The sequence below is a fragment of the Corynebacterium frankenforstense DSM 45800 genome (assembly GCF_001941485.1).
Classification (GTDB): Bacteria; Actinomycetota; Actinomycetes; order Mycobacteriales; family Mycobacteriaceae; genus Corynebacterium; species Corynebacterium frankenforstense.
This window is the reverse complement of record NZ_CP009247.1, coordinates 401943-459613: the sequence shown is the minus strand read 5'-3', so window position 1 is coordinate 459613 and position 57671 is coordinate 401943. Positions and strand designations below refer to the sequence as shown.

Annotated in this window: 44 protein-coding genes, 4 tRNA genes and 1 pseudogene (2 of these 49 cut by a window edge); 18 read left to right on the top strand and 31 right to left on the bottom strand. The window is 72.1% G+C overall.

Annotated elements, in window-relative coordinates:
• The 10 genes and pseudogenes from rpoB to rplJ form a co-directional block, all read right to left on the bottom strand.
• Positions 1 to 3429 carry the 5' portion of a DNA-directed RNA polymerase subunit beta gene (rpoB, locus tag CFRA_RS01890; protein WP_075663206.1) on the bottom strand. It extends 66 nt beyond the left edge of the window, so only the first 3429 of its 3495 coding nucleotides appear in the window; it begins with the start codon at positions 3427 to 3429; the stop codon falls past the left edge of the window.
• A 303-nt stretch (positions 3430 to 3732) separates the two neighbouring features.
• On the bottom strand, positions 3733 to 4935 hold the full coding sequence (gene pgfA, locus CFRA_RS01885) for a cell envelope lipid trafficking protein PgfA (protein WP_075663205.1): 1203 nt from the start codon (positions 4933 to 4935) through the stop codon (positions 3733 to 3735).
• Positions 4936 to 4945: 10 nt separating this feature from the next.
• Positions 4946 to 7267: a choice-of-anchor M domain-containing protein gene (locus CFRA_RS11810; RefSeq protein WP_281247478.1), complete on the bottom strand. Its 2322-nt coding sequence runs from the start codon at positions 7265 to 7267 to the stop codon at positions 4946 to 4948.
• Positions 7268 to 7549: 282 nt separating this feature from the next.
• Positions 7550 to 8365, bottom strand: a pseudogene (locus CFRA_RS11805) (anchored repeat-type ABC transporter permease subunit); the annotation flags it as partial.
• A complete protein-coding gene (locus tag CFRA_RS01870) occupies positions 8359 to 9132 on the bottom strand; it encodes an anchored repeat-type ABC transporter ATP-binding subunit (protein ID WP_075663204.1) in 774 nt (257 codons plus the stop codon). The gene CFRA_RS01870 and the pseudogene CFRA_RS11805, both read right to left, overlap by 7 nt.
• The gene (locus CFRA_RS11535) at positions 9129 to 10286 is read right to left on the bottom strand and encodes a choice-of-anchor M domain-containing protein (RefSeq protein ID WP_245797630.1); all 1158 of its coding nucleotides are present in this window, start codon (positions 10284 to 10286) and stop codon (positions 9129 to 9131) included. The genes CFRA_RS01870 and CFRA_RS11535 overlap by 4 nt, the downstream gene beginning before the upstream one ends.
• A 19-nt stretch (positions 10287 to 10305) precedes the next feature.
• Positions 10306 to 12090, bottom strand: coding sequence for a metal ABC transporter solute-binding protein, Zn/Mn family (locus CFRA_RS01860; protein WP_083666775.1), 1785 nt, complete (start codon positions 12088 to 12090; stop codon positions 10306 to 10308).
• Positions 12087 to 13994 (bottom strand): TIGR03773 family transporter-associated surface protein, encoded by a 1908-nt coding sequence (locus tag CFRA_RS01855; protein WP_083666774.1) that lies wholly within the window; start codon positions 13992 to 13994, stop codon positions 12087 to 12089. The genes CFRA_RS01860 and CFRA_RS01855 overlap by 4 nt, the downstream gene beginning before the upstream one ends.
• Before the next feature lie 398 nt (positions 13995 to 14392).
• On the bottom strand, positions 14393 to 14779 hold the full coding sequence (rplL, locus tag CFRA_RS01850) for a 50S ribosomal protein L7/L12 (protein WP_075663200.1): 387 nt from the start codon (positions 14777 to 14779) through the stop codon (positions 14393 to 14395).
• Between the two features lie 105 nt (positions 14780 to 14884).
• Positions 14885 to 15400 carry a 50S ribosomal protein L10 gene (rplJ, locus tag CFRA_RS01845; protein ID WP_075663199.1) on the bottom strand — a complete coding sequence of 172 codons (516 nt, stop codon included), beginning with the start codon at positions 15398 to 15400 and terminating at the stop codon, positions 14885 to 14887.
• Between the two features lie 443 nt (positions 15401 to 15843).
• Here rplJ and CFRA_RS01840 point away from each other — a divergent pair, with 443 nt between their 5' ends.
• The 8 genes from CFRA_RS01840 (at position 15844) to CFRA_RS01805 (ending at position 26377) form a co-directional block, all read left to right on the top strand.
• Positions 15844 to 16956, top strand: coding sequence for an esterase/lipase family protein (locus CFRA_RS01840; RefSeq protein WP_075663198.1), 1113 nt, complete (start codon positions 15844 to 15846; stop codon positions 16954 to 16956).
• A 320-nt stretch (positions 16957 to 17276) separates the two neighbouring features.
• A complete protein-coding gene (locus tag CFRA_RS01835) occupies positions 17277 to 19385 on the top strand; it encodes a PTS sugar transporter subunit IIABC (protein ID WP_075663197.1) in 2109 nt (702 codons plus the stop codon).
• 448 nt (positions 19386 to 19833) lie between these two features.
• Positions 19834 to 20823, top strand: coding sequence for a metal ABC transporter solute-binding protein, Zn/Mn family (locus tag CFRA_RS01830; RefSeq protein ID WP_245797629.1), 990 nt, complete (start codon positions 19834 to 19836; stop codon positions 20821 to 20823).
• A gap of 158 nt (positions 20824 to 20981) precedes the next feature.
• Positions 20982 to 21701, top strand: a complete 720-nt coding sequence (locus CFRA_RS01825) for a metal ABC transporter ATP-binding protein (protein ID WP_075664806.1) — start codon at positions 20982 to 20984, stop codon at positions 21699 to 21701.
• A complete protein-coding gene (locus CFRA_RS01820) occupies positions 21698 to 22642 on the top strand; it encodes a metal ABC transporter permease (RefSeq protein WP_075663196.1) in 945 nt (314 codons plus the stop codon). Before CFRA_RS01825 ends, CFRA_RS01820 begins: the two co-directional genes overlap by 4 nt.
• Positions 22639 to 23550, top strand: a complete 912-nt coding sequence (locus CFRA_RS01815) for a metal ABC transporter permease (RefSeq protein ID WP_075663195.1) — start codon at positions 22639 to 22641, stop codon at positions 23548 to 23550. The genes CFRA_RS01820 and CFRA_RS01815 overlap by 4 nt, the downstream gene beginning before the upstream one ends.
• Before the next feature lie 105 nt (positions 23551 to 23655).
• The gene (locus tag CFRA_RS01810) at positions 23656 to 24669 is read left to right on the top strand and encodes an Ldh family oxidoreductase (protein WP_075664805.1); all 1014 of its coding nucleotides are present in this window, start codon (positions 23656 to 23658) and stop codon (positions 24667 to 24669) included.
• Positions 24670 to 24751: 82 nt separating this feature from the next.
• Entirely contained in the window at positions 24752 to 26377 is a 1626-nt protein-coding gene (locus tag CFRA_RS01805; protein WP_075663194.1) for an IS30 family transposase, read from the top strand.
• Positions 26378 to 26500: 123 nt separating this feature from the next.
• Here the strand turns inward: CFRA_RS01805 and rplA are convergent, their stop codons facing one another.
• From rplA to CFRA_RS01770, 7 genes are all read right to left on the bottom strand, one after another.
• A complete protein-coding gene (gene rplA, locus CFRA_RS01800; protein ID WP_075663193.1) occupies positions 26501 to 27211 on the bottom strand; it encodes a 50S ribosomal protein L1 in 711 nt (236 codons plus the stop codon).
• A gap of 70 nt (positions 27212 to 27281) precedes the next feature.
• A complete protein-coding gene (gene rplK, locus CFRA_RS01795) occupies positions 27282 to 27707 on the bottom strand; it encodes a 50S ribosomal protein L11 (RefSeq protein ID WP_075663192.1) in 426 nt (141 codons plus the stop codon).
• 323 nt (positions 27708 to 28030) lie between these two features.
• Positions 28031 to 28966 carry a transcription termination/antitermination protein NusG gene (gene nusG, locus CFRA_RS01790; protein ID WP_156888033.1) on the bottom strand — a complete coding sequence of 312 codons (936 nt, stop codon included), beginning with the start codon at positions 28964 to 28966 and terminating at the stop codon, positions 28031 to 28033.
• 190 nt (positions 28967 to 29156) lie between these two features.
• Positions 29157 to 29486, bottom strand: a complete 330-nt coding sequence (secE, locus tag CFRA_RS01785) for a preprotein translocase subunit SecE (protein ID WP_075663191.1) — start codon at positions 29484 to 29486, stop codon at positions 29157 to 29159.
• 109 nt (positions 29487 to 29595) lie between these two features.
• Positions 29596 to 29671: transfer RNA gene (locus CFRA_RS01780), tRNA-Trp, on the bottom strand.
• Positions 29672 to 29844: 173 nt separating this feature from the next.
• Positions 29845 to 29916 (bottom strand) — tRNA-Met (locus tag CFRA_RS01775).
• Positions 29917 to 29974: 58 nt separating this feature from the next.
• Positions 29975 to 30047: transfer RNA gene (locus CFRA_RS01770), tRNA-Thr, on the bottom strand.
• A 383-nt stretch (positions 30048 to 30430) separates the two neighbouring features.
• On the opposite strand from CFRA_RS01770, the gene CFRA_RS01765 reads away from it, so the two are divergent.
• The 5 genes from CFRA_RS01765 (at position 30431) to CFRA_RS01745 (ending at position 36100) form a co-directional block, all read left to right on the top strand.
• Positions 30431 to 31372, top strand: coding sequence for a sugar-binding transcriptional regulator (locus tag CFRA_RS01765; RefSeq protein WP_075663190.1), 942 nt, complete (start codon positions 30431 to 30433; stop codon positions 31370 to 31372).
• A 206-nt stretch (positions 31373 to 31578) separates the two neighbouring features.
• The gene (deoD, locus tag CFRA_RS01760; protein ID WP_075663189.1) at positions 31579 to 32292 is read left to right on the top strand and encodes a purine-nucleoside phosphorylase; all 714 of its coding nucleotides are present in this window, start codon (positions 31579 to 31581) and stop codon (positions 32290 to 32292) included.
• Between the two features lie 4 nt (positions 32293 to 32296).
• Positions 32297 to 33661, top strand: coding sequence for an MFS transporter (locus CFRA_RS01755; RefSeq protein ID WP_075663188.1), 1365 nt, complete (start codon positions 32297 to 32299; stop codon positions 33659 to 33661).
• Positions 33662 to 33764: 103 nt separating this feature from the next.
• Complete coding sequence (gene deoC, locus CFRA_RS01750; protein ID WP_075663187.1) at positions 33765 to 34427, top strand: deoxyribose-phosphate aldolase; 663 nt, start codon at positions 33765 to 33767, stop codon at positions 34425 to 34427.
• 2 nt (positions 34428 to 34429) lie between these two features.
• The gene (locus CFRA_RS01745; RefSeq protein ID WP_245797627.1) at positions 34430 to 36100 is read left to right on the top strand and encodes a phospho-sugar mutase; all 1671 of its coding nucleotides are present in this window, start codon (positions 34430 to 34432) and stop codon (positions 36098 to 36100) included.
• 246 nt (positions 36101 to 36346) lie between these two features.
• Here the strand turns inward: CFRA_RS01745 and CFRA_RS01740 are convergent.
• Together CFRA_RS01740 and CFRA_RS01735 are read right to left on the bottom strand one after the other, a co-directional pair.
• Positions 36347 to 36431, bottom strand: a tRNA-Tyr gene (locus tag CFRA_RS01740).
• Positions 36432 to 36610: 179 nt separating this feature from the next.
• Positions 36611 to 37630 (bottom strand): polyprenyl synthetase family protein, encoded by a 1020-nt coding sequence (locus CFRA_RS01735; protein ID WP_075663186.1) that lies wholly within the window; start codon positions 37628 to 37630, stop codon positions 36611 to 36613.
• Positions 37631 to 37835: 205 nt separating this feature from the next.
• Between CFRA_RS01735 and CFRA_RS11370 the strand changes: the two genes are divergently transcribed.
• On the top strand, positions 37836 to 39272 hold the full coding sequence (locus tag CFRA_RS11370) for an FAD-dependent monooxygenase (protein ID WP_083666770.1): 1437 nt from the start codon (positions 37836 to 37838) through the stop codon (positions 39270 to 39272).
• A 93-nt stretch (positions 39273 to 39365) separates the two neighbouring features.
• Here the strand turns inward: CFRA_RS11370 and CFRA_RS01720 are convergent, their stop codons facing one another.
• From CFRA_RS01720 to CFRA_RS01690, 7 genes are all read right to left on the bottom strand, one after another.
• Positions 39366 to 40055 (bottom strand): demethylmenaquinone methyltransferase, encoded by a 690-nt coding sequence (locus CFRA_RS01720; RefSeq protein ID WP_075663185.1) that lies wholly within the window; start codon positions 40053 to 40055, stop codon positions 39366 to 39368.
• An 83-nt stretch (positions 40056 to 40138) separates the two neighbouring features.
• A complete protein-coding gene (locus CFRA_RS01715; RefSeq protein WP_083666769.1) occupies positions 40139 to 41425 on the bottom strand; it encodes a glycosyltransferase family 4 protein in 1287 nt (428 codons plus the stop codon).
• An 88-nt stretch (positions 41426 to 41513) separates the two neighbouring features.
• Positions 41514 to 41942 (bottom strand): DUF3592 domain-containing protein, encoded by a 429-nt coding sequence (locus CFRA_RS01710; RefSeq protein ID WP_075663184.1) that lies wholly within the window; start codon positions 41940 to 41942, stop codon positions 41514 to 41516.
• On the bottom strand, positions 41942 to 43684 hold the full coding sequence (gene menD, locus CFRA_RS01705) for a 2-succinyl-5-enolpyruvyl-6-hydroxy-3-cyclohexene-1-carboxylic-acid synthase (RefSeq protein ID WP_075663183.1): 1743 nt from the start codon (positions 43682 to 43684) through the stop codon (positions 41942 to 41944). Before menD ends, CFRA_RS01710 begins: the two co-directional genes overlap by 1 nt.
• An 87-nt stretch (positions 43685 to 43771) precedes the next feature.
• Positions 43772 to 44503, bottom strand: a complete 732-nt coding sequence (locus CFRA_RS01700; protein WP_075663182.1) for a hypothetical protein — start codon at positions 44501 to 44503, stop codon at positions 43772 to 43774.
• A gap of 261 nt (positions 44504 to 44764) precedes the next feature.
• Positions 44765 to 47248 (bottom strand): ATP-binding cassette domain-containing protein, encoded by a 2484-nt coding sequence (locus tag CFRA_RS01695; RefSeq protein ID WP_075664802.1) that lies wholly within the window; start codon positions 47246 to 47248, stop codon positions 44765 to 44767.
• 138 nt (positions 47249 to 47386) lie between these two features.
• Positions 47387 to 48412 (bottom strand): o-succinylbenzoate synthase, encoded by a 1026-nt coding sequence (locus tag CFRA_RS01690; RefSeq protein ID WP_075663181.1) that lies wholly within the window; start codon positions 48410 to 48412, stop codon positions 47387 to 47389.
• A gap of 40 nt (positions 48413 to 48452) precedes the next feature.
• On the opposite strand from CFRA_RS01690, the gene CFRA_RS01685 reads away from it, so the two are divergent.
• Positions 48453 to 49418 carry a 1,4-dihydroxy-2-naphthoyl-CoA synthase gene (locus tag CFRA_RS01685; RefSeq protein ID WP_075663180.1) on the top strand — a complete coding sequence of 322 codons (966 nt, stop codon included), beginning with the start codon at positions 48453 to 48455 and terminating at the stop codon, positions 49416 to 49418.
• A 63-nt stretch (positions 49419 to 49481) separates the two neighbouring features.
• Here the strand turns inward: CFRA_RS01685 and CFRA_RS01680 are convergent, their stop codons facing one another.
• The 4 genes from CFRA_RS01680 to CFRA_RS01665 form a co-directional block, all read right to left on the bottom strand.
• Positions 49482 to 51146 carry an ABC-2 family transporter permease gene (locus CFRA_RS01680; RefSeq protein ID WP_075663179.1) on the bottom strand — a complete coding sequence of 555 codons (1665 nt, stop codon included), beginning with the start codon at positions 51144 to 51146 and terminating at the stop codon, positions 49482 to 49484.
• Positions 51143 to 51826 carry an ATP-binding cassette domain-containing protein gene (locus tag CFRA_RS01675; protein ID WP_075663178.1) on the bottom strand — a complete coding sequence of 228 codons (684 nt, stop codon included), beginning with the start codon at positions 51824 to 51826 and terminating at the stop codon, positions 51143 to 51145. The genes CFRA_RS01680 and CFRA_RS01675 overlap by 4 nt, the downstream gene beginning before the upstream one ends.
• Before the next feature lie 230 nt (positions 51827 to 52056).
• Positions 52057 to 52737 (bottom strand): response regulator transcription factor, encoded by a 681-nt coding sequence (locus tag CFRA_RS01670; RefSeq protein WP_075663177.1) that lies wholly within the window; start codon positions 52735 to 52737, stop codon positions 52057 to 52059.
• On the bottom strand, positions 52734 to 53864 hold the full coding sequence (locus tag CFRA_RS01665; protein ID WP_075663176.1) for a sensor histidine kinase: 1131 nt from the start codon (positions 53862 to 53864) through the stop codon (positions 52734 to 52736). The genes CFRA_RS01670 and CFRA_RS01665 overlap by 4 nt, the downstream gene beginning before the upstream one ends.
• A gap of 337 nt (positions 53865 to 54201) precedes the next feature.
• On the opposite strand from CFRA_RS01665, the gene CFRA_RS01660 reads away from it, so the two are divergent.
• Positions 54202 to 54660, top strand: a complete 459-nt coding sequence (locus CFRA_RS01660) for a DoxX family protein (protein WP_075663175.1) — start codon at positions 54202 to 54204, stop codon at positions 54658 to 54660.
• 89 nt (positions 54661 to 54749) lie between these two features.
• The gene (menE, locus tag CFRA_RS01655) at positions 54750 to 55889 is read left to right on the top strand and encodes an o-succinylbenzoate--CoA ligase (RefSeq protein ID WP_075663174.1); all 1140 of its coding nucleotides are present in this window, start codon (positions 54750 to 54752) and stop codon (positions 55887 to 55889) included.
• Between the two features lie 135 nt (positions 55890 to 56024).
• Here the strand turns inward: menE and CFRA_RS01650 are convergent, their stop codons facing one another.
• Positions 56025 to 56891 (bottom strand): glycosyltransferase, encoded by an 867-nt coding sequence (locus tag CFRA_RS01650; protein ID WP_075663173.1) that lies wholly within the window; start codon positions 56889 to 56891, stop codon positions 56025 to 56027.
• 139 nt (positions 56892 to 57030) lie between these two features.
• Between CFRA_RS01650 and CFRA_RS01645 the strand changes: the two genes are divergently transcribed.
• Positions 57031 to 57671, top strand: the 5' portion of a protein-coding gene (locus CFRA_RS01645) for a 1,4-dihydroxy-2-naphthoate polyprenyltransferase (RefSeq protein ID WP_075663172.1). Its footprint extends 316 nt past the window's final position; the window shows 641 of its 957 coding nt (coding positions 1-641); it begins with the start codon at positions 57031 to 57033; its stop codon lies beyond the right edge, outside the window.

The window sequence follows — 57671 nt, the reverse complement described above, 5'->3', positions numbered from 1 at the left end:
GTCGTCGTCGTCGGAGCCGGAGAGCTCCATCGGCGTGCCGTCGGCGGAGAGTACCTCCACGTTCAGGCACAGCGACTGCAGCTCCTTGAGCAGCACCTTGAACGACTCGGGGATGCCCGGGTCCGGGATGTTGTCGCCCTTGACGATCGCCTCGTAGACCTTCACGCGGCCGACCACGTCGTCCGACTTGATGGTCAGCAGCTCCTGCAGGGTGTAGGCCGCGCCGTACGCCTGCATGGCCCACACCTCCATCTCGCCGAAGCGCTGGCCACCGAACTGGGCCTTACCACCGAGCGGCTGCTGGGTGATCATCGAGTACGGGCCGGTGGAGCGGGCGTGGATCTTCTCGTCGACCAGGTGGTGCAGCTTCAGCATGTACATGTAGCCGACCGAGACCGGGTACTGGAAGGGCTCGCCGGAGCGGCCGTCGAAGAGGCGGGTCTTGCCGTCGCCGTCGACCATGACGTCGCCGTCACGGTTGGGCAGCGAGTTCTGCAGCAGGCCGGCGATCTCGGTGTTGCTCGCGCCGTCGAAGACCGGGGTGGCCGTCAGCGAACCGGCGGGCACGTCGTAGAGGTCCTCCGGCAGCGTCTTGAGCAGCTCCTCGTTCTTCGGGTCGTCCGGGTCCACGTGCCAGCCGGCGGCGGCGAGCCAGCCGAGGTGGGTCTCGAGGACCTGGCCGATGTTCATACGACGCGGGACACCGTGGGTATTCAGGATGATGTCCATCGGGGTGCCGTCCTCCATGAACGGCATGTCCTCCGGCGGCAGGATCTTGCCGACGACACCCTTGTTGCCGTGGCGGCCGGCGAGCTTGTCGCCGTCCTGGATCTTGCGCTTCTGGGCGACGTAGACGCGGATCATCTCGTTGACGCCCGCGGCCAGGTCGTCGTCGTCCTCACGCGAGAAGCGGCGCACGCCGATTACCTTGCCGGTCTCGCCGTGGGGCACCTTCAGGGAGGTGTCGCGCACCTCGCGGGCCTTCTCGCCGAAGATGGCGCGCAGCAGGCGCTCCTCGGGGGTCAGCTCGGTCTCACCCTTCGGGGTGACCTTGCCGACGAGGATGTCACCGGCGCGCACGTCGGCGCCGATGCGCACGATGCCGTGCTCGTCGAGGTCGCTGAGCACGTCCTCGGAGACGTTCGGGATCTCGCGGGTGATCTCCTCGGCGCCCAGCTTGGTGTCGCGCGCGTCGATCTCGTGCTCCTCGATGTGGATCGAGGTGAGGATGTCCTCCTCGACGATGCGCTGGTTGAGGATGATGGCGTCCTCGTAGTTGTGGCCCTCCCACGGCATGAACGCGACCAGGAGGTTGCGGCCCAGCGACATCTCGCCCTGGTGGGTGCCGGGGCCGTCGGCCAGCACCTGGCCGACCTCGACGCGGTCACCGATGTTGACCAGCGGCGTCTGGTTGTAGCAGGTGCCCTGGTTGGTGCGCTCGAACTTGCGCAGGATGTGGGTGTGGCGGGCGCCCTCGTCGTCCATCACGGTGATGAAGTCGGCGGCGAGGTCCTCGACCACGCCGGCGTGCTTCGAGATGATGAGGTCGCCGGCGTCGTAGGCGGCCGGCTTCTCCATGCCGGTGCCCACGTACGGGGACTCGGAGCGCAGCAGCGGCACGGCCTGACGCTGCATGTTCGCGCCCATCAGGGCACGGTTGGCGTCGTCGTGCTCCAGGAACGGAATCATGGCCGTGGCCACGGAGACCATCTGGCGCGGGGAGACGTCGAGGTAGTCGACGCCCTGCGGGCCGGTGACCTGGATGTCGCCGTCCTTGACGCGGACCTCGATGCGCTCCTGGACGATCTCGCCGTCGGAGTTGACCTCGGTGTTCGCCTCGGCGATGGAGTAACGGTCCTCCTCGTCGGCGGTGAGGTACTCGACGGTGTCGGTGACCTTGCCGTCGATGACCTTGCGGTACGGCGTCTCGATGAAGCCGAAGGAGTTCACGCGGGCGTAGGTGGCCAGCGAGCCGATCAGGCCGATGTTCGGGCCCTCAGGGGTCTCGATCGGGCACATGCGGCCGTAGTGTGACGGGTGGACGTCGCGGACCTCGATGCCGGCGCGCTCACGCGACAGGCCGCCGGGGCCCAGGGCCGAGAGGCGACGCTTGTGGGTCAGGCCCGACAGCGAGTTGTTCTGGTCCATGAACTGCGAGAGCTGGGAGGTGCCGAAGAACTCGCGGATGGCGGCGGAGACCGGGCGGACGTTGATCAGCGAGGTAGGCGTGATCGACTCCGCGTCCTGGGTGGTCATGCGCTCGCGCACGACGCGCTCCATGCGGGACAGGCCCACGCGGACCTGGTTCTGGATCAGCTCGCCGACGGTACGCAGACGACGGTTGCCGAAGTGGTCGATGTCGTCGGTCTCGACGCGGATGGTCTCGCCGTTGGGGGCGGTCATCTCGCGCTCGCCGGCGTGCAGCCGGACGAGGTACTCGAGGATGGTGGCGATGTCCTCCTCGGTCAGCGTCATCAGACCGTCGTGGTCGCCGCCCAGGCCGAGCTTGCGGTTGACCTTGTACCGGCCGACCTTGGCCAGGTCGTAGCGCTTCGGCTTGAAGAAGGCGTTGTCGAGCAGCGACTGGGCCAGCTCGCGGGTGGGCTGCTCGCCCGGGCGCTGCTTGCGGTAGATCTCGAGCAGGGCCTGGTCGGTGTTCTCCACGCCGTCGTTCTCGAGGGTGGACATCATCAGCTCGGAGAAGCCGAACCGCTCGGTGATCTGCTGGGTGGTCCAGCCGAGCGCCTTGAGCAGGACGGTCACCGGCTGGCGACGCTTGCGGTCGATGCGCACGCCGACGGTGTCCCGCTTGTCGACGTCGAACTCGAGCCACGCACCGCGCGACGGGATGACCTTCACGGAGTGCAGCGGGCGCTCCGTGGACTTGTCGATGGTCCGGTCGAAGTAGACACCGGGCGAACGGACCAGCTGCGAGACGACGACACGCTCGGTGCCGTTGACGATGAAGGTGCCCTTGTCGGTCATCATCGGGAAGTCGCCGATGAAGACGGTCTGGGACTTGATCTCCTGCGTCTCGTTGTTGATGAACTCCGCGGTCACGTAGAGCGGGGCCGCGTAGTTGATGTCCTTGTCCTTGCACTCCTCGATGGAGCACTTCACGTCCTCGAAACGCGGCTCGGACAGCGAGAGGGACATGTTGCCGGAGTAGTCCTCGATCGGCGAGAGCTCGTTGAGGATGTCCTCGAGGCCGCTGGCGACGACGGCGTCCTCGCCGCGCTCGGCCTGCTTGCGGGCACGCCAGTCCGGCGTTCCGATCAGCCAGGCGAAAGACTCGCGCTGCAGATCGAGGAGCCCCGGGATCTCGATGGGCTCCGTGTACTTAGCGAAAGAGTGGCGCTTGGGCGCGCCAGGGATGTCGGCCACTGACTTGGTCTGGCGGGAGACTGCCAAGATGGGTCCTTCCAGCACCTCGTGCGGAGAGCCTGGCCGCCTGGGCGCGGGCGGCGGCATATCCGCTGGTAGATTAGCATTTTTCTCTGCTTTGGAATCCCCGCCCCCGGATAGCACAAAATCACCTTGTCAAATCGCCTCGTAAATTTGAGGCGTCAGCAAGGCGGTGCGGCACCGGTGGCGGATTCCAGCGCAAAGAAATAGCCTATACCACGTATGGCGCTCACGCAAGGACTGTGTTAAGGGCGGCCGGCGTGCGCCCGTGCGCTCCCGGAATGCGCGGTCCTGATCTCCGGGCGGCCGGCGGCGGGACGCCGGCGGCTACTCGGAGCGGGTGACCCGGCGCGCGACCGAGCGGTCCCCGTCGTCGGCACGTCGGGCGGCCCGACGGCTCTCGTCGGTCCGGTGTCGTCCGCCGAAGACGCCGAAGGAACCGAGAACGCCGAGGAGCGCGACCAGCGCGCCGATGACACCGAGGGCCCAGGCGACCGGGACGGTCGCGCCGGCGGCGTCGCTCTCGGACGCGGCGTCGAGGAGCTCGGAGACCTGGGAGTCGTCCATGGTCCCGTCGAACTCGAGGACCTCCTGGACCTTCTGACCGTCCGAGGTGCCGTAGTAGTCGTCGATCTTCTCGTCGATCTTGACCACCAGGCCCGTGGTCTGGTCGACATAGTAGTCACGCTCGGCGGAGTGGAAGAGGTACCCCTTCTCCCCCGTGTCGGCCGGGGCCTCGGGGGCGGGAGCCTCGCCCTCGGGGGCCGCACCCTCCGGGTTCTCCCCCTCGGGAGCCTCACCCTCCGCGTTCTCGGGCTGAGCGCCCTCCTCCGGGGCCGGGGCCTCGCCCTCGGGTGCGTCGCCTTCGGCGGGCTCTCCCTCGGCGGGCTGTTCGGGCGCGGGCAGGTTGGTCTCGTTGAAGACGCCGGCGTAGCGCTCGCGCACGTTGGCGGGCTCGATGACCTGGTGGTAGCGGTAGACCTCGCGGCCGTCGATCTCGAGCTCCTCCTGGAACTCGGCCGGGTGGGCCTCACGCAGCGTCTCGTCGAAGACGTCGTAGGTGGTCTGCTGGACGTCCGCGGGGAACTTCAGCCAGACCCCGCCCATGTCGACCTCGGTGGTCGGGCTGGCCAGCTGGTCGCTGAGCAGCGCCGCCCCCTCGGGCTCGCCGGTCAGGCGGTCCATGCGCCAGTTCCACACGCCGGCGGTGATCAGGCGGTCAGCGTCGTCCTGCATGCTGTCGCGCGAGAGGGTCGAGCCGACGCGCACGGAGACGGTGTCGTCGTCCGAGGGCTCCTCGACGGTGAGGTGGTACTGACGCGAGACCGGCGAGTCCAGCACCCGCCCATCCGGGTCGGTCATCAGCCGGGTGCGCGCGGAATCGTCGTGCACGGTCCAGGTCTGCTGGCCGATGTCGAGGGGCAGGCGGGCGTCGGAGGGCAGCAGGCGCGGGGCGAGGAGCCCCGCGACCAGCAGCGCGACGCCAAGCCCCACCAGCAGGGCGGAGACGACTCGGGACTTCGGCAGCATGGCCGCGAGTCTACCCGGCGCTTCCGGGGCCCCGCGACGCGCCGCGCGCGGTGTCGGCGTCTCGCTCGCGGGCCACCCGGACGGTGCGGCGGGCGTTGAACAGCATGATCAGCCCGGCGATGAGCGCCGCGATGCCGAGTCCGAGGACCAGGCCGGACCACCAGTCCGGCGTGCCGACGCTCCCGGTGGCCGCCGTCCCGGTCTCCGCGTCGCCCGGCTGCCTGTCGGCGCCGTCCGCCCGGATGGCGTGCGCGTCGTTCTCCTCGTTCTCTTGCTCCCCGGACGCGCCGTCCTTGCTGAGACGACGGATCCCGCCGGCGGAGCCGTTCGCCTTGGATGACTTCGCCGAGGTCGACGATTTGCCGGACTTAGCGGACTTTCCGGACCTGCTGGACTTGGCCTGCGCCGGCGACTTGTCCGACTTGGCGCCCGAGCCCTTCGCCGCGGACTTCGCCTGCTCTCCGGACTGCGAACCGGAGGTCCCGGAACCGGCGCTCTTCCCATTGGCCTGAGCAGATCCGCCGCCGGCCGAGGATTCTCCGCCAGAGATGGACTTCCCGGACTCCGCCGGGGACTTGCTGTCCCCTGCCGCGGACTTCCCGTCGGACCCGTTCGAGTGGCCACCGTCGGTGCCGCCGGTCGATCCCGTGCCGGCATCGCTCCCGGGCGTCGGGGTGGCGGTCTCGCCCAGGGCGTTCCCCTCCCCGGTGTCCGGAACCGACTCCTTGGGCTTAGATGTCGGTCGGGTCTTGGCCGCCCCGTCGCGCCCCGTATCGCCCGGACCGGAGCCAATGACCGTGCGCAGGGCCTTGGTCAGAGCACGGCCGAGTTTCTCGATCGCCTTGTTCAGACTCGCGAAGGCTTTCTTGAGTCCACCAGTATTGGCCACTTCCTCGACTCCATTCTCGCTTTCTGGATCGTTCGCGGGATTCTCGCCGGTGCCGTCGTCCGCACCGACCGCGAAGTGCGCCTCGAGGCGCTCGTCGAGGTCCTGGCCCGCAAACTTCCCCGTGAATTCGAAGGTCACCGTGTAGTTCCCCGGCTCGGTGAACACGAAGGCCTGGTGGTCGTGGGCCCCGGCTCCGTACGTGACACTCGAGTTCTTGTCATCCGAGTCGAGCACCACCTTGCTGCCGGTGAGTCCCGAGTGCGCGGTGACCATGCGGCCGGGCCCCTTGAAGTCCGCGATGCGCACAGTCACCGGATCAGAGTCGCTGACGGCCTTGCCGGCGTCCGTCGTCGAGAAGCCGACCCAGGGCAGATTGGGTTTCTGGACGTCCGGCAGGACCCAGACCTTCCCGTCGATGCCCGAGATCTGGCCACCGAGATCACCGCGCGCGGCGTCGGGGACCAGGAAGGTGAAGGTGCCGGATTTCCTCTTCTGCTCGTTGGTGACGTCCTCCTGGTCCTTGAGGTAGACGAAGGGCCTGCCGTCTTTCGCGCCGAGGGCGAGGTCCATGTGCCCGGAGCTGATGGGGTGGCGCCGGTCAGCGGGCGAGTCGCTGTCTCCGGGACGGCCCGGCGCGCTCGTTTCGGGGCTGCTCGTGCCTCCCGAACCAGGCTTCTCGCCCGGGGTCGGATCGGTCGCCTCAGGCTCGACCGGCTCGGTGATCTCGTTGAGGCCGGTGGTGGTGCCCTCGGGCAGACCGACCTGCTCGTCGGAGCCGACCAGCCAGGTCTGGGTGACCTCCTCCGAGACCTCCTCGGTGCCGTCGGTGTGCCTGCCGCGCGCCCTCCAGGTGAAGCTGTAGATGCCGGGCTCGGTGAACGTCCAGTTGTAGTGGCCGTGCGAGCCGACCCCGGCGGTGAAGCTCTTCGGCCCCTCGGGCGCGCCGAAGGTCCGCTCCATCTCCTTGTCGCCGAACCTGCCGAAGAAGTTGTGCACCTGACCGCCCTCCGGGCCGGAGAAGTCGGTCAGCTCGAAGGTGACCTCGTTGTTCTCGAAGTCCTTGGGCACCTCAAACTCGTGGGCCGGGTCGAAGGCGCCGATACCCGCCCACAGCGGGCGCCAGTCCTGGCTGAACGGCATCTGCTGCGGACCGATCCAGAACACGTCGCCGGGTTTACCCAGGAAGGAAAGCGCCGGGTTGTCGGGCAGACGGAAGCGCGAGACCTCCTTGCCCGAGTTGTCCGCGTCGGGAGCCAGGCGCAGGCAGGATTCCTCGGCCGGCTCGACCTGCTGGCCGTTGACCACGGCCATCGTCAGCTTCTTGTCCCTGTCACGGGTGGCGTAGAGGGCGTCGATGTGCGACCGGTAGAGCAACCTGCGCCCCGCGCACGGGTGAGGCTCCGTCGTGCCGTCGACGGTCTCGTAGGTCGTGTCCTCCGGCACGTCGACGGAGTGGCCGGGCTCGCCCGGGCGGTGCGTCTTCGCCGCGTGCGCGGGGGTCTCCTCCGACGAGGGGTCCTCCCCCGCCGCATCCTCGGCCGCGACCGCCGGGGCGGGTGCGACGAGCACCGTGGCACCCAGCGTGAGGCAGGCGGCCACCGCGGAGGCCGCGACAGCGGCCGGGCGGCTGCCACGCCCCGCGCGCTCGCCGCCGCGGGCGCGCGGACGGCGACCGACGGGGCGTCGGAAAGCGGCGGTGCCGTCGACGGGCCACAGCCCACGGGCGAGCCAGGTGACCACGAAGAAGGCGGTGAGCACGAGCACGATCGTCGCCCCGGCCGGCAGGTCCGCCGACCAGGAGACGTAGATGCCCGCGGCCGCGCCGACCACGCCGATCGCGCAGGCCAGCGCCATCATCGACGCCAGGCGGCGGGTGAGCATGCGCGCGGTGGCCGCCGGGGTGATCAGCAGCGCGAGCACCAGGATGTTGCCGATGGAGCGCACCGAGATCACCACCGCCGCCGTCACGGCGAGGTAGAGCACCAGGTCCAGCGCAAGCACGGGCAGGTTCATCGCCCGCGCGGTCTCCCGGTCCAGGGAGACGGCCACCAGGTACGGCCCGAGTGCGAGCAGGGTGACGACGACCGCGGCTCCGACGGCGGCGGTGATCCACAGGTCGGCGGTGGTCACCCCGGTGATGGAGCCGAACAGGAAGGTCGTCAGGTTCGCGGTGTAGCCGCGGGTGCGCGAGATGATCACCACGCCGAGTGCGAAGGCGGCGGCGAAGAAGACGCCGATGGCGGAGTCCTCGCGCACGCGGCGGCGCTGCGAGGTCACGGCCACGAGCACGGCGACGACCGCGCCCGAGACCGCCCCGCCGAGCAGCACCGAGCCCTGCAGCAGGAAGGCCACCGCGATGCCGGGGAAGACGGCGTGGGCCACGGCGTCGCCGATGAAGGCCATGCCGCGCAGCACGACGTGGGTGCCCACCACGGCGCCGACGGCCGCGGTGAGCACGGCCATGAGCAGCGCCTTGGGCAGAAACGCCAGGGCGGGGTTGGTCAGGTCGGAGACGAACTCGACCAGGCTGATCTCTAGCATGCGGCGACCTCCTCGCGGCCCGCGCCGACGCCCAGGGACGCCAGCAGGGGTGACTCGGGGCGCACGCCGAAGGTGGCGGTCCACGGCTCGGCGGAGCGCAGGAGCGGCGAGTCGGGGGCGGCGTCGGCGCGCACGGTGCGGTTGAACAGGATCAGGCGCGAGCAGGAGTGCTGCGCCTCGGGCAGGTTGTGGGTGGACATGAGCACGGTGGTGCCCTCCGCGCACAGCCGGGCGAAGAGCTCGAGGAGCGCCTCGGTGGCCGGGTGGTCCAGGCCGGTGAAGGGTTCGTCGAGCAGCAGCAGGTCCGGGCGGCGCGCGAGCGCGCGGGCGACGAGCACGCGCTGGCGCTGCCCGCCGGAGAGCTCGCCGATGGTGCGGGTGGCCAGTCCGGAGAGCCCGACGCGGGCGAGCGCCTCGGCCGCGGCGGCGTAGTCGGTCTCGCCGGGGCCGCGGAAGACGGGGCGCAGCCCCAGGCGCCCGCCGAGCACGCAGGCGTGCACGCTCAGCGGGTAGTCCCAGTTGACGTCGTGGCGCTGGGGCACGTAGCCGACGCGGCGGCGCAGCGCCCGCCCGCTCGCCCCGGCCAGGGTCACCCGGCCTGCGGCCGGCACGAGGCCGAGCACCGCGCGCATGAGCGTGGTCTTGCCGGCGCCGTTGGGGCCGAGCAGACCGACGAACTCGCCGGCCTCGACGTCCAGGTCGGTCGGCTCGACGACGGTGCGGCCGGCCAGGGTCACGCCGACCTCGCGGATCTCGAGCAGGCTCACGCGGTCCTCCCGTCGTGTCCGTCGCGGTACCTGACGCCATGGCCGGTGTCGCTCCCACCGACGTGCCTGTCGCCGTCCCCGCCGCCGTACCCGGCGAACTTCTCGGCGGCCCGGCGGCGCCGGCGGGCGTCGGCCCGGGAGCCGGCCCACACGCCGAGGGCGACGAGCAGGGCGGCCCCGCCGGCCAGCCCGGCGATGAGGCCGATCTGGCGGGAGTCGGTGCCGACGACGCCGGCCGAGGCTGCGTCGGCGGAGCCGGAGCCGTCACCGGCGCCCGAACCGTCACCGGATCCGGCCCCGGCGTCACCCGCGCCCTCGGACCCGGTGCCCTCGGAGTCACCGTCCTCGGGCCGCTCGGTGCCGTCCCAGGACCCGGCGGTGGCCTCGGTGCCGTCGCCGACGGCGAAGGTCAGCGCACGGGTGTCCGCCCGCTCGGTGCCGTCGCGACCGGTGACCAGCACGCGCACCGCGACGTGGTAGACGCCCGGCTCGGTGAAGACCCAGTTGGCGTGGGTGTGGGTGTTGGAGTCGACCCAGAGTCCCTGGCGGCCCTCCTCGGCGGAGTTCCACAGCACCTGCGGCTTTTCGAAGCCGCCGTTCTGCAGGAAGAGACTGAACCGTCCCGGCCCGTCGAAGCCGGCGAGCTCCAGGGTCACGCCGCGGTCGGCGTAGTCGACCACGCCCGGGTGCTGGGTGTTCCAGCCCAGCCACGGCACCCCGGCCAGCTCGGTCTGGGGCACGACCCACACGTCCTGGCCGGGCTCCGCGCCGGTGAAGGAGAGGTCGCCCTCCTCCGGCAGCGTCTGCTTCGCGGCGTCGGGCACGCGCACCACCACGTCGTCGAGGTGGCGCCACACGGGCGGCTCGGCGTGGTCGTCGCGCACCATCAGCTCCACGTCGTCGTCGGTGATGACGGGGCCGATGTCGGCGTGGCCGGCGGTCAGCTCAGCCGGGGTGCCGGCCGGGGCGACCGATTCGTCGGCGTCGACGGTCTGCTCGAGGGCGGGGTCTTGCCCGCCCTGCGCGCCCGCGACCGCCCCGGGCCAGGCGATGGCGAGGCAGGCCACGAGCAACGCGGCGACGCAGAACACGAGAGCCAGGGGCGCCGGGCGCGACGTCGTCAATCGGGGTGACAGGTGGGCGGTTGAAGTCATGGGTCCTCTCTTTTGTTGTTCAGCCCAGGCACTCGGCCAGGGAGTCCGCGTTGGACTCGATCAGTTCGACGTAGGTGCCCACGGGCTCGGTGAACGTGTCGCCGTCGAGGCGGCAGACACGGATGCCGAGCCGGTCGGCGGCCTCGGTGAGGTCGTTGGCGCGGCCCGCGAGGTTCGGCTCGAGGAAGACGGCGGGCACGCGCAGGCTCTCGAGCGTGCGGGTCAGCGCGATGATGTCCCGCGCGCTGGGCTCCACCCCGGCGTTGGGCGTGACGAAGCCCGCGACCGGGACGCCGTAGGCGCGCGCGAGGTAGCCGTAGCCGTCGTGGGTCGTGACCAGGTGGCGGTTCTCCCGCGGGATCGCGGCGAGCCGGTCGCGCACCCGCTCGTCGAGCTCCTCGAGGCGCGCGATGTAGGCCGCCGCGCGCTCGTGGTAGCCGGCGGTGCCCGCGGGGTCGACGTCGCACAGCGCGTCGCGGATGACCTGCGTGTACGCGATGCCGGCGGCGACGTCGTGCCACAGGTGCGGGTCGACCTCGCCGTGGACGTGCGCGCCGAGGACGGCCTGCGGCAGCAGGTACGTCTCGTCGCCCGGGGTGCCCAGGAAGCGGTAGGTCGGCTCCGGCGGGATCTGCTGCAGCGTCGACGCCGGCACGCCGATGACCGCCTCGTCGGTGGCGTGCCACGTCGCCTGCGCGCCGTCGCCCGAGCGCAGGCGGACGGGCTCCGTGCTTGCCGACGTCCCGTCGGTCGCCGTCGGCGCCGACGTCGCCGTGGGCTGCGTGGACTGCGTGGCGGGTGCTGCGTCGATGGCGGGTGCGGCGGCCGCAGCGTCGGCGGCGGGGCCCGTCCCCGCGAAGGGGTCGGCGGTGATGTCGACGTGCCCGGCGTCCAGGACGGTCCTGCCCGGGAACTCGCGGGCCGGGTCGACTCCGACGGCGATGTCCACCGTGCGCTCACCGATGCGCCGCGGCTTCTCGCCCGGGCGCGGCACCAGCCAGGCCTCCAGGTCGAGTGCGTACGCGCCGGGCGCACTGAACGCCCAGCTGACGTGGGTGTGCGCGCCGACGGGCAGGGTCGCGGTGTCGTCGCGGTAGCCGTCGGCGGCGCGGAAGCCGTCGCGGGAGTTGAAGTAGACCTCGGGCGTGCCGAAGGTGCCGGTGACGAAGGCGGCGGCCTCGCCGGGACCGCGCAGTCCGGTCGCGCGCAGCTCGACCTGGGCGCCGCGGTCGACGGGTCCGGTGCCGGTCCCGTCATTCGCGCCCGCCGCGTCGGACGTCGTGCCGTTCGCACCGCCCGCTTCGGACGTCGTGTCGTTCGCGCCCGGCGCTCCACTCAATGCGCGGCCTCCGCCGGGTTCGGCGACGCGCAGGCCCAGCCACACCGCGTCGAGCGCGACGTTCTCCACCAGCGGCAGGTGTTCGACCCCGTAACGCGGCGCCTGCTCGGCGACCGGGATGACCGGCACGCCGGGCCGGGTGCCGGACTCCACGGTGCGCGCCAGCGAGGCCTGCTCGAGCAGCAGCCCGTTGGTCAGCGCGAGGTCCGCGTTGGCCACGTCGCGCACCGCGCGCAGCCCAGGCTCATAGGAGTGCGGGTCGGCGCCGGCGGGGATGAGGTCGGTGACCTCGGCGCGCCCGCCGGCGACGTTGCGCGCGATGTCGCCGATGACCGGCGTGGTGGCCACGACCTTCGTCAGGCCCGGGTCCTTCTCCTGCGCGGGTGCGGCGCAGCCGGCCGCCGCCAGGGCGACGGCGCACAGGCTCGCGCACACGACCGATTTCCGACGCCCGCGCCGCCTCATCGACGTGCGCTCCGTGCTCCGGCGAGCACCCCCAGGCCCAGGACGAACACGCCGAGGCCGGCCACCGCGTACGGCAGGGTCATGTAGCTCGCGCCGGTCTCGGCCAGGGCGCCGGGGCCGCCCGATCCGCCACCGGCGGCGCCGGAGCCGCCGGCCTCCCCCGCCGCGCCGTCGGCCGCGCCGCCGGCCGCGCCGTTGGCGCAGTCGGACTCGCCGTCGGGGTTGACGGCCGCGCCGAGGTCGAAGTGCCCCTCGTCGGCGTTGCCGGAACCACCCACGGTGAAGGTCACGGTGCCGGTGCCGCTGACGTCGCGGCCGTCGTTGAGCTGGACGGTCTGACGGATGCCGAGGCGGTAGGTGCCCGCCTCGCCGAAGACCCAGCTGGGGTGGACGTGGCTGTTCTCGGCGAGGGTGGCCGTGCCGGAGCCCTGGCCGTCGGCGGCGGAGAACCACTCCTCGCCGACGACCTGGCCGAGCTGGCCCTGGGTGTAGACGTACATCGGTCCCGGCCCCTCGAAGGAGGTCAGCTGCCAGGTCACCTCACCGGAGGTGTGCTCACGCATGGTCTCGTGCTGGGTGTTCGCCCCCAGCCACGGCACGCCGGACTGCTGGGTCGAGCCGATCATCCAGGCCTTGCCGGCGGGCACGGGCCCGAGGTCCTGCGGCAGGTCGACCTCGGCCGCCGAGCCGAGTCCGAAGTTCATCTCGGCCGGGTCGCGCCACTCGGCGGGGTTCGCGCGGTCGTCCTTGATCAGCGGGGTCACGGCGGCGACGCACTGCGCGTCATCGGAACCGGCGGCGCTCCCCGAGCCCTCGGAACCGGAGCCGCCGGCCGTGGAGCTCCCGGAGCCGGAGCCCTTGCCGCCGGTGGCCTTCGGCTGCGCGGCCTTCCTGTCGCCGGACTTACCGGACTTACCGGGCTTGCCGGACTTGCCCGGCTTACCGGCCTTGTCCGAGTCGCCGGACTTGCCGGGGGCCGAGCCCGGGCCCTTGCCCGGGATCTCGCCCCCCGAACCGCGGTCACCGGAGGTCTCTCCCCCGGCGCCCGTGCCGCTGTCGGCGTCCAGGTCACCCACGCCGGTCTCATCGCCCAAGTCGTCCGTGTTACCCGGATCGTCCGCGTCATCGGTCGCCTCCGCGTCATCGCCGACCTGCCAGGTGTAGGTCGCCGACTGCGAGGAGACCTCACCGGCGGTGGCGCGCACGGTCATCCGGTATTCGCCGGGCTCGGTGAAGACCCAGTTGGCGTGCGTGTGCGCCGGGAAGGCCTGGTGGATCACGGACCCGCCGGTCAGCCTGGTCGAACCGGCGAGGGGCTTGACGTCCCCGAACGTCCCGGTCTGGAAGAGGTGCACCTCGCCGGGCCCCTCGATCTCCTCGAACTCGATGTCGACCGCACCGAAGCCGCCGCCGGCCACACCCAGCGTGTCCCAGCCCGGCCAGAGCAGGTCGTTGTCGTGGTCCTGGACCTGCGGCAGGAAGTACCCCGGCTTGCCGATCTCCGGCATGTTCTCGACCTCATCGTTGTGGGCCGCTTCCTTCACCCGCAGGAGCACCTCGGCGGGATCGCGGGTGACGTGCAAACCCGTGACGTCCTCCTTGAGGTTGAGGTGCAGCCCGCCGTCCTGGGCGGTGACGTTGAAGGCGTCCACGTGGCCGTGGTCGAGCACGACGCGTTCCTCCGCCACCGGAGCAACCGCGCCGACAGGCTCACCCGCGGTACCCCGAGCCGCGCCCGAGGCAACACCCTCGACGCCCTCAGCACGCGCGACGCCATCGGCAGACGCACCGACGCCCGCACCTCCCAGGCGCGGTTCATCGGTCCAGGTCCAGCCGGCGCCGGCGACCATCACGAAGAGGACCACCGCGGCCAGAAGCGCGGGAAGAGAGCGGACTCGGAGCATGGGGACTGCCTTTCCGTGAGGGATGGACGGGGAGTTGACAGTCCGAAGGTAGTCTATTGACACTCGTTTTCATTATTGAAAACCAACCGGTATCCCCCGAACGGGTGAAAACTATTTTCAATACAGTTCCGCGCCCGCCTCCTGCCCCGGCAAAATGTGCACCAAGTTTCCGCGCCGCCCGCGTTTCCCCAGGAGAATTTCTCCCGCTCCCCGACTTGGTCCACATTTTGCCGGACCCAGCCGGCCCCACCCCACGCCCCGGCCGAACCCCACCCCCAGACACACGAAAAACCCGCACCCGCCGCGCAATGCGGCGGGTGCGGGTGGAAAGCGCTCGGTCGGGCACTAGGCCGACGCGCGCGGCGTCGGCAATCGAGCCCTACCGGCCCTGAAGTGGACTACTTCAGGGTGACGGTGGCGCCGGCCTCCTCGAGCTTGGTCTTGGCGGCCTCGGCGTCCTCCTTGTTGGCGCCCTCGAGGACGGCCTTCGGGGCAGCCTCGACGAGGTCCTTGGCGTCCTTCAGGCCCAGGCCGGAGACGATCTCGCGGACAGCCTTGATCACGCCGATCTTCTTGGCGCCGGCGTCCTCGAGCACGACGTCGAACTCGTCCTTCTCCTCGGCCGGGGCGGCGGCGTCGGCACCCGGGGCGGCGGCGACGGCGGCGACCGGAGCGGCGGCGGAGACGTCGAAGACGTCCTCGAACTCCTTGACGAACTCAGAGAGCTCGATGAGGGTCATTTCCTTGAAGGCCTCGATGAGCTCGTCCTTGGAAAGCTTAGCCATGGCGGGCTTCCTTTCTGTGTTGTTGCCCTCGGCGACCGGTGGCGCGGTGGCCGGTTCGGTAGCGGCGGCCGGGGGCGGAAAGTGTGTGGGGTTGTGAAAAGTGGGTTAGGCGTCCTGCTTGTCGCGGAGCGCACCAGCCAGGCGTGCGACCTGACCGGCGGGCTCGTTGAACAGGCGGGCGGCCTTGGCCAAGTTGCCCTTCATGGCACCGGCCAGCTTCGCCAGCGTGGTCTCGCGGTTGTCGAGATCCGCGATGGCCTTCACCTGGTCGGGGGTCAGCGGGTTGCCATCCATGTAGCCACCCTTGACGATGAGCGCTTCGTTCGCCTCGGCGAACTTCTTCAGCGCCTTGGCGGCGTCGACGGCCTCGCCCTTGATGAAGGCGATGGCGGTCGGGCCGTTGAGGTACTCGTCAAGACCCTCGACACCGGCGTCCTTGGCGGCCAGCTTGAGAAGGGTGTTCTTGGCGACGGAGTACTGGACGTCCGGGCCCAGCGAGCGACGCAGCTCGGTGGTCTGGGCGACGGTCAGCCCGCGGTACTCGGTGAGCACCACGCTGTCGGCTTCCTCGAAACGGTTCTGCAGGGCCTTGAGATCGGCCTCGTTCTTCGGGTTCGCCATGTACTTCGCCTCCTTCCTCGTGAACGTATGCGGTTTGTCCGCCCGGGGTCCCTCCCAAAGGAAAAACCCCGTGCAGGGAGCACGGGGCCACAGGATGTGGGCTCCAAGTGTCTCCTGCGTGGGCCGTCCCGGTTGCCCGGGAGCCTTCGACCCGGTTGCCCGGGTGACCGACGGTCTTAGGTGAAACTTGAGCTCGGCGATTTCCGACGCCCGCGCGGGGCGACGTCGCCGTTCAAACTTCGGATGTGAAGCGTACCCGGCGTTTACGCCGCGACCAAATCGCGGTGCGGTGCGGGGAGTGCGCGGGGTTGTTGATCCGCCGCTTTCGCACCCGGCGTTCCGCCGCTGCCGCACCGCACTCCGCGTGCCTCCCCTACCTCGGTGCCCCACCTTATCGCCCCGCACCGGGGCGGCCGTGGCGTTGCGGCGGTAGCTTGGCTGGCATGGAGCGAAGCGGAGACACCGGAGCGGACGCGCAGGCCGCGGCGAGTTTCCTGGGCACCTGGATCCGCTCCTTCCTGCACCCCGACCGCCGCCCGCGCGGCGTCAACCGCTGGGACGAGCCGCTCGAGGGCCGCGTGCCGGTGGTGCTCATCCACGGCACCTGGATGAACTCCTACAACACCTGGGAGATGCTCGCCCCGCGACTGGCGGCGGCCGGGCACGCGGTCTTCTGCTTCGACTACGGGCGCGACACCTCGAGCCTGGCCGGGCGTCTGCCCGGCGTCCACGGCACGCGCGGGCTTATGGACTCGCGCGCCGAGGTCGCCGCCTTCATCGATGAGGTCCTCGAGCGCACCGGCGCCCGGCAGGTCGACCTGGTGGCCCACTCGCAGGGGGTCGCGCAGGCGCGGATGTACCTGACCGACTCCGGCGGCGCCGATGCCGCGGACCTGGCCCGCAACCGGGTGCGCCGGGTCATCGGACTGGGCGGGAGCAACCACGGCACCTACTCGTGGCTGCCCCGGATCCTGGGCCTCGGCCGGAACGGTGTCGCCGACGCCGACGCGGTCGAGCCCGGCGCCGCGGGGACTCCCGGGCCCGACGCCGACCTCGCCCCCGAGCCCGGCGCCGGCGGCACGACCCGCACCCGCCGCGGCGAGCTCGGCGCGCGGCTCCTGTGCCGCATCGGGGGGCAGGCCGCCCTGGACCAGCTGGTCGGCTCGCCGGCGATGGCGCACCTCAACCGCCACGGCGACACCGTCCCGGGTGTCGACTACACGATGCTGTGCACCCGGTACGACACGGTGGTGACCCCGTGGCGCACCCAGTTCCTCGAGGCCGGCCCCGGCGCGCGGGTGCGCAACGTGCTGGTCCAGCAGGGCGCGTTCGCCGACTTCAGCGACCACCTGGCGATGCTCTACTCCCCGCACGTCATCGACCTGGTCCTCGAGGCGCTCTCCGACGACGCCGAGAGCTACCGCGCCGCCCACCCGGCGGTCACCGGCACGGTCCTGCCCTTCTTCGGGGCGCTCCCCCGCCACCTGCCGCGGGTGTCGCTGCCCCGTCGGCGCCGAGCACGTCAGAGTGTGCGACGTCGGCGTCGCACACTCTGACACCCCGTTTTTCACCGAGTCGCTGACCTGCATCTTTTCACATAACGGTCGCGGGACCGTCACAGTGTGCGCCCGCGCCGCCGCACAATCCGGCACCGAGCGGGAGTAAGCCCCCGAAAGCAGCGGATCCCCGCCCACCCGACGACACCCGACCGCTACCGCCCCGCCTCCAGCCCCCGCTTCCACTCCCCACCCCGCCGCCGCACCTCGCCGCACATGCGATCCGCGTATTCTGTGGTGCCAAATGACCCGCGCCACACATGTGCGGCCGCGCGCATGCCCGGGCCGGGCCGACCAGTCGACAACGAAGGGACGAGCCCATGACAGTCGTGCGCATGCCGATCAAGGGCACGGTCACGGACATCACCGAGATCCCCGACGAGGTCTTCGCGAAGAAGACCATGGGCGAGGGCTTCGGCATCACCGGCACCCCGGGAGGTGAGGTCCTCGCCCCGGTCGCCGGCGAGGTGGTCATGGTGGCCAAGACCGGCCACGCCGTGGGCATCACCGACGCCGACGGCCTGCAGTTCATCGTCCACCTCGGCCTCGACACCGTGGAGCTCGACGGCGCCCCCTTCGAGATCACCGTGGCGAAGGGTGACACCGTCGAGGCCGGCGACCGCCTCGGCACGATGGACGCCGCCGCCATCGAGGACGCCGGCAAGAAGACCGACACGGTCGTGGTCATCGCCAACTCGAAGAAGAAGCTCGACAGCCTCGAGGTCGACGAGGGCCCCGCCGCGGCCGGCGACGAGGTCGCCCGCGCCCACCCGAAGGGCGAAGAGACGGCGGAGGGACCGGACAAGATTGACGACGCCGCGGCGTCCGGGGATTCCGACGCGGGCGCGGCCGCGGCGGGCGGCGCCGGGGCGGCGGCCGCGACGGACGCAGCCACGGGGACGGACGGGACGTCGGCAAGCGAAGGCCGCCCGCCGGAACTGACCGGCCACGACGCGACGGCCTGGGACATCATCGCCGGGGTGGGCGGGGCGGAGAACATCCGCAACGTCACGCACTGCATCTCGCGGGTGCGGATGTACCTCAAGGACGACGCGAAGGCCGACGACGACGCGGTCGGCGCGAGCGAGGGCGTCATCGAGACGGTGCGTGCCGGCGGGCAGTATCAGGTGGTCATCGGCCCGGAGGTCGAGGACGTCTACGACGCCGTGGTCGCGCGCCTCGGCGGGTCCGGCGACGACGACGCGGCGGGGGCCGGGGCCGAGGAGCGCGAGCGGCCGGACAGCGTGTGGGGCTGGCTGAAGTGGGGGTTCAGCGAGCTGATCGGCGTGATCACCGGGTCGATGATCCCGATCATCGGGCTGCTGGCGGCCAGCGGCATCATCAAGGGTGTCCTGTCGCTGCTGCTCAACTTCGAGCTCGTCGACGAGGCCAGCCCGACCTACGCGATCATCAACGCGATGAGCGACGCGGTGTTCTTCTTCCTGCCGATCTTCGTCGGCTACACCGCGGCCAAACGGCTCGGCGCCAACCCGGTCATCGTCGGCATCATCGGCGGCGTGCTGTGCTACCCGACGCTGGTGGAGATGGCCGACCCCGAGAACCAGGACCCGGGGGCGAGCACGGTGGCCGGCATGGCGCTCAACGCCGACTTCTTCGGCATCCCGTTCCCGCTGGCCAGCTACTCCTACTCGATCTTCCCGGTGATCGTGGCCGCGTGGCTGGCCTCCCGGCTCGAGCCGTGGCTGAAGAAGGTCATCCCCGCCACGCTGCGCATGATCTTCGCGCCGCTGATCGAGGTCGTGGTCGTCTCGCTGGCGATCCTGCTGGTGCTCGGGCCGATCGTGATGATCATCTCCACCGGCATCGCCAGCGGCATCCAGTTCCTCTACGAGGCCTCCCCGACGATCTCGGGCACCGTCATCGGCGGGCTCTACCAGGGCCTGGTCATCTTCGGGCTGCACTGGGCCGTCATCCCGCTGGTCGCGCAGGACCTCGCGCTGACCGGGCACTCCTACCTCAACGCGATCATCTCCGCGACGATGGTCGCCCAAGGCGGCGCGGCGCTCGGCGTGCTGGTGCGCACCAAGCTCGCCCAGATCAAGACCCTGGCCGCGCCGGCGACGATCTCCGCGCTGTGCTCGGTCACCGAGCCCGCGATGTACGGCATCAACCTGAAGTACGGGCGGGTGTTCCTGATGGGCTCGATCGGCGGCGCGTGCGGCGGGCTGCTCACCGGGCTGTTCAACGTGAACATGTGGGGGTTCACGGGCTCGGTCATCGGGTTCACCAGCTTCGTCAACCCCGACGGGCTCGACTCCAGCTTCTGGGGCTACCTGCTGGCCACGGGCACCTCGCTGGCCGTGGCGTTCGCCCTGACCTACTTCTTCGGCTTCCGCGACTCCGACGTGGACAAGGGCAAGGACGTCAAGAAGGTGCGGCTCGGACACCGCGAGCCCGTGCAGCGGTAGGGGTTCCGGGGAGCAGGCTTTCCACCGGGGCTCAGGGGGTTCGGGGGACGGGCTGTCAGTTTGTGCGAAGTGGGGGTCGCACAATCTGACAGCCCGCTTTTCGTCGCGCCGCTGAACTGCACCTTTTCGCATAACGGTCGCGGGACCGTCACGGTGTGCGCCCGCGCGGTCGCACAGTCTGACATCCGGCCGACGCCTAGACACCCGTGCCCGCCCGACCCCACCGCCCCCCCCCCGAAACCCACCGGCCGACACACCGACCACCGCACCGCGCCGGCGCAGAAGGGCCACCGCCCCGCACCAACGCGCCCACCGGCTGGCCGCCCCTTCCCTGCCCCGGAGACACACACCACACAGCCCACCCTTGCCCCAAACACACGAGTTCTTTATATTGAACTTTAGTTTCCTTGGAACTGATTTTCAGTACGCTTTCAGTAGAAAGGCCACCGTGTCTCCCTCACTCACCAGCGGGAACAACCGCAACCGCCGCTCCCGCAACCCCCTGCGCGCCCTGGCCGCCGTCCTCGGCGCCGCGGCGATCACGCTGACCGGCTGCGCCGGCGGCGACGCCACCTCCGGCGGGGACTCCGACGCTCCCCTGTCCGTCTACGCCACCACCGGCTACCTCGCCGACGCCGTGGCCACGATCGACCCGACCGCGGAGATCACCACCATGGTCGGCCCCGGCGGCGACCCGCACACCTACCAGCCCTCGACCAAGGACATCGAGAAGCTGCGCGACTCCGACCTCGTCTTCTGGAACGGCCTGCACCTCGAGGCCCAGATGGACGACCAGCTGGCCTCCCTCGGCGACAAGCAGCTCGCGGTCGGCGACCAGCTGCCGGAGGACCTGCTGCTCGACTGGCCCGAGACCGACGACGAGGGCAACGCCCTGCACGACCCGCACGTGTGGAACAGCCCGGAGGCCTGGAGCCTCGTCGTCGACGAGGTCGCCGACAAGCTCGCCGAGACCGTGCCGGACCGCGCCGACGAGTTCCACGCCAACGCCGACAGGTACAAGGACGACATCGACGCCGCCGTCCAGCGCGCCCACGAGCGCCTCGACGACGTGCCCGAGCCGCGCGTGCTGATCACCGGCCACGACGCCTTCAACTACTTCGGCCGCACCTTCGACCTGGACATCCACGCCACCGACTTCGTCTCCACCGAGGCGAAGCTCTCCGCCGCCGAGATCTCCGAGCTCGCCGACCTCATCGCCGAGAAGAAGGTCCCGGCCATCTTCCAGGACAACCAGGCGAACCCGCAGGCGATCACCTCGCTGAAGGAGGCCGTCCACGCCCGCGGCTGGGACGTGCGCGTCTCCGACCGCGAGCTGTTCGCGGACTCGCTGGGCGCCGACGCGGGCGTCGACACCTACCTGGGCGCGTTCAACCACAACGTCGACGCCGTCGCCGACGAGCTCGGGGCCGCCCGGTGACTGACGACGCCCGCGCACACGACGCAGCTGCATCCGTCACCGCCCCAGGCGCCGGCTCCGACGCCGCCGCGGGCGCCGCCGGCGCTGACGCCCCGCGGAACTCCCGGCGGAGCGCCGGCCGGCCCGGCACGGCCACCCCGGCCTGCCGGGCCGTCGGCCTGACCGTGGCCTACCGCGCGGAGCCGGTGCTCCACGACGTCCACCTCGACGTGCCCGAGGGCGTGGTCATGGGGGTCGTCGGCCCCAACGGCGCGGGCAAGTCGACGCTGATCAAGGCGATGCTCGGCCTGGTCACCCCACTGGCCGGTCACGCGGAGTTCTTCGGCGGCGGGCTGCGCGACAACCGGCTCCGGGTCGGCTACATGCCGCAGTCGGCGGGCGTGGACTGGGACTTCCCCGCCACCGTCCACGACGTGGTCACCATGGGCACCTTCGGCGCGCTCGGGCTGTTCCGCCGCCCGGGGCGGCGCCAGCGTGCCGCGGCCGACGACGCCCTCGAGCTGACCGGCATCACCGACCTGGCCGGCCGCCAGATCGGCGAGCTCTCCGGCGGCCAGCGCCAGCGGGTCTTCCTGGCCCGCGCGCTGGTCCAGGAGCCGGACCTGTACTTCATGGACGAGCCGTTCCAGGGTGTCGACGCCCGCAGCCAGGACGCGATCGTCGCGGTGCTGCACCGCCTGCGCGCGGCCGGGCGCACCGTCGTGATGGTCCACCACGACCTGGCCACGGTGCGCCGCTACTGCGACCACGTCACCCTGATCAACCGGGGCGTGGTCGCCTCGGGCCCGGCGGCGGAGTCCTTCACCGCCGCCAACATCCGCGCCACCTACGGCATCGGGGACGACGCGGACTCGACGTTTCTGGAGGCGGTGCTGTGACTGTCACGCTCGCCGCGGGGCTGACCCCGCCGGCCGAATTCCTCGCCGACCACACCTTCCGCACGGTGCTGGTGGGCACGACGGTCATCGGCGTGGTCGCCGGCGCCCTGGGCACCTTCGCCTACCTGCGGCGCCAGTCGCTGCTCTCGGACGTGGTCTCCCACTCGGCGCTGCCGGGCACGCTCATCGCGTTCCTCGTCGCCGTGGGCCTGGGCCTCGACGGCCGCAACATGGCCCTGCTCATCCTGGGCGCGGTCGTCGTCGGCACGCTGGCGGTCTTCTGCACGGAGACGATCGTGCGCACCACCAAGCTCGCGGTCGACTCCGCCATGGCGGTCACCCTGACCTCGTTCTTCGGCCTGGGCATGCTGCTGATGCGGGTGATCTCGGACGCGCCGCTGCCCGGCAAGGGCGGCATCCAGGACTACCTGTTCGGCAACGCCTCGGTGATCACGCGCGCGGACCTGGCGGTCTCGCTGTCGGTCGGCGCGGTGGCGCTCATGGTCGTGGTGGCGCTCTGGAAGGAGTTCGCGCTGCGCACCTTCGACCCGGCGCACGCCGCGGTCACGGGGCTTCCGACCCGCGCGATCGACACCGCCCTGTTCGCCTGCATCGTGGTGGCCACGGTCATCGGCGTCAAGGCGGTCGGCCTGGTGCTCATGGTGGCCTTCGTGGTCACCCCGCCGGCCACCGCGCGGCAGTGGACCAGTCGCCTTTCGACCACGGTGATCCTCGCCGGCGCGGTCGGCGGGCTGGGCAGCGCGGTGGGCAGCTACCTGTCCATCGCGCTGGGCGACGTGCCCACCGGCCCGCTGATCGTGCTGGTGCTCTTCGCCTTCTTCCTGGTCTCGCTGCTGTGCGCGCCCCACCGCGGCCTCATCGCCCGCGGGGTGGGCCGCGCCCGCGCCCGGCGTCGACTGCTCGCGGAGGTGGCGGCATGAGCTTCTTCGCCGGAACCGCGCTTCTCGCGGTGGTCACGGCCGTGGCCTGCGCGCTGCCCGGCGCCTTCGTCGTGCTGCGCAAGAACTCGATGCTCGTCGACGCCATCGGCCACTCGGTCTTCCCCGGCATCGTCGTCGGTTACTTCTTCACCCGCGACCTGGACTCGCCGCTGCTCATCCTGGGCGCCGCACTGGCCGGCCTCGTCGTGGTCCTGGGCAGCGAGTGGCTCGCGCGCACGGGGCTGCTCTCCGGCGACGCGCCGCAGGGCCTGGTCTTCCCGGCGCTGTTCTCCGCGGGCGTCATCCTGGTCACGCTGAACTTCGGCAACGTCCACCTCGACACGCACGCCGTGCTCGTCGGCGACCTCAACCTCGCCGCCTTCGAGCAGCTGACGGTGGGCGGGGTGAGCCTGGGCCCGCGCTACCTCTACGTGATGCTGGCGGTGCTGCTTGTCGACGCCGCGTTCATCGCCGCGTTCCTGCCCCAGCTCACCGTGTCCACGTTCGACCCACAGTTCGCGCGCACGATCGGCGTGCGCGCGGGGTTGCTGCAGGCCTCGTTCATGTTCCTGGTCTCGCTGACGGTCACCGCGGCGTTCAACGCCGCTGGCGCGATCCTGGTCGTGGCCCTCGTCGTCGTCCCCGCGGCGACGGCGCACCTGGTGACCCGCCGCCTGCCGGCGATGCTGACGCTGACGGTGCTCATCGCCGCCGGCGGCGCGCTGGTCGGCTTCGGGGTCGCCTACCGGCTCGGCACGGCGACCTCGGCGTCGATGGCGGTCTTCTACGGACTCCTCTTCGCCTGCGTGGCGGACGTCGCCCGCCGCCGTGCCCGCGGTCGGGGCCGCGCGCGGTCGCCCGAAAAGCGCCCGGGGGCGCTCGTCGAGGACGAGGCAGTCCGGGCCTGAGGCCCGCGCCAGGACCCGGGCGGGACCGGCACCGGGGTCCCCCGGGCGGGCCCGGCGCCCAGAAATCGGCGGCGGAGGTGGCGCGCGCCACGTAGCGTGGGGCGCATGCAGATCTCAGCCGCCGACCTGACCGAACTGTGCACCGCCGCCGCCCGCGCGCGCGGTGCCGACGAGCCGACCGCCGCCGTCCTCGCGCGCGCCGCCGTGCGCGCCGAGTCGCTGGGCAAGACCTCCCACGGGGTCAGCCACATCTTCGACTACCTCGACGGCATCGCCAACGGCTCCTTCATCGCCGATGTCGCCCCCGAGGTCACCCGACGCGGCGCGATCACGCTCGCCGACGCCCGCGGCAACACCGCCGCGGTCGCCTTCAACGCCGAGTTCGACGACTTCGTGCGCTCCGCCCACGAGCACGGCGTGGCGGTCTTCGCCGCGCGCAACACCTTCACCGTCGGTGAGCTGGGCGTCTACGTCAACGACCTCGCCGAGCGCGGGCTCGTCGCCCTCGCCGTGGCCAACTGCCGGGCGCTGGCCGGCTGGGGCGAGGCCCCGGGCAAGGTGCTGGGCACCAACCCGCACGCCTTCGGGGTGCCGGCCGAGCCGCGGCCGGTGGTCATCGACCAGGCCATCAGCCAGATCGCCTACATGACCATCCGGGAGCGCGCGGCCCGCGGCGAGGAGATCCCGGAGGGCTGGGCGCTGGACTCCTCCGGTGAGCCGACGCGCTCGGCGCAGGAGGCCGTCGAGGGCGCACTGCTTCCGGCGGGCTACAAGATGGGCAACATCGGGCTGATGGTCGAGTTCCTCTCCGGCATGGCCGGCGGCAACTGGTCGATGGACGCGCCGTCGATCAGGGGCGGCGCGCGCCCGGACGTCGGCTTCTTCGTCGTCGCCTTCGACCCGCGCGCATTCGAGTCGGACACGGGCGCGGAGGCCTCCTGCGAGGCCGCCGGGGCCCGCGGCGGTCGGGCGAGCTTCGCCGAGCGCAGCCGCGACCTGGTCGCCCGCCTCGAGGACCTGGCCGGTCACCTGCCCGGGCGTCGGCACGCCCCGGCCGACCCGATCGAGATCGACGACGCCCTCCACGCCCGCCTCCTCGAGGCGGCCGGGCGCGACTAGCCGGCTCCGCCGGCTCCGCTCGCCGGGCTTAGCTTCAGAGGGTCGTTGCAACTTTCCCCCAATTGGAAGGCTGCCAACGACCATGCCGACAACCAGCCCCTTTCACTCACTGACCCAGTCAGACAAGAACCGGCTGACCCAACTGATCACCACCGGCTTAAGCGTGCGCGCCGCCGCGCACCGCATCGGCTGCAACTACAAACACGCACTCAACTTCGCCCACCACCACAAACTGATCACCCCGACACAACCGCCTGTCCTGCCCACCGGCGCCGCAGACGCGTTGATCACCGCGATCAAAAGCGGGGCAAGCATCCACGCGGCGGCGATGATGGTCGGCATCTCCCCGTCGATGGGCTACCGCATCGCATCCAGGGCAGGACTGCACACCCGGCTGACCCGCCGGCAACAACACATCCGCGCCACCGCCAGGCGCATCGACTTTCTCTACCTGCGCCTCGCCGGCATCCCACGGGCCCAGGTGTGCACCACACTTGCGATCGAGCCACGCCAGGGCCGCGACTTCGAGAAAGGACTGACCAAAACTCGAGGACAACGCCGCCGCTTTATCCCCACCGGGCCGGACGCGGCGACGTATAACAGGTTGATGGACGCCCTGATTGAAACCTGCGACGTCATCGAGGAAGGCCGCCGGGCCATCCCCGCCCTGCCCGAGGGGGTTAACCCCTACAAACCGGTCAGCAGCAGGTACCTGTCGGTCAGCCAACGTGCGGTGATCGCCGACATGTACCGCGAAGGGGCGACGAAAGCCGCCATCGCCCGCGCCGTGGGCGTGCACCCGTCGACCATCGGGCGTGAGTTGTCGCGCAATCGCACCCCGCACGGCCCGTATAGGGCTGAGGGCGCCCAGCTCAAGGCCGCCGCGCGCAGGTTGCGGCCGAAGACCTCGAAGATCCTGTCAAACAGACGCCTGTATGACTATGTAGTCGAGGGTTTGCGGCGACAATGGTCCCCGCAACAGATCAGCGGGCGTATCCGCCTGGATTTTCCCGATGACGAGGAGATGCGCATCAGTCACGAGACGATCTACGACGCGTTCTACCTGGACGCGAAAGGCCGGTTGAAGGATCTGGGGCTTGCCCTTCCGACCGGCAGGAAGAAACGTCGACCCCGCGGTCGGCCGCGCGGCGGTGGCGGTATCCGGCGCTTCGTCGATGAGATGGTGCTCATCGACGACCGTCCCGACGAGGTCGCCGAGCGGGTCATGCCCGGTCATTGGGAGGGTGATCTGATCCTGGGCAAGAACAACGCCTCGGCGGTGATCACCCTGGTTGAGCGTGTCAGCAGGTTCGTCGTGCTGGGTCATCTGCCGGCCAGGCATGACTCGGTGGAGGTCACCCGGGTGTTAAAGGAGCTTGTCGGTGGTATCGATGAGTTGATCTTCTCGTCGATCACGTGGGATCAGGGCTCTGAGATGGCAGGCCACAAGGCGTTTTCGATGGCGACTGATGTTCCGGTGTATTTCTGTCACCCCGGATCCCCGTGGGAGCGGGGCACCAACGAGAACACCAACGGCAGGCTGCGTCGCAACCTGCCGAAGTCTTCGGATCTGTCGGTGTATTCGTCGATGGATCTGGAGATGATCGCCAACATTCACAACAACACTCCGCGCAAGGCGTTGGGGTGGCGTACTCCTGCTGAAGTGATGGCTCAGGCGCTTGCAGACGTCGGTAGCATCACCGACTAGAAATACCCGTCGTTGCGACGACCCCTAGAAACCGCCGGGACGTCGTCAAGCAAAAAACGCCCCCGCCGCCGGAGACCGGCGACGGGGGCGCAAGACGGTGATCAGCTCACCGCGCGAGAGGCGTTAGGCCTGCTCGGTGAAGTTCTTCTGGACGGAGGTGTCGACCGGGACACCCGGGCCCATGGTGGCGGACATCGTGATCTTCTTCATGTAGATGCCCTTGGAGGCCGACGGCTTCAGGCGGTTGAGCTCGTCGATCAGCGCGCCGTAGTTCTCGGCCAGCGCCTCCGGGGTGAAGGAGGCCTTGCCGATGATGGCGTGCAGGTTCGAGGCCTTGTCGACGCGGAAGCTGATCTTGCCGCCCTTGATCTCCTTGACGGCCTTGGCCACGTCGGTGGTCACGGTGCCGGACTTCGGGTTCGGCATCAGGCCACGGGGGCCCAGGACGCGGGCCACGCGGCCGACGCGGGCCATCTGGTCCGGGGTGGCGATCGCGGCGTCGAAGTCGGTCCAGCCGCCCTGGATGCGCTCGAGCAGCTCGTCGGTGCCCACGACGTCGGCACCGGCCTCCTCGGCGGCGGTGGCGTTGGGGCCCTCGGCGAAGACGACGACGCGGACGGTCTTACCGGTGCCGTTCGGCAGGGAGACGGTGCCGCGGACCAGCTGGTCGGCCTTGCGCGGGTCGACGCCCAGGCGCACGGCGACGTCGACGGTGGCGTCGAACTTGCCGGTGGCGGTCTCCTTGACCAGCTTGGCGGCCTCGAGCGGGTGGTAGAAACGGTTGCGGTCGATCTTCTCGGCCGCGGCCTGGTAGGCCTTGGAACGCTTGCTCATGGTTGCAAATCCTCTTTCGGATCGTGTGGTCGAATGTGGGCCCTGAGCAGGCCCTGCCACGTGGGTGTGCTTACTCCTTGACGGTGATGCCCATGGAGCGGGCGGTGCCGGCGATGATCTTCGCGGCGGCGTCAATGTCGTTGGCGTTGAGATCCGGCTTCTTCTGGGTGGCGATCTCCTTGACCTGGTCCATGGTCACGGAGCCGACCTTCTGGGTGTGCGGGACGCCCGAGCCCTTCTGCAGGCCGGCGGCCTTGAGCAGGAGCTTGGCGGCCGGCGGGGTCTTCAGCTTGAAGGTGAAGGAGCGGTCCTCGTAGACCGTGATCTCGACCGGCACGACGTTGCCGCGCTGGTTCTCGGTCGCGGCGTTGTAGGCCTTGCAGAACTCCATGATGTTGACACCATGGGCACCGAGGGCCGGGCCGACCGGCGGAGCCGGGTTGGCCGCGCCGGCCTCGATCTGCAGCTTGATGAAGCCAGTAACCTTCTTGGCCATCGAAAATCCTCTTTCCTGGTTACCGGGCCGGGCGCGGTTCGATGGTCCGCACCCCACCCGTCCGGATGCCGGGGTGACGCGTACCCGGGCGGCGCGCCCCGCGACAACCCGTGCGGCGCCCGCTCGCGGCGGTCCCCGCACGTCGGGGGGGGGTGTACCTGCCCGGGTGGCGCATGTTCCGGCCACCGGGGAGATGAATAAAGTTCTGGTCGCGCCCGTCGGCCCGGCCCCGGATCAGCGGGGCGGCGACACGCGCGACCAATCAGAGTACCGCAGGAGGGGGCGCTCCCCCAAACCGCGACGGCTGCCGTGGGGCAGGTCGGCTACATGATCTTCTCGACCTGGTCGGCGGTGAGCTCCACCGGAGTCTCGCGGCCGAAGATGGAGACCAGGGCCTGCAGCTTGCCGGTCTCGTAGTCGATGTCGGAGATGGTGGCCGAGACGCTGGCCAGCGCGCCGGTGAGAATGGTGACGGCCTCGCCGACCTCGAAGTCGATCTGCTGGACCGGCTTCTTCTCCGGCTCCGGCATGGCCACGACCTGCTCGCCGTCCTTGTCGACGGTCTTCTCGCCCTCGGAGGTCTCCTTGGGCATGAGGAACTTGGCCACCTCGCGGTGCTTGACCTTGGTGGCGTTGCCCTCGTTGCCGACGAAGCTGGTCACACCCGGGGTCTCGCGGACGACGGACCAGGCGCGGTCGTTCATGTCCATGCGCACGAGCACGTAGCCCGGCAGCAGCTTGCGCTTGATCTGCTTGCGCTTGCCGTCGCGCAGCTCGGTGACCTGCTCGATGGGCACGACGACCTCGTAGATGGAGTCCTCGACCTCGAGGGTCTGGGCACGCATGTCCAGGTTGGTCTTCACCTTGTTCTCGTAGCCCGAGTAGGTCTGGATGATGTACCAGTCGCCCGGCTGCTTCTTCAGCTCGCGGGTGAACTGGCGCAGGCGCTTGCGGTAGGCGGCCTCGGCGTCCTCCTCCTCGTCGGCGCCCTCGGCCAGCTCCGCGGCGGCGGCCTCGGAGGGGGTCGGCTCGGCGGAGGCGCCTTCGGCGGCGTCGCCCTCGGCAGCCTCGCCCTGAGCGGCTTCGCCCTGGGCCGAAGCGGAGTCGGCGTCGGCGTCCGCAGCGGCGTCGGCGCCCTCGCCCTCAGCACCCTCGACGCCGGCGGCGACGTCGGCCTCGGTCGGGGTGGCCTCCGCCTGCTCGGCGGCGGCGTCCACCTCGGGGGTGCTCTCCTCCTGGGCGGTGGTGGCGGCCTCCATCATCGCCTCCTCCATCGCGGTGCGCGGGGCGTCCGCGGAGGGCTCCTGCGTGGGGTCGACGGGGTTGACGGAATCAGAGTCGCTCATGTGGGACCACTTTCTTCGCTGCGGATCGGGGTGGGGATGCAAAAATTTATCCCGCCCTCCCCCAGGTTAGCGGGGGCGGCGGGAGAAGTTGACGGGCTCGATCCTACTTCGAGGTCAGCGCCCACTCAACTCCGGCACCGGCGAGGAAGTCCACGCCCGCGACCAGCACGGTCAGCACGATCAGGAAGGCGAAGACGACCAGCGTGTAGGTGATCATCTGCTGCGCGGTCGGCCAGATGACCTTGCGCATCTCGGTGACGACCTCGGGCAGGTAGCTGGCCACACCGCCGCCGGGGCCGTCCTGCTCCTTGCTCGGCTCGGCACGCTTGGCCACGTAGGAGTCGCCGGTGACGGGGCCGGCACCGGTCAGCTGACGCTTGCCGGTGGGGCGCGCCGGCTGGGCCGGCTTCTGGTTCTCGCGGTCCTCGCTCAAGGCTCTCCTCCTGGACAGGACTCGGTGGACGGATCCAACCAACTATAACAAAGGCGACGGCGCCGGCCGCGGGCCAACTACTGGGCCTCACGGTCGGCGCCGTCTCACCTGGCAGGGGCGACAGGACTCGAACCTGCAACCTACGGTTTTGGAGACCGTTGCGCTACCAATTGCGCCACGCCCCTATGGCGTGTGCCGTCGCCACGCGGCGACTCGCAACACACTATCAGAACCGCCCGGCACGGACCTAACCGGCCCCCGACGGCCGCATGCGCACCCACGCCGGGCGGCGCGGCGTCGGCAAGCGGGAACGGCGAAACGGGCCGACCGGAACTTCCCGGCCGACCCGTTCATCTCGTAGCGATGGCGGGAATTGAACCCGCGACACAGCGATTATGAGTCGCTTGCTCTACCACTGAGCTACACCGCCGCGACGGCGCTGCCCGTTCCCGCACTCACGCGTGGGTCGAGCGGGAGACAAGCAACAGAGCCCCCTGACAGAATCGAACTGTCGACCTTTTCCTTACCATGGAAACGCTCTGCCGACTGAGCTAAGGGGGCACGGCTTCTGCTTCGGCCTTGGCCGCTGCGTTGAAGCCTGGACCAGGTTAACCCGCGGCGCGCAAGATACACAAATCAGCACCTCAACCCGCATTTTGATGTACCGCACGCGGCCGCTTTCCGACGCCGCGTGCACAGGCCGTTGCGGGCGCGCACCACCGATTGCCGACGCCGCGCGCCGCCCCCTCGGCGGTTCCGTGCGGCCGGCGCGTGGGGCGTGGGGCGCGCCCTGCGGGTGCGGTCGGCCCGCACGGTTTCCGCGCCCGCCGCACGGACGGCAGTCACCCGACCGGCACGCGCGGTCGGGGCGCCACGCCTCCGGGCACGGATGAAATGCGGGCGGCGATACGGGGCGCGAGGTCCGTTCGTGGGACAATGGACACATGTTGGACGAGCGGGACGCACAGGCGGTCGACGCGGCGAAGCTGTACTACGCCGGCGGCCTGAGCCAGGCGCAGGTTGCCGAGCGCCTCGGCATCTCGCGCCCCACCGTGTCCAAGCTGCTCAGCCGGGCCCACGAGCGCGGCTTCGTGACCATCACCCTGAACGACCCCCGCGAGCGCGGCGACGAGCTGGTGCAGCGGCTGCGCCAGCGCTTCGGGCTCACCGACGCCCGCGTGGTGCGCCCGCCGGCCGGGGCGCCGCTGCTCAACGAGCTCGGCGGCGCCGGGGCGGGGCTCATCGAGGAGCTCGTCACCGACGACACGACGCTCGGCGTCTCCTGGGGCACGACGATGTCGGCCGTCGCCGAGCACCTGCGCCCGCAGAACCGCGTCGGCGTGAAGGTCGTCCAGCTCAAGGGCGGCCACTCGCACTCGGAGCGCTCGACGAAGGACATGGCCACCCTCGCCGGATTCGCGCGCGCCTTCCATGCCGAGACGTTCATGCTGCCGCTGCCGGTCATCTTCGACTCCGTCGAGGCCAAGGAGTGGGTCGTGCGCGACCGGCACATCGCCCACATGCTCGAGCTGGGCGCCAACGTCGACGTCGCCGTGTTCACCGCGGGCTCCGCGGACCCGGAGTCGCTGGTGCTCAACCTCGGGTACCTCTCCGAAAAGGAGACCGCGGAGCTGTCCGCGCACGCGGTGGGCGACGTCTGCTCGCGGTTCTTCACCGCCGACGGCTCGCCCGCCGCCCCCGAGGTCGACGCCCGCACGGTGGGCATCACGCTTTCCGACCTGACGAAGCGCCCCACCCGGGTGCTCGTCGCCGGCGGAGCGCGCAAGGCCGCGGCGATCCGCACGGCCCTCGACATGGGCCTGGCCACGCACCTGGTCATCGACCACGACACCGCCTCGCGCATCCTCGACGAGCCGGACGACTGAGCCCGGACCGCGCACCGCAGCAGCCGCTCCCCTCCGCACCATTTCGCGCGCCAAAACCGCCGTGGCCCCCTAGACTCCCCACCGGGAGTGCATAATCTCACAACACAACTCCGAACAATTGCAAACATTGCCGTTGACATCTGTTCGCACGGCGGCTTACGCTGGGACACAGCAACACCGCCACCGCCAGACAGGAGGGTCAGACAATGACCACCAGCACCCCCCACATCAATCCGCAGGGCGTCGAGATCGCCGAGACGGTCCTGCTGCCCGGTGACCCGCTGCGCGCGAAGTTCATCGCGGAGACCTACCTGGACAACCCGCGCCAGTTCAACGCCGTGCGCAACATGCTCGGCTACACCGGCACCTACAACGGGACCCCGGTCTCCGTGATGGGCTCCGGCATGGGGATCCCCTCGATCGGCATCTACTCCTGGGAGCTGATCCACCGCTTCGGCGCACGCAAGGTCATCCGCGTCGGCTCCATCGGCGCCATGCAGGAGGACATCGACCTCTACGACGTCATCGTCGCCTCCTCGGCCTCGACCGACTCGAACTTCCTGGAGCAGTACAACCTGCCGGGCACCTACGCCCCCACCGCCTCCTGGAAGCTGCTCAAGGCCGTCACCGACCTCGCCGAGGAGCGTGAGGTGCCCCTCCACGTGGGCAACATCCTCAGCTCCGACGTCTTCTACAACTTCGACGAGACGGTCAACTCCCGCTGGGCGCACATGGGCGTGCTCGGCGTCGAGATGGAGTCCGCCGCCCTCTACGCCATCGCCGCCGAGGCCGGCGTCGACGCGCTGGGCGTGTTCACCGTCTCCGACAACCTGGTCACCGGCGGCGCCACCACCCCCGAGGAGCGCCAGACCGCGTTCACCCAGATGATGGAGCTCGCGCTCCCGCTGGCGGAGGTCTAGGGCCGTGGGTAAGACACAGACCGCCAAGCAGAACACCGCCGCCGCGCTCAACCCCAAGCGCGCCGTCCCGATCCTCCTGTTCACCTTCGTCTTCTGCCTCGTCATCGACAACGCCTTCAAGACGATGACGATGCCGATCGCCGAGGGCCTCGGCATCGACGACAACACCGCCTCCCTGCAGGCCTCCCTGGCCGGCGTGATCATCGGCATCGGCGCGGTCGTCTACGCCGCCCTCGCCGACTCGATCTCCATCCGCAAGCTGATGCTCGTCGGCGTCGGGCTGATCGTGGTCGGCTCCGCGATCGGCTGGATCTTCTCCGGCTCCTGGGCGATGGTGCTCACCGGCCGCCTGGTCCAGACCACCGGCCTGGCCGCCGCCGAGACCCTCTACGTCATCTACGTGACCAAGCACCTCAGCGAGGCGGACCAGAAGACCTACCTGGGCTTCTCCACCGCCGCCTTCCAGGCCGGCCTCCTCATCGGCGCGCTGACCAGTGGCTTCGTGTCCACGCACATCTCGTGGACCGCGATGTTCCTCATCCCGCTGATCCTCATCCTGGCCGTCCCGGCCATCTACAAGATGGTCCCCGAGGACGAGGCCGTCGAGGGCCACCTCGACGCCGTGGGGCTGGTGCTCATCGCCGTGTTCGCCACCTCGCTGACGATGTTCATGCAGGCGTTCAACTTCCTGTGGCTCATCCCGGCCGCCCTGGGTGTCGCCGGCTTCGCCTGGCACATCCAGCGGGCCCAGCACCCCGTGGTCAAACCGGAGTTCTTCACCAACGGCCGCTACGTATGGACCCTGGTGATGGTCTTCCTGGTCTACTCCACCCAGCTCGGCTTCATCTTCCTGCTGCCCTACGCGGCGCAGGACCTGCACGGCATGTCCATCGACCGCGCCAGCCTGCTGATGGTGCCCGGCTACATCTGCGCGATCCTCGTCGGCGTCTTCTCGGGCCGCATCGGCAAGGTGCTGTCGAGCCGCACGACCATCTACATCGCCTTCGGCATGATCGTCGGCGCCCTGGTCCTCTGCGCGCTGTTCATGAAGCTGCACGTCGCCGTGCTCATCGTCGCGATCATCGCCTTCGCCTCCGGCTTCGCCCTCTTCTACGCGCCGCTGGTCAACACGGCCCTGAGCAACATCCCGGCGCTGAAGTCCGGCATCGCCATCGGCTTCTACAACCTGACCATCAACATCGCGATCCCGCTGGGCATCGCCTACTCGGCCAAGCTCAACGACATCACCGACGACTACTCGGTGATCCTGTGGGTGCTCGCAGCCGTCGCCGCCGCCGGCAGCGCGATCTACGTGGTCGCCGACCTGGCCATGGCGCGCAAGGAGCACGCCCCGGCCCGCGTCGCCTGAGCCGCACGACCCCGCCCCGCGCGTCGTGCGCACCGCGCACGCCGCGCGGCGTCGGAAATAACGGGTAATACTTCACACAACCGAACTTCCAAGGAGAATCACCATGACTGACCCCAAGACCGTCGCGAACATGATCGACCACACCCTGCTCAAGCCGGAGTCCACGCCGGAGGACGTCGCCGAGCTGATCGCCGAGGCCGCGAAGCTGGGCACCTACTCCGTGTGCGTCTCCCCGTCGCAGCTGCCCGTCGAGACCCCCGAGGGCGTCCACGTCGCGACCGTCGTCGGCTTCCCCTCCGGCGCCGTCAAGGCCGAGATCAAGGCCGCCGAGGCCGCCCGCGCCGTCGAGGACGGCGCCGAGGAGGTCGACATGGTCATCAACATCGCCTTCGCGCTGACCGGCCGCTTCGACGAGCTCGAGTCCGAGATCCGCACCGTGCGCGAGGCGATCCCCGGCATCGTGCTCAAGGTGATCCTTGAGACTGCAGTGCTTGACGACGCCGCGGTGGTCGCCGCCTGCCGCGCCGCCGAGGCGGCGGGCGCCGACTTCGTGAAGACCTCCACCGGTTTCCACCCCGCCGGCGGCGCGAGCGTGCACGCGGTGAAGCTGATGGCCGACACCGTGGGCGGGCGCCTGGGTGTGAAGGCCTCCGGCGGGATCCGCACCGGCGCCGACGCGCTGGCGATGATCGAGGCGGGCGCGACCCGGCTGGGCCTGTCCTCCTCGGCGAAGGTGCTGGCCGACATCGAGAACGAGGCGAAGTAGCCGTGGGCACCGATTCTGAACTGACGACGCCGGCCGCGGGCGACGAGGCGCTTATCGCGCACGCCCGCCAGTGGGCCGAGCACGACCCGGACCCGGCCACCGCCGCCGAGGTGCGCGGCTGGATCGACTCCGGTGACACCGAGGCGCTTGCCGCCGCGTTCGCCGGGCCGCTGGCCTTCGGCACCGCCGGTCTGCGTGCCGCGGTCGGTGCCGGGGAGTCCCGGATGAACCGCGCCGTGGTCATCCGCACCACCTACGGTCTGATGCGCTGGCTGCGCCGCACGGTCGAGGACCCGGTCGTGGTCGTCGGCTGCGACGCCCGGCACGGCTCGGCGCAGTTCCAGAAGGACGTCGCGAAGGTCGTGGCGGCGGGCGGCGGCACCGCGCTGGTGCTGCCGGCGGAGAACCCAACGCCGCTGACCGCGTTCACGGTGCGCCAGGCAGGTGCCGACGCCGGCGTGATGGTCACCGCCTCGCACAACCCGCCGGCCGACAACGGCTACAAGGTCTACCTGGGCGGGCGCGTGGTCACCGACGACGGTCAGGGCTCGCAGCTGATCTCGCCGGCCGACAAGGAGATCGCCGGGGAGATCGCGGCCGCCCCCGCGGCCGACGAGATCCTCGCCGCCGCCGAGGCCAGCCCGGCCACGACGTCCGGTTTCGGCGAGATCCGCCAGGTGGACACCCGCGCCGAGTACATCGTCCGCGCGCTGAAGCTGACCGGCCCGGTCACCGACCTGACGATCGCGCTGACCGCCATGCACGGCGTGGGCGCGGCCATCGGCCAGAACCTGCTCTCCCGCGCCGGGTTCACCGTCTCGCTGGTGCCCGAGCAGGCCCAGCCCGACCCGGACTTCCCCACCGTCGAGTTCCCCAACCCGGAGGAGCCCGGTGCGCTGGACCTGGGCAAGGCCCACGCGGAGAAGATCGGCGCGGACGTCCTCATCGCCTACGACCCGGACGCCGACCGCTGCGCGGTCGCCGTGCCCGGCGACTCCGGCTGGCGCCAGCTGACCGGTGACGAGACGGGCGCCCTGCTGGGCGACTACCTGGCCCGCCGCGCCGCCGGCGCCGGGGGCTCCGGGAACGACGCCGCCGACGAGAAGGGGACCTTCGCCAACTCGATCGTCTCCTCCCGGCTGCTCGGTCGTATCGCGAAGCACTACGGCTACGGCCACAAGGAGACGCTGACCGGTTTCAAGTGGATCTCGCGGGTGTCGGGCCTGGTCTTCGGCTACGAAGAGGCCATCGGCTTCTGCCCGGACCCGGGCGCGGTGCACGACAAGGACGGCATCTCCACCTCGGTGGTGCTGGCCAGTCTGGCCGCGGAGCTGAAGGCCGAGGGCAAGACGCTACTCGACCGGCTCGCGGAGATCCACGCGATGGTCGGCCCGCTGACCACCCGCCCGCTGACCTTCCGGGTGGCGGACACCTCGCTGATCGGCAAGGCGATGAAGAAGGTCGCCGCCAAGCCGCCGACGGAGTTCGCCGGTTCCCCGGTCGCGGAGACGAAGGAGTTCTCGCAGGGCTTCATCTTCTTCACCGAGGCCGACGACCGCGTCGTGGTCCGTCCCTCGGGCACGGAGCCGAAGCTGAAGTGCTACCTCGAGTCGCCGGACCCGGAGCGCCTGGCGCCGATCTCGGAGGACCTGCGCGCCTACTTCGACCTCTGACGGCCGCTGACGGGCCCCGGGATCCCACCGGCCCTGCTGGCGGGTACCCGCGGCCCCGGGACCCCGCAGGCACCGGCTGGCGGGCACCCGCGGCCCCGGGACCCCGCAGCCGCCGGCTGGTTGTCGGCATGGTCGTTGGCAGCCTTCCGTAAGGAGGAAGTTGCAGCGCCCCTCTGAAGCCGAGCCCTCCCCGACCACCACACATGAAGAAACCCCGCCGCACCTCTCGGTGCGACGGGGTTTTCGTGGTGCCGGGTAGAAGATTCGAACTTCTGAAGGCAATGCCGGCGGATTTACAGTCCGCTCCCTTTGGCCGCTCGGGCAACCCGGCAGACGTCACGTACCGGAACCGTTGACCGGCTCCGTGGCGCGGGTTCATACTCTACTACGACGGCCCGGCCGCACACCAAATCATAGCGTTCAACTGCACTGATGCGAGTCTCCCGGGCCGCTTCTTCCCCCGGATCACCGGAGACGCACACTGCATCGGGGCACGACCCGCAGCCGGCCTTAACCGACGCGGCTGGCGGTGTACTCGGCCAGCTGGCGCAGCGCCACCGTCACCGGCCCGTCGGGCAGGTGGGTCAGGCACTGCTCGGCCTCGTCGACCCAGGCGCGGACGTCGACCAGCGCGCGCTCGCGCCCGCCGGAGCGCTCCAGCAGCTCCAGCACCTCGGTCAGCACGGCGTCGTCGGTGACGGGGCCGTCCAGAAGCTCGCGCAGCCGCGCGCCGGTCTCGTTGTCCTCGGCCATCGCGTAGAGCACCGGCAGCGTGAACACGCCCTCGCGCAGGTCGGTGCCGCGCTCCTTGCCGGACTCCTCCGGGTCGGAGAAGACGTCGATGATGTCGTCGACGATCTGGAAGACCATGCCGATCGCGCGCCCGTAGCCGTGCAGCGCGGAGATCCGCTCGGTGTCGGCGCCGCCGTGCAGGCCGCCCAGGTAGCCGGCCGAGGCGATGAGCACACCGGTCTTCTCGCGGATGACCTGCGTGTAGTGCTCGATCGGGTCGCCGCCACGCGCACCGACGGTCTCGCGCATCTGGCCGGTGACCAGCTCGCCGAAGGTCTCGGAGAAGTGGCGCACGGTGGCCACACCCAGGTCCGCCATCAGCCCGGAGGCCAGGGCCAGCAGCCGGTCGCCGGCGAGGATCGCCACGGAGTTGCCCCAGCGCGCGTTCGCCGACTCCACGCCACGGCGCCGCTGCGCCTCGTCCATGACGTCGTCGTGGTACAGCGTCGCCAGGTGCGTCATCTCGACCAGCGCGGCGGCCTTGACCACGTCGTCGCACATCGGACGGTCGCCGTACTCGCTGGCCAGCAGCGCGAACATCGGCCGGAAGCGCTTGCCGCCCGCCTTGGCGAGGTGCAGCACCTTCTCCGAGACGATCTCGTCGCCCTCGGACAGCTTGCGCTCGAGCAGGTCCTCCACGCGGGCCATGGCGTCGTTCAGCCGGGCGGCGAGGGCCTCGTCGCTCAAGGGGAGGGACCCGGAGACGACGTCCGGGGTGCCTTCACCGTGGGTCTTCAAAATTGGTGTCCTTACCGTTCACAGGCCTGTGCGTGCGTGGCCGGACGCGGCCGCGCACCTCGGTTGTCGACGCGCCAACAGCACGTCGGAGCTCGCCCACAACCGTAGCCCACGCACCCGCCGAAAGTGCACCCGGGCCGCATGCGTCACCGCAGGGGACGCACCCGGGGGTGCCACGCGGGCGTCGTCACGCGTCGATGGGACAATGACGGGCGTGGTTGAGCAAGTGCACACGGACGTCCTCGTCGTCGGCGCCGGGCCCGCGGGCTCCGCGGCGGCGATCCATGCCGCGCGCGCCGGACTCGGCGTGATCCTCGCCGACGCCGCGCAGTTCCCGCGCGACAAGACCTGCGGCGACGGGCTGACCCCGCGCGCGATGCACCAGCTGCGCCGGCTCGGCATCGCGGGCGAGGTGCTCGGCGCCTACCGCAACCGCGGCCTGAAGCTGCACGGCTTCGGCGGCTCGGTGACGGTTCCGTGGCCGGAGAGCCGCTTCGGGGGCGAGGGTTCCGCGGTGCCGCGCACGCTTTTCGACGCCGCGCTGGTCCGGGCCGCCGTCGACGCCGGCGCCGAGCTGTGGGGCGGGGCGCGGGCGAGTGCCGTCGAGCGCGACGCCGCCGGGGTGGTCCGGGAGGTCTCGTTCATTCGCGACGGGGTCGAGCGCCGCGTGCGCTGCCGGCACCTGATCGTCGCCGACGGGGTGCGCTCGGAGCTCGGGCGGCGGCTGGGCCGGCAGTGGCACCGCGGCGAGGTCTACGGCATCGCGGCGCGCTCGTACTGCCGCAGCCCGCGCGCCCGGGAGGAGTGGATCCACTCGCACCTGGAGCTCCGCGACGCCGACGGCGTGGTGCAGCCTGGTTACGGGTGGATCTTCCCGCTCGGCGACGCCCCGGTGGGCGGCGACCCCGATGCCGCTGCGGCGCGGCTGCGTGGCGGCGCAGAGCCTGGTGCGTCCGACGCTGGAGCGCACCGTGCGGCGGGTGCGGACGTGCACGAGGCTGACGTTCCGGCAGCGGCGTCCGGCGCCTCCGGAACCGGGTGGGTGAACCTGGGCTGCGGGGCGCTGTCGACGGCCGCGCGCCCGGCGAAGGTCAACACGAAGAAGCTGCTGTCCCACTACGCCGCCGCGCGCCGCGAGGCGTGGACACTGGGCGAGGAGCAGCACGTGACCTCGGCGATGCTGCCGATGGGCGGCGCGGTCAGCGGTGTCGCGGGCCCGAACTGGGCGCTCATCGGCGACGCGGCGGCCTGCGTCAACCCGCTCAACGGCGAGGGCATCGACTACGCGCTGGAGACCGCCGAGCAGGTCGTCGCGCTGATCCGCGCAGGCGGCGACGGCCCGGAGCTGACGGCCGCCTGGCCGGCGCTGCTCAACGAGCACTACGGCGAGGCGTTCCTGCTGGCGCGCACCCTGGCCCGCGCGCTGACGCACCCGCGGTTCCTGCCGGCGGTCGGCCCGCTGGGGCTGCGCGGCCCGGCGGCGCGGATGATCATGCCGGCGGCGGCGCGGCTGATGGGCAACCTGGTCACCGACGACGACCGCGACCTGGTCGCGCGCGTGTGGCGGGCGGCCGGGGCGGTCACGAAGGCCGCCCGCGCCGGCTCGCCGCTCTGGGCGCCCGCGGAAACCCCGGCGAGCTAGGTTTCCGAGCCGACCGCTCCCCCACTGACCGTTCCCCTGCGCACCGTCCTCCTCCGGAGCGTGCTTCCGCCCGGCTCCGGGGCCCAGCCCGATCTACCCGGGCTTGACGGCGGAGTGGATCGCGACGATGCCGAGGGTCAGGTTCTGCCACCCGGCGTCGGTCCACCCGTTGCGGTTGATCTCGCGGGCGAGCCCGACCTGGTCGGGCCACTGGCGGATCGAGTCGGCGAGGTACTCGTAGGCCTCGGGGTTCGAGGAGACCAGCCGCGCGATCTGCGGCAGCAGGCGCATCAGGTACTCCTTGTAGACCGTCGCGAAGACGGGCACGACGGGCGTGGAGAACTCGTTGACCAGCAGGCGCCCGCCCGGCCTGGTCACACGCGCCATCTCGCGCAGCGCGGCGCGGAAGTCGTGGACGTTGCGCAGCCCGTAGGAGATGGTCACCGCGTCGAAGGTCTCGTCGGCGAAGGGCAGGCGCATCGCGTCGCCGCACACCTTGGGCACGTCGCGGTCGCGGCCGGCCTTGAGCATGCCGCGCGAGAAGTCGCAGGCCACGCACCAGGCGCCGGAGCGGGACAGCTCGACGGTCGACACGGCGGTGCCGGCGGCCAGGTCGAGGACCTTCTCGCCGGGCTTGAGGTCGAGGCGCTCGCGCGTGCGGCGCCGCCAGTAGCGGTCCTGCCCGAAGGACAGGACGGTGTTCGTGATGTCGTAACGCTTGCCGACGTCGTCGAACATCCCCGCGACGTCGAGCGGCTTCTTGTCCAGGTCTGCCTTAGCCACGTCGGCCGAGTCTACCGTCCGTCCGCTTGCCGACGTCGCGCGGAGCACGTCGGCGGTCCCCTACGGCCTGTTGCGCGGCGGCCTTAAGCGGCGCCGGGGTTCCGGGTGCCGCCGGCGAGGTGGCCCGCGCGCCCCGCGCGGTCGGCGCGGGCGGTGCGACCGGCGCGACCGGAGCGGGCCGGGCGGCCCGCCGCCAGGTCCGCGGTCCACAGCGGGCGGTAGGCCGCCTTGAGCGCCGCCAGGCCGGTCGGCCGGAACCGGCCGATGACCTCGCGGTAGTGCCCCAGCAACTTCTCACCCTGCGCGTACCAGGTGCGGTTCTCCACGGTCTCCCGGCAGGTGCGCGCCATGGTGTCGTGCACGGCGTCGTCAAGCAGGCGCTCCACGGCGGCGGGCAGGTCGCGGGAGAAGGTCTCGACGTCGAGGAGCTCGCCGGTGACGGACTGCTCGATGAGGTCGACGGGGCCGCCGGCGCGCGGGCCGATGGTGGGCACGCCCGAGGCCTGCGCCTCCTGGACGGCCTGGCAGAAGGTCTCGAACTCGCCGGGGTGGACGAACAGGTCGAGCGAGGCGTAGGCCTCGGCGAGCTTGTCGCCGCCGAGCTGGCCGGTGAACACGGCGTCGGGCATCAGGGCGCGCAGGCGGTCGCGCTCGGGCCCGTCGCCGACGATGACCAGCTGGATGTCCGGGCGCCCGGAGAGCACGGCGAGGCGGTGCACGCCCTTCTCCGCGGCCAGCCGGCCGACGAAGCCGACGATGCGCTTGCGGCCCGTCGGCTCCCAGCTGCGGCGCAGCTCGGCCGAGCGCTTGGCCGGGTTGAAGCGCTCGGCGTCGACGCCGCGGCCCCAGCGGTAGACGTTGCGCACACCGTGGGCGGTCAGCTCGGCGATCGTCGGCGAGGACGGCGCCAGGGTGCGCGCGCAGGCGTTGTGCACGAGGCGGGTCCACTCCCAGGCGGCGGTGGCCAGGGGGCCGAGGTGGTAGCGCCCGGAGAAGCCGGCGACGTCGGTCTGGTAGACGCCGACGGCCGGCACGCCGAGCTGCGCGGCCGAGTAGGCGCCCGCCGCGCCGAGGACGAAGGGGCTGGCCAGGTGGACGACGTCCGGCTCGAAGTCGCGCAGCACGGACGTCACGGTCGGGGTGGGCACGCCGACGGGCAGCGAGTCGACGAGCGGGACGCGCACGGTGGGCACGCGGTGGATCGGGAAGCCGCGGTACTCGGGGATCTCCTCCTCGAAGCCGCGGGCGCCGGGGGCGACCACGACGGCCTCGTGACCGGTGGCCTCGAGGTGCTCGAGGACGCGCAGCACCGAGTTGGTCACGCCGTTGACGTTGGGCAGGAATGACTCCGTGACGATACCGATCCGCATGCCTGTCATCCTTTCCGTGCGCCACTGCCGGGTGTTGTCCACCGGTGGTACTTAGTTTGAAGCTTAAGAGAAGTCGCGGTGAACTGTCTCACCCGCGCCGCCGCCCGGCTCCGACGGTGCCCGCGAGCCACCACGACAGCCCCGCGACCACGGTGCACACCAGCCACGAGGAGATCGCCGGGGTCAGCGCCAGCGTCCACTCGCGGCCCTCGACCTTGACCAGGTCGGGGTCGTCGACGGCGTAGGTCACCCAGACGCGCTGGCCCTCCTGCAGGCCGCCCGGGTAGGCCACCCCGCCCGGCGGGGAGTGGAAGATGCCCTCGGCGTCCTGGTAGTCGACGGTGGTGCGCCGCCAGCCGACGTCGGTGACCTCGGCCAGGGCGCGCCCCGGGTTGGCGTCGATGGTGCGGTCGTTGAGCGCCGGGCCGATGACCATCGCCGCGCAGCCCAGGCACGCCAGCACGTAGAGCGCCACGATGAACTGGCGCACGCGCTTGCGCAGCCCGCCGCCGTCCATCACGCGTCCTCCGCCGGCGCGGCGGCGTCCTCACCGACGGCGCGCAGGGCGACCTTCTGCACCGTCTCGCTCAGCGCGCGCCGCGTGGCCCGCGTCGTGCGCGCCTCGATGACGTGGAAGCGCGGGTGCTCGGCGGCGTCGACGAGGGCGTCGACGAGCTCGTCGAGATTTCCGACGCGTGCGTGCTCCACCCCGTAGCCGGCGCAGAGCTCGCCCAGGTCCACGCCGGTCGGCGTGGCGAAGGCCCGCTCGAAGCCCGGGCGCAGACCGGGCGCGCCGATCTCGAGGGACTCGAAGATGCCGCCGCCGTCGTCGTTGGCGACCACGATCGTCAGGTTCTCCGGGCGCGGTTCCTCCGCGCCGATGAGCAGGCCGCCGACGTCGTGCAGGAAGGCCAGGTCGCCGAGCAGGGCGACGGTGCGCGGGGCCGTCGGCAGTTCGGGGTGTTCGGCCTGGGCTGCCAGGGCCGCGCCGATCGCCTGGGAGACCGAGCCGTCGATGCCCGCCGCCCCGCGCGGGGTCAGCGTGCGCACGCCGGCGAACGGCAGGCCGACCCAGGACAGGTCGCGCACGGGGTTCGACGCCGCGGCGAAGAGGGTGTCGCCGTCGCCGAGCTCGTCGGCCACGGCGGCGGCCACGTGCAGGCCGGTGAAGCCGTACTCGGAGTCGGCCAGCCCGGCGCGCACGGCCTCGGCGGCCAGCTGCGAGGCGCGCTCGCAGGCGGCGAGCCACTCCCGGCGCGGCTCGCCCGAGGTCTTGACCCGGGAGCCGACGCGGGAGGCCGCACCCTCCGGGTCGGTGACCGTCTCCGTGCGGCTGAGCACGATCACCTCGGGCGCCGCCCCGGCGCCCGGCGCAGGCCCCGCCGCGGAACCGCCGGCGTCGGCGGGCGCGGCGTCGTCAAGCACGCCCGCGGCCAGGCGCAGCACCGCGCGGTGCAGGGTGGGGTGGCCCACCACGATGACCTGCTCGGGGCGCAGCGCGGCGGCGGCCAACGGGTGGACGGGGTTGAGCGGGGCGGGCGCGCTCGGCTCGGCGATGGTGGGCGCCTCCTCGAGGCCGGGGACTTCCCAGGCCTCGTCGCCGGCGATGACGAGGGTGTCGCGGCTCAGGTCGACGGCGACCTCGCCGTGGTCGACCTCCGGGGTGACCGGGCGCGGGCGGGGCGCGGTGGTGCGGGGCTCGCCGACGGGCCCGGGCGCGGCCGCCGGCACCAGCGGGTTGTCCAGCGCGACGTTGAGGTGGGCCTGCGGGTGGGCGGTGAGGAAGGCGTCGATGTCCTCGGCCGCGCCCTCGCCGGTGCCGACGTGGTCGACCTGCAGCGTCGGCGCGTAGCCGCCGAAGAGGCCGCGCTGGACGATGGTCTGCGAGGCGCCGGTGCCCACCAGGCGGGCGGGACGGTCGGCGGCGAGGACGACCAGCGGGGTGTGCGACTGGGCGGCCTCGACGACGGCGGGCAGGCAGTTGGCCACGGCCGTGCCAGAGGTCATGCACACCGCGACGCAGCGGCGCTGCGCGCGGGCCAGACCCAGGGCGAGGAAGGCGGCGGAGCGCTCGTCGACGCGGACGTGCACGCGCAGGTCGCGCCGCGCGGTCAGCGCCAGGGTCAGGGGCGTGTTGCGCGAGCCGGGGCAGACGACGACGTCGGTGACGAAGCCGGCGAGCCGGTCGACCACCTCGGCGGCCAGCGCGGTCGCGTCCGGGGCAGAGGGCTGCGGGGCGGCATCACGGGAATCGCTCATGGCCCCCGATTCTAGAGCCCCGGCGCGCGGCACCCGGCCCGCGTCGGCGTGCGCGGTGTGCGGTGCGCGGTGCGCACCGCCTCAGCTTCAGCCCGCGGTGTCCGGCGTCGGCTCACCCTCGGGTTGCGTGCCGTCGCCGCCGGAGAGCCGGTCGAGGAACTGGTCCCACAGCTCGCGCAGCTGCGCCTCGTCGGTCGGCGCCTCCTCCGGCAGCTCGGGCAGCTGCGAGGTGTCGAAGCTCGGCATCTCGCTGGGCAGCTCGAAGCGGCGCTCGGTCGGCTCCTCGGTGACGGTGGTGCGCTCGGTGGAGGTGATCTCCTCGGTGGTGGTCACCTCGGTCGGCTCGTCGTCGCCGCCGCTGGTGCGCCCCAGCAGGAACAGCAGCGCGCCGGCCAGCAGCACCGCCAGCGTGACGGCGATGACCTTGCCCGTGTTCGAGCCTGAGCCGCCCGAGCCCGAGCGCCGACGGGGCCGCTCCTCGAAGTCGCGCAGGTCGCGGCCGCGCTCGTCGTAGTCGTCGTAGCCGTCGTCGTAGTACCCGTCGTCGTAGGCGGGGTCGTCGTAACGCTCGTCGCGCGGCGGGATGTACTGGCGCGGCGGCTCGTCGGCCGCGCCCAGGTAGCGCGTGGAGTCCGCGCCCGGGCGGCCGCGGTAGTTGCTTTCCGACGCCGCGCCCAGGTACCGCGTGCCGTCCCCGTCGCCGTGGCCGTCGCGACGTCCCCCCGGTTCCGGCCCCCGGCCGGGGCCCTGTGACGAGGGTCCGAGGTAGCGCGTGGAGTCGTCGTCGGAACCGCCGTAGCGGTAGTTGTCGTTGGCCATCTCGCTCCTCCGGGGTCGTTCTCGACGGCGGCGCGTGGGCGCGCACGCCGTGCTTGCGGGCACTCTACCGCCGCAGCCTGGCAGTCCGCGGGCGGTCGGCGTAGCCGCGGCTGCGGAACGGCGTCGGGTCCGCTGTCGGGCACCGGCGCGCGCGGCGTCCGTCATCCGGGAAACCGGCCGGAAGACGAGCCGCCGCATGACGCCGCCCCAGCGCGGCAACCTCCCGGCGCGCATCCGGCACACGCCGGGCCGAACCGTGGGTTATCCCGCGCGGCGCTCCCGGCCCGCGGCGGCGAGCGCCCGACCGGTCGCGGTGTCGCCGGCGGCCAGGCGGGCCGGGGTGGCGTCGGCGATGACGCGCCCGCCGCGCTCGCCGGCACCCGGCCCGGTCTCGAGCACGCGGTCGGCCGCGGCGATCACCCGCGGGTCGTGCTCGACGACGATGACGGTCCCGCCGGCGTCGGCGAGCCCCTCGAGCACGGCGAGCAGCCGGTCGACGTCGGCCGGGTGCAGCCCGGTGGTCGGCTCGTCGAGCAGGTAGACGGTGCGCCCGCGCCGCGCCTTGGTCAGCTCGGTGGCCAGTTTGATGCGCTGGGCCTCGCCGCCGGACAGCGTCGGCGCGCCCTGCCCGAGCCGCAGGTAGCCCAGCCCCATCGACTGCAGCGTGGTGATCACGGGCTGGTCCTCGAAGACCTCGGCGGCCTCGTCGACGGTCATGGCGAGCACGTCGGCGATGGTGTAGCCGTTCCAGGTGACCTCGAGGGTCTCGTCGTTGTAGCGCCGCCCGCCGCAGTCGGGGCACGTCGTGTACGAGCCGGGCAGGAAGACCAGCTCGACCTCGATCTCGCCCTCGCCGCGGCAGGTCGGGCACTGGCCCTGCTTGACGTTGTAGGAGAACCGCGAGACGGTCCAGCCGCGCTTCCTGGCCCCCTCGGTGCCGGCGAACAGGCGGCGCACCGTGTCGAAGAAGCCGGTGTAGGTCGCCAGGCACGAGCGCGGCGTGCGCCCGATCGGCTTCTGCGAGATCGGCAGCACGCGCCCGGCCTGCTCCTCGGCGGCGTCGGTGAGCATGTCGAGCAGCGTCGTCTTGCCGGAGCCCGACACGCCCGCGATCACCGTGAACTGCCCGAAGCCGACCTCCAGGTCCAGGTCGCGCACCGTTCTTGACGACGCCCCGTGCAGCTCCAGCATTCCCGACGCCGCCCGCGGTGCGTCGTTGAGGCGCGGCGCGCCCGCGGCCAGGGCCGCGGCCGTCGGGGATTGCACGGCGTTCCCGGCGCGCTCGGCCTCCCCGGCTGGGCCTGCGGAGTCCGTGCCCGGCGCGTCGCTGCTCCCCGCAGCCGTCCCGTCCGCTCCGGTGCCCGGCACATGCCCGGCGGAGTCGGCGCCCTGCGGTTGTTCCGCCTGCCGGGGCTCGCCCCGCACCGCCGCCAAATATTCGGCGGTTGGCCCGGAGTAGACGATGCGCCCGCCGCCGGCGCCGGCCCCCGGGCCGACGTCGACGATCCAGTCCGAGGCCGCCACCAGGTCCATGTCGTGCTCGACGAGCATGACCGTGTTGCCCTGGGCGATGAAGCGCCGCGCGATGTCGAGCACCGCCTGACGCTCCACCGGGTGCAGCCCCGCCGAGGGCTCGTCGAGGACGTACATCACCCCGAACAGGCCCGTCTTGAGCTGCGAGGCCAGCCGCACGCGCTGCAGCTCGCCGGCCGAGAGCGTGCGCGCCGGGCGGTCCAGCGACAGATGCCCCAGGCCCAGCTCGAGCGCGGAGTCCAGGATGGGGCGCAGGGCACCCAGCAGCAGGCGCTCGGCCTCGGAGGAGGCGTGCGCGACGTCGGCAAGCATGTCGGCGAGGCGCTCCAGCGGCACCTGCCCCAGCTCGTCGATCGGCAGGCCGGCGTAGGTCACCGACAGCGCGTCGCGGCCGAGGCGGCGGCCGTCGCAGGTCGGGCAGACGGACTCCTCCATGAAGGAGATGGTGCGCTTGCGCAGCGTGTCCGACTCGGTCTCGGCGAGCGTCTTGCGCAGGTAGTTCGCCGTCGAGCGCCAGGTGCCCTGGTACTGCTTCTCCACCTGGTCGGCGCGGCGGTCGGGGGTCACGGTGACCACGGGGGTCTCGTCGGTGAACAGGATCCAGTCGCGTGTGGCCTGGTCGATGTCGCGCCACGGGGTGTCCATGGGCATGCCCAGGGTGTCGAGGATGTCGCGGAAGTTCTTGCCCGCCCACGCCCCGGGCCAGGCCTTGATCGCGCCGTCGTTGATGCTCAGCGAGGGGTCCGGGACCATCGAGGCCTCGGTGGGCTCGTACCGCACGCCCGTGCCCTGGCAGTCCGGGCACATGCCCACGGCCGTGTTCGGCGAGAAGTGGTCGCTGTCGAGGCGGGTGAGACCGGCCGGGTAGTCGCCGACGCGCGAGTAGAGCAGGCGCACCGTGTTCGACATCGTCGAGACGGTGCCCACCGTCGAACGCGCCCCGCCGGCCGAGGTGTTCTGCTGCAGCGCCACCGACGGCGGCAGGCCCTCGACGGCCTCGACCTGCGGGTCCGTCGCCGAGCCGATGAGGCGGCGGGCGAACGGGGCGACCGACTCGAAGTAGCGGCGCTGCGCCTCGCCGTGGACGGTGCCGAAGGCCAGGGAGGACTTGCCCGAGCCCGAGATTCCGGTCACCGCGACCAGCTGGCCGCGCGGCACGTCGACGTCCACGCCGGCGAGGTTGTGCAGGTGCGCGCCGCGCACGTGGATCATGCCGTCGTCGGTCGGGTCGCTCGGGGCCGCCGCAGCCGCTGCGGTGCTCTGGGTGGGTTCAGCGCTCATGGGCCCCACTGTAGGGGCCGCTCTCCGGTCGCCCGGGCGGGGTAGGCCGGCCGCGGGCGCGCTGCTCCCCTACCCCTGGTGCGCCTCCGCCAGGCAGGCGTGCGCGGCGCGGATGCGCTCGAACCACCAGTCCCGCCGCTCCGGCGCCGCGGCCAGCTCCGCCAGCCGGTCCGGCTCGGGCACCGCAGGTGCGGTGGGCAGCCGCCCGCCGACGAGCTCGCGTGGGGCCGCGACGTCGGCCTCGAACAGCGACTGCGTGGCCAGCCCGGCCGGCGCCTCGGAGAGCAGCGAGGCCGCGACCAGCCCCGCGTTCATGCCCACCGCCGTATCCAGCGCGCTGGCGACCGTGACGTGCATGTCGGCACCCCGCAGGTGCTCGGCGATCGCGGCCAGCCGGCGCACCCCGCCGAGCGGGGCGACCTTGAGCACCGCCCAGCCGCACGCCCCGGACTCGGCGACCAGGTAGGGGTCGGCGGCGCGCCGGATCGACTCGTCGGCGGCGATCGGGGTGGCAATCCCCCGCCGATCCAGCTCCGCGCGCAGCCGCTCGAGCTCGGCGACGGTCGTGCACGGCTGCTCCAGGTAGGCAAGCTCGCCCAGCTCCTCGGCCGCGCGCACCGCCTCGGCCACGCTCCAGCCCCGGTTGGCGTCCACGCGCACCACCGCGCCCGGGCGCGCGGCGCGCACGGCGGCGACGCGCGCGCGGTCGTCGTCAAGCGTCTGTCCGCGCTCGGCGACCTTGACCTTGACGGTGGTGCAGCCGGGGTAGCGCTCGAGCAGCCCGGGCACGCCGGCCGGGTCCATGGCGGGCACGGTGGCGTTGACCTCGACGGATCCGGCGGCAGGCTCAGGCAGGCCGAGCCAGGCGGCCTCGAGGCCGGCGGCCAGCCACGCGGCGGCCTCGGCCGGCGGGTACTCGAGAAACGGCGCGAACTCGCCCCAGCCGGCGGGCCCCTCGATGAGCGCCGCCTCGCGGACGGTCACCCCGCGGAAGCGCACGCGCATCGGCAGGGCGACCACACGGGTGCGCGCGAGGATCTCGTCGACGGCGGGCAGTGGCGAGGGCAGGACGGGCGGCGGCGGTTGGACGGTCATGCCCGCCAGCGTAGGCGGGCGCGCCCTAGACTGGGCGGGCATGAAGCAGCCGAGCTACAGCACCGACCAGCCCTTCGACGCCGCGCAGTGGCGGCCCGTCCCCGGCTTCGAGGACCTGACCGACATCACCTACCACCGCCACGTGGGCGAGACCCGCGCCGACGGCATCGTGCGCATCGCCTTCGACCGCCCCGAGGTGCGCAACGCCTTCCGCCCGCACACCGTCGACGAGCTCTACCGCGCGCTCGACCACGCGCGGCGCACCCCGGACGTCGGCTGCGTGCTGCTCACCGGCAACGGGCCGAGCGCCAAGGACGGCGGCTGGGCGTTCTGCTCGGGCGGCGACCAGCGCATCCGCGGCCGCTCCGGCTACCAGTACGCCACCGAGCACCGCCACGACGACGCCACCGCCGACGCCTCGACCGTCGACGCCGCGCGCGCGAAGGCCGAGGGCGGCCGGCTGCACATCCTCGAGGTGCAGCGCCTGATCCGCACGATGCCGAAGGTCGTCATCGCCGTGGTCAACGGCTGGGCGGCCGGCGGCGGGCACTCGCTGCACGTGGTCTGCGACCTGACGATCGCCTCGCGGCAGGAGGCCCGCTTCAAGCAGACGGACGCCGACGTCGGCTCCTTCGACGCGGGCTTCGGCTCGGCGCTGCTGGCCCGGCAGGTGGGCCAGAAGTTCGCGCGCGAGATCTTTTTCCTGGGCCGCACCTACGACGCCGAGACGATGCAGCGCATGGGCGCGGTCAACATCGTCGCCGACCACGGCGAGCTGGAGAACGAGGCCGTGCGCGCGGCCCGCGAGATCAACGGCAAGTCGCCGACGGCGCAGCGCATGCTCAAGTTCGCGTTCAACATGGCCGACGACGGCATGATGGGCCAGCAGGTCTTCGCCGGCGAGGCGACGCGCCTGGCCTACATGACCGACGAGGCCGTCGAGGGCCGCGACTCCTTCCTGGAGAAGCGCGAGCCGGACTGGTCGCGGTTCCCCTACTACTACTGACCTGCGATTGACGACGTCCCGGTGGGCGCCGTCGGCGCGTGCGTGCGGCGTGGGCGCCCGCCTCTATTGACGCACGGAAAGCAGGGCGCGGCGGGCGGCCCAGGTCGCGGCGGCGAGCAGCGGCAGGCCGAGCGCGGCGACGGCGATGAAACGCGCGGCGATGTCCGCGGTCTGCGCCCAGGACGGCAGGGCGGGCAGCCACAGCACGGTCTGCGCGAGCACGTCGCCGCCGAGCGTCGCCGAGACCACCGTCCACACCACGGCCGCGGCGACGGCCCACGCGGTGCCGAGGCGCACGGTCAGCGCGAGCGCGACGGCCGCGAGCACGCACCCGCTCAGGCAGGCTACGGCCGCCCAGCGGACCAGAGCGGCGCCCGCCGCCGCGGGGTCCACGCCCTCGCCGACTCCGGCGGCTGCCACGGCGACGGCGGCGACCAGGCACATGCCGGCGACGACCAGGAAAATCCACGCCACGAGAGCCACCGGCACGCGGGGGTTCTCCACCCGGGCCAGCGGCCAGGCCCCCGCCAGCGCGGGCCAGACCAGCACGGGCAGCACCCCGGCGCCCAGCGGCAGCACCGCGAAGACGAACAGGCCGCGCACGTACGAGGCGTCGTAGACCGCCGCCGTGGCCGCCAGCGCGAGCACGCTGAGCCCCACCGCGACGAGCACCGCCGGGGTGGCGGCCACCCGCGCGGTCGCCCGCAGGGCAGCGGCGGCCGAGCCCGCGGCCGACAGCGCCGGGCGAGGCACGACCTGCACCATGGGCTCCTGCGCAGCAGGCGCAACCCCGGGTGCGTGCCGCGCACCCGGCTCAGAACCGGGCCCCGGATGCCCGGACTCCCCATGGACGAACGCGTCAGCGGGCCTCTCTGCGACCGTCCCCGCGTCCCGGAAATCCGCACCGCGCCGGACGGCGGGCGGTACCGCGCCCGCGGAGCCAGGCGGGGCGTCGGCAATCGGGCGGGGGCGGCGCTCGCGGGGCGGGACCAGGACCGCGGCGGCGGCGCCGAGCAGCACGAGCAGGCAGCACAGCGCGGCCGGCCACCAGGGCGTCTGGGCGGCCAGCGGTGAGCCCGGCTCGAGCGGCAGGAGGTTGAACTGCACGCCGAGCAGCGGCAGGACCAGGCGCAACGGCCACGTCGGCGGCAGCGCCCACCACCACGGCGCGGCGACCGCGATGCCCGCGGCCTGCCAGATCACGCCGGCGACCAGGACCGCGACCGTGCCGCGGCGCCGGGCCAGGGCCGCGGCCAGCCCCGCCACGCCGAGCGCGCCGAGCAGCGCCGCCGCACCGACCGCCGCGACCAGCCACGCCCGGGCCATGCCCAGCAGCGCGGCGGCGAGGAAGGTCACCCCGAAGTTGAGGACGTGGAAGGCCGCGACGGCCAGCCAGACCACCGCCAGGCGGGCGGCGCGCTGCCGGTGCACCGAGACCGACCGCCACGCGGTGCCGCCGGCGCGGGCGGTGCGTTCGCGGGACTCGGCGACGGCGGCGAAGAGGCCGACGAGCGGGGCGGCCATGCCGGTCAGGTAGAGGCCCTGCCAGTTGAGGACGGTGGCGGCGTCGGCACCCGGGGGCGCCGAGAGCGGGCCGAAGAACGCGGTGATCGCGCCGAGCAGCAGGCCGAGCAGCGGCAGGCGGGCCAGCGCGGAGCCGCGGGCGCGGATCAGCTCGGCGCGCAGGTAGCGCGGCCGGCGGGCGGCGGCAGCGTGCGGCGCGCTCATCGGGCGTCCTCGGCGGTCAGGCGGAGGAAGGCGGTCTCGAGGTCGCCGTCGGCGCCGGGGGCGAGTCCGGCGAGCGGGCCGGAGTAGCGCACCCGCCCGCCGGCGAGCACGGTGGCGTCGTCGGCGAGGTGGCGGACCTCGCCGAGCTGGTGCGAGCTGACCAGCACGGTGCCGCCGCGGGCCGCGCGCTCGCGCAGGAATCCGCGCAGGTCGGCGATGCCCTGCGGGTCGAGCCCGTTCTGCGGCTCGTCGAGCACGAGGATCTCCGGCTCGCCGAGCAGCGCCTGTGCCAGCGCCAGGCGCGCCTTCATGCCCGTGGAGAAGTTCCTGGCCTTCTTCTTCCCGACGTCGCCGAGCCCCACGAGCGCCTGCACCCGGTCGGCCTCGGCGTCGGGCAGGCCGAGCAGCGTGGTGTGCACGCGCAGGTTGGCGCGCGCCGAGAGGTGGCCGTAGCAGGCCGGGCCGTTGACGGAGGCGCCGATGTGGCGCAGCGAGTCGCGGGTGAAGGGGGCGTCCGCGACGGTGACGGTGCCGGCGTCGGGCCCGAGCAGGCCCAGCAGCACGGAGAAGAGGGTGGACTTGCCGGCGCCGTTGCGCCCGAGCAGGGCGTGCACGCGGCCCGGGCGGGCGGCGAGAGCGACGTCGTCGAGGACGCGGCGCCCACCGAGGGAGACGGTCACCCCGGCGCAAGCGAGAGCCGCCGTGGCCGGTGATGCGGAAGCGACGTCTTCTGGGCGCCCGAGGTGCGCGGGATCACGGTGTTCGTTCATGGGGCCGATGCTCCCCGGCCGGGCGGGGAGCGCACATCGGGCCGCGGGACCGTTTCCGCGCGATCGTCTCCTACCGCGGTAGGAGGCGGGCCAGCGCCGACAGGTGATGCACCGCCCTTGTGCCGGGCAGCCGCCGCAGGTCAGCCCTGCCCCCGCCCCGGCAGCAGCCCGGCGCGCTGCACGAGGAGCACCAGCGCCACCCGGTCGCGCGCGCCGAGCTTGGCCAGCAGGTTCGACACGTGGGTCTTGACGGTCGTCTCGGCGATGTGCAGCGACTCGGCGATCTCCGGGTTCGTCGCCCCGCGCCCGATCTCGGCGAGCACCTCCAACTCGCGGGCCGTCAGCAGGCTGAGGCCCTGGCGTTCCTCGGGCCGCAGCGCACTGCGGGCGGCCACCGCCTGCCGGTACCCCTCCAGCACGGGGCCGGTCACCCCGCTGGCCAGGACGGACTCGCCCCGGGCGACGGTGCGCACGGCGTCGGCAAGCACGTCCGGCTCGGCGTCCTTGAGCAGGAAGCCGTGCACCCCGGCGGCGATGGCGGAGCGCACGAGCGCGGGGTCGCGGAAGGTGGTCAGCATCATCACGGCCGGCGCGTCCGGCAGCGCGAGGATCTCGCGCGCGGCGGCGATGCCGTCGAGGCCGGGCATGCGGATGTCGAGCACGGCGACGTCGACGCCGCCGGCGGCCTCGCGCACGGCGCGCACGGCCGCCGCGCCGTCGGCCGCGGTGGCGGTGACCCGGATGTCGTCCTGGGCGTTGAGGATCGTGGTCAGGGCGCCGAGCAGCAGCGCCTGGTCGTCGGCGAGCAGCACGCGGATCACGGGCGCCTCCCCAGTTCGGCGTGGACGGTGAAGACGTCGCCGGCGTGCTCCGTGCGCAGCGAGCCGCCGACGGCGCGGGCGCGCTCCGCCAGGCCGAGCAGCCCCTTGCCGCCGCCGTGGCCTGAGCCGGAGCCGGAACCGGGCCGGTCCGGGCCCGTGGAGGCGACGGTGACGGTCAGCGCGGCGTCGGCACCCGGCACCGCGGCGAGGGTGACCACGGCGCGGGCGTCGACCTGGTGGCGCACGGCGTTGGTCAGCGCCTCGGAGATGATGCGCACCGCGGCGAGCTGGATCACGGCTGGCAGCCCGGTCAGCCGCGCCGGCGGCGTGCCGCGGTACCCGACGTCGAGCCCGGCGGCGCGGAAGGAGTCGAGCAGCCCGTCGAGCCCGGCCAGCTGCGCGGTCGGCTCGAGGCGGGCGTCGTGGTCGCGCAGCGCGTCGACCATCCCGCGCACCTCGCCGAGCGCCTCGGAGCTCATATCGCGCACCTGCGTCAGCGCGGCGCGCTCCTCGCCGGCGACGAGCCCTGCGTTGGCCTGCACCTTGATCAGCACCAGGGAGTGGGCGAGCACGTCGTGCAGCTCGCGGGCGAGGGTGAGGCGCTCCTCCTCGCGCAGCGCGGCGAGGTGGTCCTCGCGCGCGCGGGCGCGGGTGCGCTGCTCGGCGGCGAGCAGATGCGCGACGACGAGCAGCGCCCAGTGCGCGGTCAGGGTCACGGCCCAGTCGACGCCGGTGCGGTAGTGCCAGTCGACGTTCGTGCCGAAGGTCCACATCACCGGCGAGACCAGCGCGCCGGCCATCGCGACGCCGAGCACCGCGCGGCCGAAGACGCGCGAGCCGACGTAGCGCTCGGCGCCGTAGACGGCCAGCAGCGCGAAGACGAGCCACGGGGTCACGCCGAGGCTCACCGGCGCGGTCAGCCACACCACGGCCCACAGGCCGAGCAGCACGAGGACCGCCACCGCCGAGGCGCGCGGGCGCGTGCGGTAGACGGCGGCCGCGGCGACGAACCCCCAGGACAGCACGGCCTGCGCCGCGGTGTGCGGCGAGTCCACGGCGAGGAGGTAGACCACCGCGAGCAGCGCGGCGGCGCCAGCGAGGATCAGGTCACCCCTGCGGAAGTGCATGGCTACAACATATCCGCGCCCGCTTGACGACGTCCCGGTGGTGCGCGTCGGCGTGCACGTGCGGCCGGGTGGGCCGGCGAACCGGGCGCCGCGGCCCACGGGCGGTACGTGGCGCGTGGTGCACGCCGGCGCACGAGATTCCCCGGCTGACCGTCATCATCCGGTAGCCGCGCCGGCGCACGTTGCGGGGCAAGCGCCCGCGCCCCGTCGAGGCGGTTGCCGACACCGTGTGCCCGGTGCCCGGCTAAGGGTCTCCTCAGCGGCCGCAGACGTACGGCCGCGAAAAATCCGGCCCAGCTATTGCCCCGGGGAAACGCGGCTGCTACGTTTTGGTGTCATGTCAGCATTCAAGAACGTCGCACTGCTCCTCGCCCGCGTCATCCTGGGCGTCATCCTGATCTACCACGGCTGGGACAAGTTCGGTCACCTCGCCGACTACTCCGACAACTTCGCCTCCATGGGCGTGCCGCTCGCCTCGGTCGCCGCCGTGGTCGCCGCGGTCATCGAGCTCGGCGGCGGCATCCTGCTGCTGATCGGCCTGATGACCCCGATCGCCGGCTCCCTGGTCTTCCTGGTCATGCTCGGCGCCTACTTCTTCGCCCACATGGGCAACGGCGTCGCCGCCGCCGACGGCGGCTTTGAGCTGGTCGGCGCCATCGGTGCCGCCGCCCTCGCCCTGGCCGGCGCCGGCGCCGGGCTCTTCAGCGTCGACGCCGTGCTCAACCGCCGCCGCGTGACCGCCGCCGAGACCGACGTCGACGACGCGGCCGCCACCCGCACCACCAAGACCGCCTAACCCCACCGAAGCACACCTTCCCCCGGGCACTCCCGCAGTGCCCGAACCACCCGGGCCGCGCCCGCGCGCCCCGCGTAACATCGACCGCCATGGCCCTCCGTAACCTCGACGTTCTCCCCGTCGACGCGCACGACCCCGCCGCGATCCTGCCCGACCTCGAGCAGGCGATCAGCGGCGGGGTCTCGCTGTTGCCGGTGCCCGCGGACGACCCCGGCCGCGCCGAGCTGCTGCGCTCCTCCCAGGGCGCCGGCCGCCCCATCGACCCCGCCATCGCCCTGGTGGTGGGCACCTCGGGCTCCACGGGCACGCCGAAGGGCGCGCAGCTGACCCCGGCCAACCTCGTCGCCGGCGCCGACGCCACCCACCGCGTCCTCGGCGGCGAGGGCCAGTGGCTGCTGGCCATGCCCGCCCACTACATCGCGGGCCTGCAGGTGCTGGTGCGCGCCCTGGTGGCGGGCGTGGACCCCTGGTGCCTCGACCTCTCGTCGGGCTTCGACGTGCACGCCTTCGCCGGCGGCGCCGCCGAGCTGGCCGCCACCGGCGACCGCGTCTACACCTCGCTGACCCCGATGCAGCTGATGAAGGCCATGGACACCCTCGAGGGCATCGACGCGCTGCGCCACTTCGACGCGATCCTCGTCGGCGGCGCCGCGCTCGACCCCCACACCCGCGCCGCCGCCGAGCGCCTGGACATCCACGTCGTGGCGACCTACGGCGCCTCCGAGACCGCCGGCGGCTGCATCTACGACGGTCGCCCCATCCCCGGCGCGCGCGTGAAGATCGGCGCCTCCGGACGCATCCACCTGGGCGGCGCGACGATCGCGCACGGCTACCGCAACCGCCCCGGCCACGAGTCCTTCGCCGAGGACGGCTGGTGGGCGACCTCGGACGCCGGCGCCTTCGACGCCGACGGCCGCCTCGTGGTCAAGGGCCGCCTCGACGCGGTCATCGACACCGGCGGGCTCAAGCTGCACCCCGAGGTCGTGGAGACCGAGCTGCTGCGCGTGCCGGGTGTCGACGCCGCGTGCGTGGCCGGCGTGGCGCACCCGCGCCTGGGCCAGGCGGCCGTCGCCGCCTACACCGGCACGGCCTCGCCGGCCGAGATCTACGAGGCGCTCGCCGAGCTGCCCCGCTGGCAGTGGCCCAAGGAGCTGCGCCGCGTCGCGGCGCTGCCGCTGACGGCGACGGGCAAGGTCGACCGCCCCGCCGTCGCCGCCCTGTTCAGCTAACCTCTGCCGGGCTGTGCCTGGCGATACGCCGCCAACCGCTCAGCGGACTTCACTCCGCTGAGCGGGCGGCTCCACGGTCGAAGGAGCGCATCACACGGGGCCCCCTTCTGCACAGGAAAACGTGGGGAACGCGCCCTAGTCCTCGGCCGCAGCCGCGGCGGCGAGCACCGCGACGTCGTCAATCGTGTAGGCGCGCGCGATCTGCGCGTCATTGCCGCCGCCCGGCCCGTTGCGGCGCACGAGGGCGCCGCGCTGGGTCAGGGGCACGATCGCGAAGTTTCGCGGCTTGGCGAAGACCTGGCGGATGCGGAAACCGGAACGCAGGGCGCACAGGTGCAGCCAGACGTCGTCGGCACGCGGGGCGACGCGGCGGGACTCCTCGCCGCGCGCGGCGACGTAGTCCACGAACGCCGGCGCGTAGCACACACCCGAGACGCCCGTGGCGAAGTGCAGCACGCTGGCCCGGCATGTGTCCGCCGCCGTCCAGCGCATGTACGGCAGCAGCCGGCCGTCGCGCAGCTCGACGCGGTGCGCGCGGTAGGCCACCACCGTGTCCGGGCGCAGGCCGCCGACCTCGAGCAGCTTCTCCAGGAACCACTCGGGGTAGATGATGTCGTCGTCGACGGTGACCACGCGGGTGTCCGTGCCCGCCACCGCGCGGAACATGTCGAAGTACTTCGCGTGCGGGCCCAGGTCGCCGCTGCCGCGACGGACCTGCAGGCCGCGGTCGACCAGGCGGCGCAGGCTCGGCGGCCACGGCCCGTCGAAGTCCTCCGGGTCCAGCCACAGCACGATCGGCGCCGGGCGGCTGCCGCGCGCGACCGACTCGACCGCGTAGAACGCCGTGGCCAGGCGGCGGCCGTGCGTGGTCAGCGAGACCACCACATCACCCTCGGCCGGGATGCGCGCACCGCCGACGCGGTTCGCCCACGCCAGCGGGATCAGGCGGAAGAGCGTGAAGACGAAGGAGACCACCTGGCCGGCGACGTAGCTGACCCACATCCGGCGGACTCCTCTCTGGTTGCTCATGTTGCCGTTCGCGTCGAACGCGCGCGGCCGTGCGCCGCGACTCCCAAGATTCTTACCACCGCCACGGCCCCGGCGTGGGCGGGGCGCACCACGTTGCGCGACAATGGCAGCCATGTCCGACGTTCCCGAAACCCCCACCGGCCCCGCGGCCGGCGCCCCCGACGGTGCGCGACGCACCGCCACCTTCGCCGACTGGAAGGAGGGCGCGCGCCCGCACACCTGGGCCAACGCCATCTCCCCCGTCGTCGTCGGCTCGGGCGCGGCCGCCTACCTCGGCGGGTTCAGCTGGTGGCGCGCGCTGCTCGCGCTCGTCGTCGCCTGGGCCCTGATCGTGGGGGTGAACTTCGCCAACGACTACTCCGACGGCATCCGAGGCACCGACGACGACCGCTCCGGCCCGCTGCGCCTGACCGGCTCCGGGCTCGTCGCCCCGCGCAAGGTCAAGGCCGCGGCGTTCGGCTGCTTCGGTGTGGCGGCGGTCGCCGGCATCGCGCTGTCGCTGGCCAGCGCGTGGTGGTTCATCCTCGTCGGCGCGGCCTGCATCGCCGGCGCCTGGTTCTACACCGGCGGCAAGAACCCCTACGGCTACCGGGGCCTCGGCGAGGCCGCCGTCTTCATCTTCTTCGGCCTGGTCGCCGTGCTGGGAACCCAGTTCACGCAGGCCGGACGCGTCGACTGGACCGGTGTCGTCTGCGCGGTGGCCGTCGGTTCGATCTCCGCGTCGGTCAACCTGGCCAACAACCTGCGCGACAT

Bases quoted from the DNA above. Each gene is read 5' to 3' on its own strand.
- CFRA_RS01815 (WP_075663195.1), top strand. From the start codon at position 22,639: ATGAGCTTCTTCGCCGGAACCGCGCTTCTCGCGGTGGTCACGGCCGTG.
- menE (WP_075663174.1), top strand. From the start codon at position 54,750: ATGGCCCTCCGTAACCTCGACGTTCTCCCCGTCGACGCGCACGACCCC.
- rplL (WP_075663200.1), bottom strand. From the start codon at position 14,779: ATGGCTAAGCTTTCCAAGGACGAGCTCATCGAGGCCTTCAAGGAAATG.
- pgfA (WP_075663205.1), bottom strand. From the start codon at position 4,935: ATGCTGCCGAAGTCCCGAGTCGTCTCCGCCCTGCTGGTGGGGCTTGGC.
- CFRA_RS01650 (WP_075663173.1), bottom strand. From the start codon at position 56,891: ATGTGGGTCAGCTACGTCGCCGGCCAGGTGGTCTCCTTCGTCTTCACG.
- CFRA_RS11535 (WP_245797630.1), bottom strand. From the start codon at position 10,286: ATGACTTCAACCGCCCACCTGTCACCCCGATTGACGACGTCGCGCCCG.
- CFRA_RS01690 (WP_075663181.1), bottom strand. From the start codon at position 48,412: ATGACCGTCCAACCGCCGCCGCCCGTCCTGCCCTCGCCACTGCCCGCC.
- CFRA_RS01805 (WP_075663194.1), top strand. From the start codon at position 24,752: ATGCCGACAACCAGCCCCTTTCACTCACTGACCCAGTCAGACAAGAAC.
- CFRA_RS01660 (WP_075663175.1), top strand. From the start codon at position 54,202: ATGTCAGCATTCAAGAACGTCGCACTGCTCCTCGCCCGCGTCATCCTG.
- CFRA_RS01665 (WP_075663176.1), bottom strand. From the start codon at position 53,864: ATGCACTTCCGCAGGGGTGACCTGATCCTCGCTGGCGCCGCCGCGCTG.
- CFRA_RS01685 (WP_075663180.1), top strand. From the start codon at position 48,453: ATGAAGCAGCCGAGCTACAGCACCGACCAGCCCTTCGACGCCGCGCAG.
- CFRA_RS01855 (WP_083666774.1), bottom strand. From the start codon at position 13,994: ATGCTCCGAGTCCGCTCTCTTCCCGCGCTTCTGGCCGCGGTGGTCCTC.
- rplJ (WP_075663199.1), bottom strand. From the start codon at position 15,400: ATGGCGAACCCGAAGAACGAGGCCGATCTCAAGGCCCTGCAGAACCGT.
- deoC (WP_075663187.1), top strand. From the start codon at position 33,765: ATGACTGACCCCAAGACCGTCGCGAACATGATCGACCACACCCTGCTC.
- rplK (WP_075663192.1), bottom strand. From the start codon at position 27,707: ATGGCCAAGAAGGTTACTGGCTTCATCAAGCTGCAGATCGAGGCCGGC.
- deoD (WP_075663189.1), top strand. From the start codon at position 31,579: ATGACCACCAGCACCCCCCACATCAATCCGCAGGGCGTCGAGATCGCC.
- CFRA_RS01695 (WP_075664802.1), bottom strand. From the start codon at position 47,248: ATGATCCACGTGCGCGGCGCGCACCTGCACAACCTCGCCGGCGTGGAC.
- CFRA_RS01710 (WP_075663184.1), bottom strand. From the start codon at position 41,942: ATGGACGGCGGCGGGCTGCGCAAGCGCGTGCGCCAGTTCATCGTGGCG.
- CFRA_RS01715 (WP_083666769.1), bottom strand. From the start codon at position 41,425: ATGCGGATCGGTATCGTCACGGAGTCATTCCTGCCCAACGTCAACGGC.
- CFRA_RS01835 (WP_075663197.1), top strand. From the start codon at position 17,277: ATGACAGTCGTGCGCATGCCGATCAAGGGCACGGTCACGGACATCACC.
- menD (WP_075663183.1), bottom strand. From the start codon at position 43,684: ATGAGCGATTCCCGTGATGCCGCCCCGCAGCCCTCTGCCCCGGACGCG.
- CFRA_RS11370 (WP_083666770.1), top strand. From the start codon at position 37,836: ATGACGGGCGTGGTTGAGCAAGTGCACACGGACGTCCTCGTCGTCGGC.
- CFRA_RS01765 (WP_075663190.1), top strand. From the start codon at position 30,431: ATGTTGGACGAGCGGGACGCACAGGCGGTCGACGCGGCGAAGCTGTAC.
- CFRA_RS01680 (WP_075663179.1), bottom strand. From the start codon at position 51,146: ATGAGCGCGCCGCACGCTGCCGCCGCCCGCCGGCCGCGCTACCTGCGC.
- nusG (WP_156888033.1), bottom strand. From the start codon at position 28,966: ATGGAGGCCGCCACCACCGCCCAGGAGGAGAGCACCCCCGAGGTGGAC.
- CFRA_RS01840 (WP_075663198.1), top strand. From the start codon at position 15,844: ATGGAGCGAAGCGGAGACACCGGAGCGGACGCGCAGGCCGCGGCGAGT.
- CFRA_RS01860 (WP_083666775.1), bottom strand. From the start codon at position 12,090: ATGAGGCGGCGCGGGCGTCGGAAATCGGTCGTGTGCGCGAGCCTGTGC.
- CFRA_RS01700 (WP_075663182.1), bottom strand. From the start codon at position 44,503: ATGGCCAACGACAACTACCGCTACGGCGGTTCCGACGACGACTCCACG.
- CFRA_RS01810 (WP_075664805.1), top strand. From the start codon at position 23,656: ATGCAGATCTCAGCCGCCGACCTGACCGAACTGTGCACCGCCGCCGCC.
- rplA (WP_075663193.1), bottom strand. From the start codon at position 27,211: ATGAGCAAGCGTTCCAAGGCCTACCAGGCCGCGGCCGAGAAGATCGAC.